The organism is Rhodococcus sp. IEGM 1408, from assembly GCF_033142235.1.
Taxonomy (GTDB): Bacteria; Actinomycetota; Actinomycetes; order Mycobacteriales; family Mycobacteriaceae; genus Dietzia.
Window position 1 is genome coordinate 159,422 of sequence record NZ_JAWLRW010000007.1, and the last position, 57,671, is coordinate 217,092.

Genomic DNA, 57,671 nt, shown 5'->3' on the forward strand with positions numbered 1-57,671 from the left:
GGACCTACCTCGTCTACGCCGGCCACGAGGTGGTGGGTTACCGGCTCGAGCTGGTGGCCCTGGGGCTGGCGCTGACGCTGAGCATGATCGCGGTCGCGTGCGCGATGCTCGGCACCCGCGTGATGTACCGCGGCACCCGGCACGCCCCGGCCGGCGGCCCCATGCTGCTGCTGCCGCTCGGCGTGGTGGTCTACATCATGCTGCCGCCGGCCCGGGACTTCGCCTCCTCCGGCCTCGAGACGGGGCTGGTGATCTGCTGGATCGGCCTCATGTGGCTGGGCCTGCAGCGCTGGGCGCGGGCCCCGCACCGCGAGTACCGCTTCGGTCTGCCGGCGGCGGGTACGGCCGCGCTCGCGTTCCTCGCCGGGCTGGGCCCCCTCGTGCGGCCGGAGATGGCGCTGGCGGCGGCGGTCTTTCTGGCGCTGATGGCGGCGGCGCGGCAGTCGTGGCGGCACCTGGGCTGGCTGGTGGTGCTGGCGGGCACGGTCCCGGTGGTCTACCAGCTCTGGCGGATGTCGTACTACGCACTGCCGTACCCGTTGACGGCCGTGGCCAAGGATGCGGGCGGCTCCAAGTGGGACAAGGGCGGAGAGTACCTGTGGGACCTCCTGGCGCCGTACGCGCTGCTGCTGCCGCTGGCGGCGGTCCTGATCGCCGGCCTGGTCTCGCTGTGGGCGGTGCGCCGCTCGGGTCCCGCCGCTGTGGGTGTACGTGCTGCGGGTGCGCGGGTCGAGGGCGCACGGGTGGAGTCGGACGACGACGAGGTGGGCGGCCTGCGCGGCCTGCGGAACCGGGTCCGCTCGACCCCGGTCGTCACCGTCGCGTTCCTCGCGGTCGCCGCGATCATGCTGGTCTACGTCACCCGCGTGGGCGGGGACTTCATGCACGGCCGCGTGCTGCTGCCGTCCCTGTTCCTGTTCCTCCTGCCGGTCTCGGTGGTGCCGCTACCGGTCGGTCCCGCCCGCGGGGAGGCCGGCGCCAGGGCGCGGCGCGTGGCTGTCCCGGTGGCCGCCGGTGCCTGGCTCGTCGTCGTCGGGTGGGCGGTGACCGTCCAGGTTGTCCAGGACCCGTTCCGCGACGAACCCGAGACCATCACGGCGGCGGGGATCGTCGACGAGCGGCAGTACTACATCCAGCGGACCGGCCACAAGCACCCGCTGCTCGCGGACGACTACCTCGACTTCCCGAGGATGCGGGCGCTGGTGCGCGAGGTCTCGAGCAACCGGACGGGAGCGGTCTTCCTCCCGGTGCCGGGTTTCCAGGACCGGTGGGACGTGGTGGCCTACGACCATCCGTTGCCGGGTCTGGCGCCGTTCGAGCTCCCCGACCGCCCCGACAAGACGATCGTGTTCCTCAACCTCGGCATGACCAGCATGAACCTTCCGCTCGACGTGGACGTCTACGACACCGTGGGGCTGGCCGCGCCGCTGGCCGCCCACACGGACCGCATGGAGGACGGGCGGATCGGTCACGACAAGTTCCTGCCGTACGACTGGGTTCTCGCACGCACGGGGGTGATCGAGGACCCGGTCAACTTCCCGCGCTGGATCGACGTCAACTGGGTGAACCAGGCGGAGGTGGCGCTGCAGTGCCCGGCGACCCAGGCGCTGGTCGAGTCGTATTCCGGCCCGTTGACGCTGGAAAGACGCTGGTCGAACATCATGAACGCATTCTCATTCGCCGAGTACAGAATCAACAGAATCCCTGCATACGAGGTGCAGAGGTGCGGTTTGCCCATGCCTGAGAAGGTGGAGAAGTACCAGGGCACTCGGTAGGGTGACCCCTACCGTTATCTCAAATCGGTAACAATAGGGGGCCGAGATGGCCCTCCACGTGTAACACCTGCCCCAATGTGGGCGACAGTTACGATGTCGCAGTTCCGGTCCTCCCCTGGTGGTGCCGGTCCGATGGACGTCACCGATGCCCCGGGTCCCCTGCGGGCACCAGGAACGAACAAAGGAACCAACGAATGTCCCAGACCACCCTCCGGCGCAAGTTCGCCGCCGGGCTCACCGCCCTGGCGACGGCTGCAAGCCTCGTCGTCGGCGCCCCGGCTCTCGTCGGCGCCCAGGCCACCGAGCAGGGCTCGTCGGCCAGTCTCGGTTCCGGCGGATCGGCCGGATCCGCCGGCGCGACGCCGCCCGCCCCCGCGTTCCGGCCTGCCGGCGGTGACGAGAACCCGGTCGGCTTCCGCAACCGGCTGCGCCCCGGGTGCGTCTGGGACCAGGTCGCCTCGTGGGTCCAGCTCTGCGAGGTCTGGTCACCGGCGATGAACCGCCACATCAAGGTCCAGATCCAGCCGGCCCGGTTCGGCGGCAACGCCGGGCTGTACCTGCTCGACGGACTGCGTGCGCGGGACGACTGGAACGCCTGGACCCACGACGCCCAGGCGCAGCGCATCTTCCTGCAGGACAACATCACGTTGGTCATGCCCGTCGGTGGCCAGGCGTCCTTCTACTCGGACTGGGACCGGCCCATCAACCTGGGCGGCAACATCCTCGAGTACAAGTACGAGACCTTCCTGACCAAGGAACTGCCCGGGTACCTGTGGCAGAACTTCGGGGTCGCCGGCAACAACAACGCCGTGGCCGGACTGTCCATGGGCGGCTCCGCAGCCGCCATGCTGGCCGCCAATCACAGCGACCAGTTCAAGCAGGCCTCGGTGTTCTCCGGCTACATGAACACCACCGCACCGGGCATGTACACCATGCTCCCGCTGGCGATGTTCGACCAGTGCAAGTGCGACCCGTTTGCCATGTGGGGCCTGCCGGGGTCGCCGCGCTGGGGCCAGAACGACCCGCTGCTCAACGCTGGCAAGCTGCGCAACGTGCCGATGTACATCACCGCCGGCTCGGCCATCCCGGGCAAGTACGACCAGCCCACCAGCCTGCAGGCCGTGTTCAACACGTTCAACGGCATCATCCTCGAGGGACTCTCCCGCGGATCGACCATCGCGTTCCAGAACACGATGAACGCCCAGCCGAACAAGGCCACGTTCGACTACCGCACCACCGGCGTCCACGGCTGGGGTTACTGGAACGACGACCTCGTCGCGGCCCGCTCGGCGCAGATCCTCGACGTGATGAACGCACACGCGTGGTGATCGACGCCAGCTAGCCGACGAATCGGACTCCTGTCAGCGAGTCCTCACCCGTCACACAGGGGCCCCGCGCGTAGATTCTCGTGCGGGGCCCCGGTTTTTTTGCGTGACCTCCGGGTTCGGCCGCGGGAGGGGAACCCGCGGACGCGCCACGGACCCGGGCCCCGGACACAGCTGACCGGGTCGCGCGCGCGGCCCGCCCCCCAGGCACTCGGCGACGACGCGGCAAGGAAGAGAACAACACCATGGCGACCCCCAGCGCACACGCGAGCCCCCGCAACCGGTGGGCGACCCTCCTCGCGGCCCCACTCGTGGTGGGGGTGGTGGGCTCCGGTCTCGCCGTCCCGCCCGTCGCCGGAGCCCAGCAGACGCCGGCCCAGCAGGCACCGGCACAGGAGACGCCGGCCCCGGTGAGCCCGGGACGCACCACCTCGGCGCCCGCGAGCCCGGCCTCGAGCCCCGCCGCCAGCCCGGCTCCGTCGACTCCCGAGAACCGGGTCGATGCCCCCTCGCTGCGCGTGCCGTCGGCGGTCCCGTCGGGTGTCCGGCTGGACAAGGTGGAGTGGAAGACGGCCAACCGCGTGGCGCTGTGGGTGCAGTCCCCGGCCATGGAGCAGGCCGTCCAGGTGCAGCTGATGCTCCCCGCCCGGTGGAACGCCGAGCCCGACCGCACCTACCCGTCGCTGCTCCTGCTCGACGGCCTGCGCGCCCGGAACGACGCGAGCGGGTGGACGCTCGAGACCAAGATCTCGCAGTTCGTCGACGCCAAGAACGCGATCGTCGTGTTGCCCGTCGGCGGCGAGTCGAGTTTCTACACGGACTGGGTCTCCGACGCCAAGGGCTCCGCCTACCAGTGGGAGACGTTCCTCATGGAGGAGCTCCCGCCGCTACTGGCGCGGGACTGGCGCGTGAACGACAAGCACGGTGTGGCGGGACTGTCGATGGGCGGCACGGCCGCCATGATGCTCGCCCAGCGGTACCCCGAACATTTCCAGTTCACCGGCAGCTTCTCGGGCTTCCTGGACACCACGAGTTTCGGCATGCCCGAAGCCATCAAGGTGGCCATGCAGGACGCCGGCGGTTACGCGGCGGAGGGCATGTGGGGGCCGCTCGGCTCGGACCGCTGGCAGGAGCAGGACCCCAAGCTCCACGTGGACAGGATGCGCGGCCAGAGCGTGTACGTCTCCGCCGGCAGCGGCAACACCGGACCCTGGGACCAGCCGTCCGGCCTGCCCGACATCCCCACCAACTTCCCGGGTTACGGCCTGGAGTTGCTGTCCCGGATGACCAGCCAGACCTTTGCCAACAAGGCACGGGGCGCCGGGGTCGAGGTCACGGCCAACTTCCGGCCGTCCGGTACCCACACGTGGCCGTACTGGCAGTTCGAGATGACGCAGGCGTGGCCCCAGTTCGCGCGCGCGGTCGGGATCGAGAACGTCGAGGCGCCGTGCGCGGCGGCGGGCGAGATCGCCCGGGTCGCCGGGCTCCAGCCCGGACTGGGTCCCTGCCTGACCGGCGAGTACGACGTCAAGGGTGGCAAGGCCACCGACTTCCGCTTCGGCCGCGTCTTCTGGTCGCAGCAGACCGGCGCGCACTCGGTGCTCGGTGCCATCGGCGCCGCGTACCAGGCCGAGGGTGGCCCCGACGGGCCGCTCGGGCTGCCGACCTCCGGCGAGACCGCCACCCCGGACGGCAAGGGGCGGTTCACCCAGTTCCAGAACGGCGTCATCTACTGGTCGCCGGCCACCGGGGCGCACTCGATCCGCGGCGCGGTCCGGGCGATGTGGCAGGACCGCGGCGCGGAGCGCGGCGACCTCGGCTACCCGACGACCGATGAGGTCACCAACCCCAACAAGCCCGGCGTGGTCCAGGGCTTCCAGGGTGGCACCGTCTACTGGTCGGAGGAGACGGGACCGAAGGTCGTGGAGGGCGCGATCCTGAAGGCCTACCGCGATGCCGGGGCCGAGAACTCGGCGCTGGGCTACCCGGCCACCGACGAGATCTCCCTGAGCACCCGGGGCGGCGCCTTTAACCGCTTCGAGGGCGGCTTCATCTACTGGTCACTGCCCACCGGCGCGCACGTCGTCCCCCGCGGCCCGGTGTTCGACGCCTGGGGCACGGTCGACTACGAGCGCGGCCGCCTCGGGTACCCGACCAGCGAACTACGCAACACCCAGGCTGGTCAGGTCATGGAGTTCGAGGGCGGGCGGATCACCGTGACCGGCGGCCGGGCGGAGATCTCGTGATCGGCCGGTCCACGGCGCTCGGCGCAGCGCTGGTCGTTGTCGGCGGGATGCTGACCGCCTGCGGCGGTGGTGATTCCACGGTGTCGGGCGTTCCCGACTCGGAGACGTTCGCCCCGCCGCCCGGTGGCGCCGCCTCGTCGTCGTCACGGGTCGCCGCGTCCGAGGACTCCGGGCGCTTCACCGAGGCGCCCGCGCCGGTCGACTCGGACACGCCGGGCTACACCTCCCCGGTCGTCGGCGCGCGCGAGCGCGGTTACCTCGCGGCGCTCGAGGGTCGCGACATCCAGACCGAGGAGCTGTCGGACTCGCTCGTGGCCGCCGGGAACACGATCTGTCGGATCAGGACCACCGGCGGGGCCGCGGGGGAGACCACCACCATCGCCGATGCCGTGGCCGGGCAGATCTCGGCCGGCGGCTACTCCGAGCGGGAGGTCGAGGAGATCTCCCGCATCGTCGTCGACGCCGCCGCCGGACAGCTCTGCCCCTGAGCAGCCGGCGGCGTGAGGCTCGACACGCCGAGTCGTCTGCGGAACCGGGACGTCTCCCGGGCCGTTGAACGTGTCATCGGCTGCCCGCGACTCTCCGTCGGGCACCCGGGAAGGAGTTTTCTAACGTGGCTCGTGGATCTCGTCGTGGAGGCGGTCGCCGTCTCGGGTGCGCGCTCGGAGCGCTCGTCGTGGTGGTCCTGCTGGTGCTGGGAATCGGCTGGTGGATCGGGAACCAGGGGTTGCCCCCGGGCCCCGGGGGCGGGCCGGACGACGGCCCGGACGTGCCCCAGCAGTCCCAGCCCGCGGACTGCCCGGATGTGCAGCTGATCGCGGTGCCGGGGACGTGGGAGAGCAGCCCCACCGATGACCCGTACGCGCCGGCCTTCCTGCCCAACGCCCTGCTCCGGTCGGTCACCGACCCGCTGAGCGAGCAGTATCCCGACGATCGGCTCGAGGTCTTCACGGTCCCGTACGTCGCGCAGTTCCGGAACCCGCAGCGACCGGCTGAGATCACCTACGACCAGAGCCGGGCCGAGGGGACGGAGCGCGCCCGCACCGAGCTCGCCGCCGTACACGCCCGCTGCCCGTTCACCTCCTACATCCTGCTGGGCTTCTCACAGGGCGCCGTGATCGCCGGCGACCTCACCAGCGAGATCGGCACCGGCAACGGCCCGGTACCGGCCGAGCTGGTGCGCGGATCGGTCCTCATCGCGGACGGACGCCGCGTGCCCGGTCAGGGCCAGTCGCCGGGGCTGTCCCCCGGGACCGGCCAGGGCATGGAGATCTCGCTGCAGCCCGTCACCGGATTCACCCAGCTCATCGCCGGGGCCACCATGACGGGACCGCGGCCGGGAGGCTTCGGCGCGCTCGCGGACCGGACCGCCCAGATCTGCGACTCCCGGGACCTGATCTGCAACGCGCCGCTCAACATGGTCGACGGTGCTGCCCGGTTCCAGGAGTTCGTGGCCAACAACGCGATCCACGCCATGTACGCCACCAACCCAGACGTGATCGTGGGGACGACGGTTCCGGAGTGGACCATCGGACACGTCCGCGGGCTCACCGACGCCGCGCCGGAGATCGCCCACGGCTGACGCGTCGGTGGCGCACGCGTGACTTGCCGCGACACGCCTGGCCGGATCGGGACTCAGGAGTTCGGAAGTGCCGTGGGGCACGCTGTAGGATCGACCAAGCTTGTCGTCCGGTTTGTCCGAGGTCGGCGACGTCGGCCATCCAGTCATCGGTTCGGAACGGAGCAACGTGGAGTTCGAGCAATACCACGACGCCAGCGGGGCGATCGTCATACCCGATCGCACCACCCTGGTCGACTTCGTCGAATCCAACGTCTCCGCCGCACGCCAGGATCCGGCGGCCGACGGGCTGATCTACCGCTACATCGACTACTCGGCGTCGCGGCAGGGCGAGGTCCACGAGCTCTCGTGGTCGGACTTCGGGACGCGCCTCTACGCGATCGCGGCGCGGCTGCAGCAGGTGGCCAAGCCGGGTGACCGCGTGGCGATCCTCGCGCCCCAGGGGCTCGACTACATCGTGTCGTTCTTCGCCGCCATCCACGCCGGGCTGATCGCCGTCCCGCTGTTCGACCCGGACGAGCCCGGTCACCACGACCGCCTCCACGCGGTCCTGGGCGACTGCACGCCGTCCGTCATCCTCACCTCCACGGAGTCCGCGGCAGGGGTGCGGACGCTGTTCCGTGAGCTACCCGCCCGTCAGCGGCCGCGCACCGTCGCCGTCGACGCCATCCCGGCTGAGCTGGGCTCGGGCTGGTCCCGGCCCGACCTCGGCGCGGACGACATCGCCTACCTGCAGTACACCTCCGGTTCGACCCGCGTCCCGGCGGGCGTGGAGATCACCCACCGCAACGTCGTCACCAACGTCATGCAACTCTTCGACGGGCTCGGCCTGACCCGCGCCTCGCGCGGGGTCACCTGGCTGCCGCTGTTCCACGACATGGGTCTGCTCACCGTGATCCTGCCCGCGATGGGCGGCGCCACCATCACCGTGATGAGCCCCCGCGCCTTCGTGCAGCGGCCCGGCCGGTGGGTCACCCAGCTCGGCGCCATGGCGGACGGCGACGGCGTCTTCGCCGCCGCCCCCAACTTCGCGTTCGAGCACGCGGCCCGCCGCGGCCTGCCCCGTGAGGGCGAGACCCTGGACCTGTCGGGCGTCACCAGCATCATCAACGGCTCCGAGCCGGTCACCCCGGCCTCGATGCGCGCGTTCAACGAGGCGTTCGCGCCGTACGGGCTCGCGCCGACCGTCATCAAGCCCTCCTACGGGATGGCGGAGGCGACGCTGTTCGTCTCCTCGCCGCGCAAGGACGACGAGGCGATCGTCATCCACGTGGACCGCGACGACCTCAACCGGGGCGTCATGACCGTTCTCGACCCCGCCGAGGTGGAGGGCAACGAGGAGGCCATCCCGCAGGTCGCGTGCGGCTTCGTCGCGCCCAGCCAGTGGGCGGTCATCGTCGAGGCGGGCATCGACGAGGCCACGGGAGAGCACGACGGCACCGGCCGCGAACTCCCCGAGGGCCGCGTCGGAGAGATCTGGCTGCACGGCACCAACATCGGCCGCGCCTACTGGGCCCGCCCCGAGGAAACCGAGGCGACGTTCGGCAACACACTCGCCGAGCGGCTACCGGAGAACTCCAAGACGATGCGGGAGTTCGGCACGGTCCCCCCCGGCGCGCGCTGGCTGCGGACGGGCGACTTCGGTGCCTATGTGGACGGCCAGCTCTACATCACCGGCCGGGTCAAGGACCTGGTGATCGTGGCCGGCCGCAATCACTACCCGCAGGATCTGGAGAACACCGCGCAGGACGCCTCCGCGGCGCTGCGCCCCGGATTCGTGGCCGCGTTCGCCGTGCCGGCCAACCAACTCCCGATCGACGCCCGTAACGGTGCGGAGATCGCCGCCGATGACTCCTCGGAGACGCTGGTCGTGGTGGGCGAACGCGCCCCCGGCGCAGGTAAGGCGGATCCCGGTCCCATCTCGGACGCCGTCCGCTCGGCCATCTCCGCCCGGCACGGCGTGACGGCGCAGGACGTGATCCTGGTCCCCGCGGGGTCCATCCCCCGGACCTCGAGCGGCAAGATCGCCCGCCGCGCGTGCAAGACCGCGTACGTCGACGGCACACTGCGGGGTGGCCACCAGCAGACGGCCTTCCCGGACGAGCCCGCGGAGTAGGTTCCGGGCCGGTTCACGGCGCGACGAGTGCTCCGCGGCGACGGGCGAGCACGACCGGACGATTCCCGATGGAAAGGCGAGCCCCACGATGGCACAGAGCGACATGACGGTAGTAGAGCTCCGCGATTGGTTGCGGGGCTGGGTCTGCCGGGCCACCGGGCTCGACATCTCCAAGGTGACGGACGACCGCTCCCTGGAGGAGTTCGGACTGTCCTCCCGTGACGCCGTGACCCTGTCGGCGGATCTGGAGGACCTGCTCGGCCGTCCGCTGGACGCCACGGTCGCCTACCAGCACCCCACCATCGCCTCGCTCGCCGAGTACGTGGTCAACGGGCCGGTCGATCTGGGCGAGCCCAGCGACCTGCACACCTTCCGCCACCGCGGCGCCGGCATGGAGTTCGACGTCGCCGTGATCGGGTTCGCCACCCGGTTCCCGGGCGGCGCGGACTCGCCCGAGGCCACGTGGGACCTGCTGGCCGAGGGCCGCGACGCCACCAGTCCGCGGCCGGCTAACCGCTGGTCCGAGTGGGCGGGGGACGCCTACGTCCAGCAGGTGCTCGCCGACGCACCGGACCGGGGCGGCTGGTTGGACGACTCCGAGGTGAGGGACTTCGACGCCGAGTTCTTTGGCATGAGTCCCCGCGAGGCCGAGATGGTCGACCCGCAGCAGCGGCTCGCCCTCGAGCTCACATGGGAGGCGCTGGAGCACGCGCACCTGCCCGCGAGCGACCTCAAGGGCCACGAGGTCGGCGTGTTCATCGGGTCGTCGTCCAGCGACTACCAGGTGTTCCTCACCTCCGACTCCGCCGCCGCCTCCCCCTACGCGGTCACGGGCGCCTCCAACTCGATCATCTCCAACCGCGTCTCGTACACGTTCGACTTCCGCGGCCCGTCGATGACGATGGACACCGCGTGCTCCACCTCGCTCGTCGCGATCCACGAGGCCGTCAACTCGCTGCGACTGCACGAGTCCGACCTCGTCGTGGCCGGGGGCGTCAACATGATGCTGGCACCCGCCGCCACCATGGGCTTCGCCAAGACCGGCGCCGCGCTCAGCCCGGACGGGCGAATCAAGGCCTTCTCGTCCGACGCCAACGGCATCTGCCGCGCGGAGGGCGGGGGACTGTTCATACTGAAGCGCCTGTCCGAGGCCGAACGGGACGGGAACCAGGTCCTCGCCGTCATCAAGGGGTCCGCCGTCAACTCCGACGGTCGCTCCAACGGCATGACCGCGCCCAACCCGGACGCCCAGGTCGCGGTCCTGCGTCAGGCCTACGCCGACGCCGGGGTCGACCCCAGGGACGTCGACTACATCGAGGCGCACGGCACCGGCACGATCCTCGGCGACCCCATCGAGGCCACCGCGCTGGGCCAGGTGCTCGGCCGCGGCCGGGACGCCGACCGCCCGACCCTGCTGGGGTCGGCCAAGACCAACTTCGGGCACATGGAGTCGGCAGCCGGTGCCGCGGGACTGGCCAAGGTGATCCTGGGAATGGGCAAGGACGCGCTCCCGCCCACGCTCAACTACGCCGGCCCCAATCCGTACATCGACTTCGACGCCGCCCGGCTGAGCGTCGTCACCGAGACCACGCCGTGGCCGCGCTACAGCGGTAGAGCGGTGGCGGGCGTCTCCGGCTTCGGCTTCGGCGGCACCAACGCCCACGTCGTGGTGGCGGAGTACCAGCCGGGCCCCGTCCGCGCCGCGGACGCGGATTCCGGTGCTGAGGCCGACGCGCCGCAGGCCGACGCTCCTCAGGACGAGGTGGCCCGCTGCGTCGCCGAGGCCGTCCAGCGCAACGCGGACGAGCTCGCCACCACCGGCACCTCCGCACCCGGCGCGGCCGCCACCGTGCTCGTGGTGTCCGGCTCGCTGCCCTCGCGCCGCAAGGCCACCGCCGGTCAGATCGCCGACTGGCTCGAGGCGCAGGACGACTCCGTGGACCTCGGGGCCGTCGCGCGCACCCTGGCCACCCGCAACCACGGCCGCTCCCGCGGCGCCGTCGTCGGCCACACCCGCGCCGAGCTCGTGGCCGGGCTGCGGGCGTTGGCCGCCGGCGACCCCGGACCCGGCGTGTTCAGCGCCGACGGCCCCGCCGGTACCGGCGACGTCTGGGTGTTCTCGGGCTTCGGCGCCCAACACCGCAAGATGGCCAAGGAGCTGTACCTGTCCAACCCGCTGTTCGCCTCGTGCCTGGACGCGGTGGACGAGCTCATCGACTTCGAGGCCGGCTACCGGATGGTCGAGATGTTCCTCGACGACTCGGTCACCTACGAGGTCGAGAACGCCCAGGTGGGCATCTTCGCCATCCAGGTCGCGTTGATCGACACGCTCCGGGAGCTGGGCGCCAAGCCGGAGGCCGTGATCGGCCACTCGATGGGCGAGGTCGCTGCCGCCTACGCCGCCGGCGGGCTGAGCCTGGAGGACGCGGTGCGCGTGATCTGCGTGCGCTCGCGGCTCATGGGCGACGCCGAGGGCCAGGTCTCCGACGCCGACGCCGGGGCCATGGCGCTCGTGGAGTACTCGGCCGACGAGGTCGCCCAGATCATCGCCGACAACCCGCAGTTCGCCTCGATCGAGCCCGCGGTCTACGCCGCGCCCACCCACACCACGGTCGGCGGCCGGGCCACGCCCGTCGCCGAGTTCGTGGCGTGGGTCGAGGCGCAGGGCAAGTTCGCCCGCCAGCTCCAGGTCCGCGGCGCCGGGCACACCTCCGACGTCGACATGCTGCTGGGCGAGCTCGCCGCCGAGATCGCCGGCCTCGAGCCGCGCGCCCTCACCTCCGGACTGTTCTCCTCGGTGGATCGCGAGACCTTCTACCGCGCCGGCCACGAGCCGGTCCACGCCGAGGAGTACTGGGTCAAGGGCATGCGGCACTCAGTGTGGTTCACCCACGCCGTGCGCAAGGCCGTCGACGCCGGGTACGTGACGTTCCTGGAGTTCGCGCCCAACCCGGTCGCGGCGATGTCCGTGGCGGCCACCTGCTTCGACGCCGGGCTCGCCGAGCCCAACCTGCTCTTCACGCTCAAGCGCAAGGAGTCCGAGGCCGACACCCTGCTCCACGCGATCGCCCAGCTGTACGTCCACGGCCACACCATCGACATGACGCAGGTCGTGGAGATGCTGCACGGCTACGTCACCGGCCCCGGGCGCTACGCCGCGGTCCCGGGCACGGCGTGGAAGCGCCGCACCCTGTGGCCCACGGTCACCGCCGGCGGCGGCGGGTCGGGCGAGGGACGCATGCCGGGCTCGCACGTCGCGCTGCCCGACGGTCGCCACGCCTGGCAGGTCCGCGCCGAGGCCGTGCCCAGCGTCGACGCGCTGATGACGGCCGCCGCCGCGTCCGTGGTCGAGGGCGCCGCCCTGACCGCCGTCAGTCGCCCCGGCGTCCTGCCGGTCGCGGGTGCGGTCACCACCACCATGACCCCGCACCCGGGTGGTGCCTCGCTGCAGGTCCACGCGCACACCGGGGACCCGGCTGACCCGTTCAAGCTGGTAGCCGAGTGCGCGGTGAGCGGTGGCACGCCGATCGAACCGGGCACCCAGCCCACGGCGCCCTACGAGTCGGCCGAGTCCGACGCCCCGGTGGTGGACCCCGATGACGACGACGAGACGGACACCCGCTGGAAGCCGGGCAGTGGCGAATCCATCGGCGACCGCCTGGCCCGGATCGTCGGCTCCTCGATGGGGTACAGCCCCGACGACCTGCCGCGGGAGCTCCCCCTGCTCGACCTCGGGCTGGATTCGCTCATGGCCGTCCGGATCAAGAACCGCGTCGAGCACGAGTTCTCCATCCCGCCGCTCGAACTGCAGGCCATGCGGGACGCGTCGATGAACGACGTCGCGGACATGGTGACCTACGCGGTCGAGAACCCCGACAAGGTCGGTGAACTGGCCGATCAGCAAGCCCGCGGCGAGGGCGCGGTCGACGTGACCGCCGTGCGCGGAGACGCGCCGGCCGGTGCCGACGAGTCGGCCGCGTCCGAGGTCGCCATCGCGCCCCGCGACGACACCGAGCGGATGGCGTTCGGCGCGTGGGCCGTGGTCACCGGTGCGGCCGCCCCCGGAGTGACCGGGCTGCTGCCCGCCGTCGACGACGCCACGCGCACCGCCCTCGCCGCCCGCCTGTCGGAGCGCTGCGGCGGCGAGATCACCGCCGAGCAGTTGGCCCGGGCGGCGACCGTCGCGGAGATCGCCGACCTCCTCCGCCCGTTCACCGAGGTCGCGGTGGAGGGCAACATCCGCGTCCTGCGCGAGGGTCGGGCGGACAACACCCCGTTGTTCCTGTTCCACGCCGCCGGTGGTTCGTCTTTCGTGTACGAGCCGCTGGTCGACAGGCTGGGCGGCGGCAACGCGGTCTACGGCGTCGAGCGCACCGAGGGGCCGCTGGAGGAGCGGGCCGCCGGTTACCTGGAGCGGATCCGGGAGATCGCCGCGGGGCGTCCCGTCGCGTTGGGCGGCTGGTCCTTCGGCGGGGCCCTGGCCGTCGAGGTCGCCCGCCAGCTACGGGCCGCTGACGACGTGGTCGCACTCGTGGTGCTGCTGGACACGGTGCAGCCGTCCGAGCCGATCCCGGACACGCTCGACGAGGCGGAGCAGCGCTGGAAGCGGTACACCGAGTTCGCCAAGCGGACCTACGGGTTGGACATGGAGGTCCCGCGGGAGTTCCTGGCCGAGCACGGTGAGGACGGCGTGCTGGGAATGCTCCTCGAGGCCTTGGGCGACGAGGCCAACGCCATGGGCGGCGGCGTGATCGAGCACCAGCGGGCGAGCTTCGTGGACAACCGCATCCTCCAGAGCGCCGACCTGTCCACCTGGTCCGGGGTGGGCGCCGAGGTGTCGTTCGTGCTCTACCGCGCGGAGCGGATGCACGACGGCGCGATCGAGCTCGAACCGCGCTACGCACACATCGATCCCGACGGTGGCTGGGCCCGGATCGTCAACGATCTCGAGGTGGTCCAGCTCAAGGGGGACCACCTCGCGATGGTCGACGAACCGGTGGTCGGTACGGTCGGTAGGCATCTGGCGCGTCGGCTCTCGGAGATCGACGCGGGAGTACTGAAGGGAACGGACGCGTGACGGCCAAGACCACGGCGGAGAAGATCGCAGAACTGCGCGTCAAGACCGAGCAGGCCCAGGACCCGGGCAGCGAGCGGGCCAAGGCCCGTCGTGACGCCGCGGGCCAGACGCCGCCGCGGGCGCGCATCGCGGAGTTGCTCGACGCGGGCACCTTCGTGGAGATGGGTCAGCTGGCCAAGGCCCCCGGCAGCCGGGACAACCCATTCGGCGACGGCGTCGTGACCGGCCGCGGCACCATCGACGGCCGCCCGGTGGTCGTGTACGCGCACGACAACACGGTGTTCGGCGGGTCCGTGGGCGAGGGCTTCGGCAAGAAGGTCTGCGCGATCATGGACTTCGCCATCAAGGTCGGGTGCCCGATCATCGGCATCAACGACTCCGGCGGCGCCCGTGTCCAGGACGCCGTCACGTCGCTGGCCTATTACTCCGAGATCTCCAAGCGCCAGTACCCGGCGTCGGGTTACATCCCGCAGATCTCGATCATGCTGGGCAAGTGCGCCGGCGGCGCCGTCTACGCCCCCGTGACCACCGATTTCGTGGTGGCGGTCAAGGATCAGGCGTACATGTTCGTCACCGGCCCGGACGTCATCAAGCAGGTCACGGGCGAAGAGATCTCCATGGAGGACCTCGGCTCCGCCCTCCAGCAGGCCAAGAACGGCAACGTCAACCACGTTGCCGTGAGCGAGCACGACGCCTTCATGTACGTCCGGAACCTGCTCAGCTACCTGCCCTCCTCGGCCGCCGAGAAGGCGCCGCGGATCAACCCCGGGCTCGAGCCGGCACCCACCGAGTCGGACCTGCAGCTCGACTCGATCATCCCGGACTCCGACAACTCGGCGTACGACATGCACGACGTGCTCATCCGGATGTTCGACGACGGCGAGTTCATCGAGACCTCGGGGCAGTTCGCCCCCAACATCATCACCGGGTTCGCCCGGGTCGACGGCGAGTCCGTGGGGGTGATCGCCAACCAGCCGCTACACCTGTCCGGCTCTCTGGACATCGACGCCTCGGAGAAGGCGACGCGGCACATGATGCTGTGCGACGCCTACTCGATCCCGCTGGTCTACGTCGTCGACACCCCCGGTTACCTGCCGGGCGTCCAGCAGGAGCGGCTCGGCATCATCCACCGCGGGGCCAAGATGGGCTATGCCGTGGCCGCCACCTCCGTGCCCAAGGTGACGTTTGTCGTCCGCAAGGCCTACGGCGGCGCCTACGCCGTGATGGGCTCCAAGAATCTCGGCGGCGACCTGAACTTCGCCTGGCCCACCGCGCGCATCGCGGTGATGGGTGCCGAGGGCGCGGTGGACCTGCTGCAGCGTCGGCAGATCGAGGAGGCGGGCCCCGAGGAGGGTCCCAAGCTCCGCAGGCAGCTCATCGACATGTACAACGAGTTCATCGCCACCCCGTACTCCGCCGCCGAGCGGGGCTACATCGACGCGGTGATCGAGCCGTCGCAGACCCGCCTGGTGCTGCGTGGGGCCCTGGCCCAGCTGCGCGACAAGATCCGCATCGAGTCCCCGCGCAAGCACCCGATCGCCCCGATGTGATCGGCGCGGGCGGACCGGCGACAACGCCCCGGCCCGCCCGCCGCTGAACCTGCCCGGCCTGCACGCCCGCCGGTGAACCCGCCGCCGCTCCGCCCGCCGCTGAACCCGCCGCCGCTCCGCCCGCCGCTGAACCTGCCGCGGCTGCTGCTCTGCACGACGGTCCGCCTGCCCGCCTCGCGAGCGGGCATTCGGCCATCGCACCCGGCCGCACCTGCGCTGCCCCTTTGACCTGCGCGGGTTCTATGGTCCCGTGCGGCAGCGCAACCCCTTGATGTCTGTGCAAAGGGGGTGCGTAGGACGAAGGGGCAGCGAATCCCTAGGGGTTTGTGATGCCTTTCTGCCCACTGAGCGGCCACCCGCCTCGCGAGCGGGCATTCGGCCATCGCATCCGGCGGCACCTGCGCTGCCGCTTCGGCTTGTGATGGCCGTATGTGCGCTGCTGGGGGGCTCACGCTGGGGGATCGGACCATTCCGCCAGCGCAGGGCGGAGAGGCAGCGTATCGCGAGGGGGTTGCGATGCTTCTCTGCCCGCTCCGGAGCCGGGCCGCCTACGAAAGAGGCCCGCCGGGGGCTTTCACCTCCGGCGGGCCTCTGCTCATGCACTAAGCCCGCACCGGCGGACCGGCCTACGCCTCCGGGTCGGTCACGAGGATCGGGCCCTCGGGCTGCCACCAGCCCCACCGGGTCTCGGTCCCGGTGGTCACCTCAGCCGGTGCCGGCGGGTCCTCCTGGTAGGTCCCGTGCGGGGTGTACGCCTCGATCGAGCCCCAGTCCCGGTTCCAGTCGTGACGCAGGTACGAGGGGATCGTGCGGGCGCGCTGGGCGACCTCGATCCAGCCGAGCGGCCCACCCGACTCGTACGACTGCCACGTGCTGGTGGCACTGACCGCCAGCGGGCGGTCCGGGAGGATGCGGAACTCCGGCATCTCGGCGACGCCCGCGAAGTGCGAGAACGGACGCTGGCACGGGAACTGCAGGCTCACAGCCCAGTCCAGCATGACGGGCGAATCCGACCCGACCAGCTCCTGAACCGTGACTAATTCGGGCGCGCGCGGCGGGGTGATGGCCGCCCACTGGTCGGGGGTCAGGTCGTTGTCGTCGACCCGGATGCGCATGACATCGGCGTCGGCGGGGACCTCCTTCATGTCGACGCGCAGGTTCCGCCAGGTGGGGGCGGGGCCGATGTCGAAGGGCACGACGGGCGCCCCCACGACGTCCGCGCCACCCTCGGACGAGCGACCGAACTCGACGGTGACCTCCTGCCCGTACTTGTACAGACCGTCGGCGTCGAACCGGCCGATCCGCCCGGCAGCCGAGATGACCAGCAGCGGATGCGCCTCGCGGTCCTCGGGAAGGCGGTACCAGCCGGTCTCCAGGTCCGCCTCCCGCTGCGGACCCACGAAGAACGAGCCGAGCACCGGGGTGGTGGCCGGGTCGAGCCCGAAGGGCAGGGCCACAGTCGACTCGTTGACGCCCTCGGCGCCCCGGCCGCCCGCGGTGCCGGCGCTCTCACCGGTGCTGACCGTGGGGCCGCCTCCGGGCTCCTGGGTGGTGTTGGCGGCGCCGGGGTCGGCGACCACCGCGTCCGCGGACAGGTCCGGTGCGACGCCGCCGGGCGAGAACCCGGAGTTCGTGCCCGCATCGAGGGCGGCCGCACGGTCGGCTGGGTCGATGGACCCGTCGGGCCGGGGGGTGGCCGCGAGCGGGGTGAGCATGCCGCCGTTCGCGTCCGGCTCCACCAGGACCCGGTCGGCGAGCATGCACGGGTTCCCGGCGAGCGCGGAGACGTTGCCGGCGGCCACGGTGTAGGCCGGGAACTGTTTGTGGACACCCTTGGCGAACGAGGCCAGGGAGAACACCACCAGCACGCCCGCCACCACCGCGATCGGCGCGGCCGCGATGGTCCGCCTCCGGCGACGGCCCGCGGAGGTCCTGGGCACCTGGACGCCCACGTAGTCCTGCCGCAGGTGCTGCCAGCCGGCGTAGGCGAAGGTGATCACGGCCAGGACCAGGAGCACCGTGGCGGCGTCGATGCCGCGGATGCTGGGGGCCTTGTCCCACCACGGGATGCCGTAGCTGGAGACGTACCACCAACCGTTGGGGCCGGCGAAGGCCAGGGCGAGCACCACCAGGATGACGCCGAGGAACACCGTCCGGTTGCGGGCGGTGCGGACCGCGGAGGCGGAGATCGCCAGCGCGCCGAGCGCCGCGATCGCGGCACCGATCCCCGCGTAGACGCCGAAGTGGTGGGTCCACTTGGTGGGGGAGAACATCATGAAGAACGCCGTGCCCACGACCACGCCGACCAGACGCCAGACCGGGCCGGAGGCCGCGCCCGGGACCTTGCCGCGGCGCAACAGGGTGCCGATCACCATGACCAGGCACAGCAGGACCAGCAGCACCGGGAGGCGGCGCGACAGCGAACCGTCGACCGTCGGGATCATCAGGTAGTAGTAGCGGACGAACTCCTCGAACCACTGCAGGCTCGGGCCGATCTCGCCCCGCACGCGGATCGCCTCGAGCACCGAGGCGAGGGTCTGGACGCCGAAGACGCAGATGAGCACCATGGTTCCGGAGGCCAGCACCGGGGCGACCAGCGCGAGGGGCGAGCCGATCTCGCGACCGCGCACCACGACGGTGCGCAGGACCGGGCGGAGCCCCATGACGAGCGCCGCCACGGCCATCAGGCCGGTGGGGCCGGTGGCCAGCGAGAACGAGGCCACGATCACCGCGATCGCGTACGGCAGCATCCGCCGGGTGGCGATGGCGCGTTCGACCGAGACCCACGTCAACAGCGCTCCCAGCGCGATGACCGGTTCGGGCCGCAGGCCGTTGTTGAACGCCATCCAGAAGGCCAGGAACACGGCGGCGGCGCTCCACACGGCCACCGGGGTGGTGCGCGCGGCGCGGCCGAGGCGCGGCAGGACCTCGCGGCTGATGACCAGCCAGCACAGGATCGCGGCGATCAGGGCGGGCAGTCGCATCCACGGGCTGGCGGTGGACACGTGGGCGAACATCGTGAGCAGGTCGTAGTAGGGGGAGCCGAACGGCGACTCGGGCACGCCGTACCAGCGGTAGTAGTTGGCCATGTAGCCGGCGGGGTCGGCGGCCCGGGCCATGGTGAGGATGTAACCGTCATCGGAGGTGTTGCCGCCGAGGAAGTGCCACAGGCCGAGCGTGCCGATCACGGCCACGTCCGGCAACCGGATCCTGAACCACCCGCTGGGCAGGAACCGGCGGGACCGACGGCCGTCGGTCTGGTCGAGCCCGTGCAGGGCCCACAGGGCCACGGCGGTGGCGATCAACCCGATCACGATGGCGGCCCACTTCAGGGCGGTGGGGTCGGTGGTGAAGCGGGAGTCGACCTCCACCACCACGTCGAGCCCCTCGGGGACGGCGGTGTCGGAGGGCAGGTCGGTGTAGACGCCCACGACCATCGGCCGCAGGTCGTCGGCGTCGACGCGGCGGGCCGCGGCGGGGTCGTCGATACCCTCGAACTCCGCCTCCACGTAGGTCGGGGCCGCCACCACGGTGAGCTGCGTGCACCCGCCTCCTGCGACCTGGTCGCGGGGGGCCGAGACGATCACCCGGTTACGGGACACTACGTCGACCGTGTCCGCCGAGGCCCGGACGAACAGCGCCCGGTCACCGGCCTCCTCGCCGCCCGCGGGTGCGGTGGACAGCAGGATCCCGCCGTCTGCGGGCAGGTCCGCGGCCAGGGTGCAGGGCACGGTCGCGGTGAACCGCTGCGGCGAGTGCGCCACCAGCGGTGCGGTCACCGAGTTCAGCGATCCGTTCTGCGGCCACTGCACGGTCGAGGTGGTCTGGGAGACCGGCAGGAACGGCAGGGAGAGGAAGCACAATGTGCCCAGGAGGCCGCTGACGATGGCGACGAGGCGGAGCCTCGCGACACGGCCGTCGGCGGCGACCGGGCGGGAGGCTGCGGTGGAGTCTGACACGACGCCCGATTCTAGGCGACGGCGATCAGTTGATGGGTCCCGGCGTGGTCCAGCCCCAACGGACGTTGCTGCTCCGCACGAGCTCCGCGGGTGTGGCCTCCGGGTCCAGGGGCTCGAAGCGCTGGAGCGAGCCCCAGTCCCGGGACCAGTCGTGATCGAGGTACGTGGGCACGGTCACGGCCTCCACGGTCTGGGTGGTCCAGAGCAGCGGGCCGCCGCCGCCCGCGCTCTGCCACCAGTTGGCGGCGGCCGAGGACTCGCGGTCGGCGAGGATCCGGTACCCCGGGATCTCGGCGACGCCACCGTTGTGCACGAACGGGCGTTGGCACGGGAAGGCCAGGGCCACCACCCAGTCGATGAGGACCGGGTCGGTGTGGCCGACCACCTGGTCGAGGGTGCGCAGTCGCGGGTTCCGCGGCGGGGTCACGGCGAGCCACCAGTCGGGGTCGAGGTTGCCGTCGGCCGCCACCACGCGCACGACCTCGGCGTCGGCGGGGATCGACTCGAGGGGGATCCTCAGGTTGCGCCAGGCGGGGGCCGGACCGATGTCGACGGGGGACATGGACCCCATCACCTCGAAGTCGGTGGGGCCGGACGCGCCGACCCGCCCGGGCCTGCCGTATTCGATCCTCAGATCGTTCGCGCCGATGCGGCCGGCGGCGGCCATGACCAGCAGCGGGCGGTTGGGGCTCCGCTGGGGCAGCTGGTACCAGGCGGAGGTGAGGTCGGCGGCGACCTGGGGTCCGCGACGGTAGGAACCCAGCACGGGCGTGGTGTCGGGGTCGAGCCCGAACGGCAGCGCCACGGTGGATCCGTTGACGGTGACCTCGCCCCGACCGCCGGTGGTGCCGGCGTCGACGCCGTCACCGGGTTCGCGTTCGCCGGAGTCGGACAGGGCGAGTGAACCGGAGGACTCGGTGCTGTCGACCGTGATGGAATCCGGCAGCCCGTTGGGGGCGAAGCCGTTGACCCCTCCGGCACCCAGGGAGATCTCGGGCCCGGCCCCGATGGCCCGGAGCAGCCCGTCGTTGGAGTCCTCCTCGACCAGGACGGAGTCGGCGAGCGAGCACGGTTCGCCGCTGAGGGCGCGCAGGTTGGCGCGTCCGACGGTGTAGGCGGGGGTCTGGACGAACACGGCGGTGACGGCGGAGAAGAGCTCGAAGATCACCACGGAGAACGCCACCACCGTCAGCGGGGCGCCGTCGATCCCGGGGCCCCGTCCGGACCCGACCCGGCGACGGTCGCGGGCCAGCGCGGCCGGGGTGTCGGGGGCGGAGCGGAGGAAGGGCAGGACGCGGGAGAGTCGCCGGGCGAATGCGCCGTCGGGCGAGTCGGGCAGGATCCCGGCGTGGATGAGCCCGGCGACAGCCAGGCACACGAACCCGCCGACGAACGCGACGTACTGGATCTGGATCCCCAGCACCTCGGGGAAGGTGTCGGAGAAGGGGATGCCGTAGTTGGAGACGTACCACCAGGTGTTGTCGGTGGCGGTGGACAGGCCGACGACGAGGCACAGCGCAGCCCCGACCAGCCAGCGACTGCGGCGCAGCGAGACGGAGGAGGAACGGAGGGCGATCACGGCCAGGACGGCCAGCGCCCCGGCCAGCCCGGCGAACACGCCGAAGTGGTGGGTCCACTTGGTCGGGGTGAACACCAGGAAGAGCAGGGAACCGGCGATCACGCCGATGAGTCGCCGGGCGGGGCCGGCGGCCGCCCCGGGGATCCGGCCGCGGCGCAGCATCACGGCCGTGACCAGCGCCAGGCACATCAGCATGAGCAGCACGGGGAAGCGCCGGGCGACGCCGCCGTCGGCGGACACCCCGAACAGCGCCTCCCAGCGGTCCTTCTCCCCGTACCAGGGCAGGCTGGGGCCGAGCTCGGTGCGGATCCGCGTGGCCTCGAGCACCGTGGCCAGGGTCTGGTCGGCGAACACCGTGTAGAGCAGGGCGAGCCCCACCGCGAGGACCGGGCCGATGATCGGCGCCCAACCGATGACCTGCGCGCGCTTGCGGAGCATGCCGATGAACTCCCTTGCGCCCGCGGCCAGCGCCGCCACGCACATGAGCCCGGTGGGCCCGGCGCCGAGGGAGAACGCGGCCACGCCGATCGCGGCGACGCCGGGGACGAGCCGGCGCGTGGCGATCGACCGCTCGACCAGCGACCACGTCAACAGCGCACCGAGGGCGATGATCGGCTCGGGCCGCAACCCGTTGTTGAACGCCATCCAGAAGGCCAGGAACATCGCGGCGCCCGTCCAGCGCGGGCGGTGCCAGGTCCGGGCGAGCCGGCCCAGCCGCGGGACCACCTCGCGGCTGATGATCAACCACGAGAGGACGCCGCACAGCAGGGTGGGCAGGCGCATCCACGGGCTGGCCGTGGACACCTCGGCGAACACCCGCAGGATCTCGTAGTACCAGCCCACCGGGGACTCGGGGGCGCCGAGCCAGCGGAAGTAGTTGGCCATGTACCCGCTGGGTCCGGCGGAGCGGGCCATGGTGAGCAGGTAACCGTCGTCGGAGGTGTTGGCGCCCACGAGGTGCCAGAACCCGAGGACCCCGATCACGACCCCGTCCACGGCCGACGGCCGCGTCCACGAGCGGGGCACGAACCGTCGGTCGGTCCGCCCGTCGATCCCGTCGAGCCGGTGCAGGAAGAACACCGAGGCGAGGGTGGCCAGGACCCCCAGCACCATCAGCACCAGCTTTACCGCGGTGGGGCTGGAGGAGTAGCGGGAGTCGACCGTGATCTCCACCGTCGACTCGCCGAGCCCGTCGGGCGCGGTGGCGGGGGTCAGGTCGGTGAACACGCCCGTGACCTGGGGCCGCATGGTGCCCGGGACGGCGGCGCGGGTCGGGTCGTCGGCGCTGTCGGGGTCCTCCGGCAGCCCGGTCAACTCGGCCACCAGGATCCCGGTCTCGGCGCGGATGTGCAGGGTCTCGCAGGCCGGGTCGCGCAGCACCGACAGCGGGACCGAGAGCAGGGTGAGGTTGCGGACCGCCACCTCGATCGTGGGCTCGGCGGCGGCGGAGGTCGAGCGCTGCACCACCAGGCCGTCGGAGATCCGGCCCGGCGCCCCGTCGGGGAGCGTGGAGAACACGATGGTGTTGTCGGGGACCCGGGCCAGCGGGGCGCAGGGCGCGGTGATGGTGAGGTCGAGCGGGCGGCCCGAGACCAGCGGGGCCGTGACGGAGGCGAAGTCCGGACCCGCGGTCCACTGCACCGCGGTGGTGTCCTGGTGGACGGGCAGGAAGCCGGCGAGGACCGCCAGGAACGCGCCGAGGAACCCGGTGATCACGGCCAGTCGGCGGTGCCGGTCCATGCCGGGGTACGGGTGCAGACCGAGGGGCTGCTCACGCTCCGGGCGCCGGCCCGCCTCGTCGTCGTGGTGCCTGTCGGAGCCCGTCGTCACGCCCGACACCTCACCGCACCACGATCACGGCGAACGGACCCACGTCGTGGACCTCGAAGTGGGGGCCGGTGACGGCCTCGGCGGGGATGGTGACGCCGAAGCGGCGCACGTTGGGGTCGTTGGGGTAGGTGTCCTCGGCCAGGCGCAGCGCGTACCCGGAGCCGGACGGCCGGGCGAGGATCGCATCCGGGCGCCGCCACGGGGTGTCGGTCATCAGGGCGTAGAGCTCGTCGCCGCTCGTGGCGTCCGCCCAGCCGGTCATCGCGGCGTTGCGGTCGGCGTACCGCCCCAGGGGGTTGGCGTAGTGGGAGGTCACGGCCTGGTAGGCCAGGTAGGGGTGGAATGCCAGGAAGGCGTCGGAGGTGCTGACGACGACGAGGTCGGTCGTCTCGCGGCCCGGGAACGACTCCTGGATGACCCTGTCGACCTCGGCGTAGTGGGACTCGGGCCCGGGCGGGTAGCGGTCGGCGCGCTCGCCGCGGCCGTCGGTGTCCGTGTAGGCCAGCCGGATCTCCTCGTGCAGGTGATCGGGGATGGACTGCGCGTGGGCCAGCCCGGCGATGGTGGCCAGGACCCCCACCACGGCGGTCGCCCGGCGGCGCTGGGTGCGGGCCTCGGCGGCGGGTCGGTCGGTGCCGCCCTGGCGCCCGGCGGCGCGGACGGCGAGCCCGGCCAGGTCGGCGAGCGCGAACACCCCCGCCACGGCGAGCAGCAGGATGAGCACGGGCTCGAGTCGGAAGCCCAGCATGGTGGTGCCGAGCACGGTGACTGCCATCGACGCCAGGCACCAGAGGTAGACGGCCACCACGCCCAGCCCGAGCGCCTGCGCGCGGGGCGAGGTCCACGCCCGCGCGACGATCCACACGAGGCCCGCCAGGCACACCCAGCCGGTGAGGCCGCCCGCCGTCATGGGCAGCGGCAGGCGCGCGCCGGATTCGGGCAGGTAGTGCAGGGCGGTCCCCGAGTCGGCGGGGGCGCCGCCGAGCGAGGCGAGCAGGTAGGGCGCCCAGACGACGAGGGCGATGAGGATCGACCCGATCCCGACAACCGCGAGCCGGGCAGCCGGCAGCCAGGGCGGGAAGGGTCCGGGACCTCCGGATGCGCTGCGGGGTTCGGCTGGGCTGCGGCGCCCTGCTGCGCTGCGGCGGCGGACCAGCGCGGCCGCCGTCGCGACCACCGCCATGAGGACCACCGTCCCCGCCGCCAGGCCGGTGTACAGCGTGTACGTACTGGCGGAGGCGCCCAGGAACAGCATCGTGGCCACGGTCGCGCCGCGGCCGCCGGCGCGGGTGGTCGGTGCCATCGCGTGCCAGGCCAGGATCAGGACCGGCGGGAGGAACAGCGCGACCACGGCGCCGTAGGGCTCGGGGCTGGCGTACATGAGCATGACGGCCGTCGAGACCACGCCCACCACGGCGCCGAGGTCGGTGCGCAGCAGCCGCGTCCACAGCACCGTGACGAGCGCCGCGGCCACGGCCAGCGACAGGATCGACCACGGCTTGTACGCGGCCCAGCCCTCGAGCCCGGCGAGGTTGGCGAACCGCCCGCCCAGCCAGAACCACCCTGACGGGTAGAACGACGGCAGGTCGGCGTAGGCCATGTCCGGCAGTCCGAGCGAGGTGGCCGAGCGACCGAGGAACTGGGTGCGGAACTCCTGGTCCACGCTCACCCCGTGCAGGTAGAGGCGCGAGGCGGCGAGCGGGATGCCCAGCGTCGAGGCCACCAGCAGGGCCGACCCGGTGGGGGCGGCGAGCTTGCCCGCCCGGACCAGTGCGGCGCGCCTGCGGGGGCGATCACCGGGGTGCGCGCCGTCCCGCCCGCCGTCCCACTCGCCGGGGTTTCCACCGGTGCGCTCGCCCGCCCGCGCGCAGAGGATCCCGGCCACGACCAGGGCGAAGGCCGCGGTCTGGCCCACCACGGTCAGCGCCCGCAGGACGTTGGAGTTGCCGTAGGCGGGGAAGGAGACGACGGCGAAGCCGGCCAGGACGACAGCGGTGACGGCCGCGGCCAGCAGCGCAGCCGCGCCCGCCAGGCCGAACCCACGGAGCGCCACCGGCATGCTCAGAAGGGGAGCTTGCGGAAGATCGGGCGCGGCACGTGGGTGAGCACGGCCATGACCCCACCGAACGCCGCCGGTGCGAAGACCGCGCCCTTGCCGGCGCCGGACTTCTTCACCGCGATCCGGGCCACCTCCTCCTTGTTGATGGTCAGCGGCGCCTCCTTGACGTGCGCCGACATGCGGGTGCGGACCTGCCCCGGGCGGATCACCAGGACGTCGACGCCGTGCTCGTCGAGCGCGTAGCCGAGACCGGTGTAGAAGGAGTCGAGCCCGGCCTTGGTGGAGCCGTAGACGAAGTTGGAGCGGCGGGCACGCAGGCCGGCGGCCGAGCTCATGGCGATGATCCGGCCGTAGCCCTGCGCCTTCATCCGCTCCGCGAGCAGGACGCCCACCGAGACGGCGCCGGTGTAGTTGATCTGCGCGATCTGGACGGCCTTGCGCTGGTCGGACCAGAGTTCCTCGTTTTCCCCGAGCAGACCGAAGGCGACGATCGCCACGTCCACGTCACCGCCGGAGAAGATCTGCTCGAATGCGGCCGGGTGGGAGTCGGTGGCGGCGGCGTCGAAGTCGACGATCTCGACGGCGGTCGCGCCCGCCGCCGTCATCTCGGCGCGCGCGTCCTCCCTCGCCGGGTCGCCGGGCAGGCAGGCCAGAATCACGCGCATCGGTCCCTGCTGGAGGAACTCCGCGCAGATGGCCAGACCGATCTCGGAGGTGCCTCCGAGCAGGAGGAGGGTCTGGGGGACGCCGACGGCATTGATCATGCGCAGGAGTCTACCGAGGCCCCGTGACACCGCCGCGGGCTCACGGGGGGAAGGCGCCGGGGCGGCGGTCGCGGCGGTGGCCCGGGGTTGCCCCGGGTACCGGGGTTAGGAGGGCGACCGGGAGGGCCCAGTCGGGTGGGGACCACGTGTGGGTCGGCGGCCCGCAGGTGGCGGCTGGGTCGGCGGTCGCGGTGCCCGACCCCTGCTCGGTGTGGGCGTGGACGCGGCCACGAGGACGAGTGCGGCGACGACGGTACGGACGATCATGGGGGAATCCTGTTCGATTCCGGACGACCCGCGTCGTCCGAGACCCCAGTCTGTGCCGGGACCACGGAGTTGTATAGCCCCCTCCGGACCCACCCGTCGGTGGCGGCCGCGGGGACGGCGGAGCGGGCGGTCCCGCCGCGCGCTGTCCGTCAGAGCAGCTCGAGGCGGCGCCCCATGTCGGAGACGAAGACCCCGTTGGGATCGATCCCGCGGCGGGTGGCGATCCACGAGTCGATCTCCGGGTACATCGCGTGGAAACGCTCGGCCGGGACCCGGGAGTCCTTGGCGGTGTAGAGCCGTCCGCCCATGGACATGACCTTGGCGTCGAGCTCGTTGACGAACGCGTTGAGGCGGCTGTTGATGGGGAAGTCCACGCACACGTTCCAGCCCTCCATGGGGAACGAGAGCGGGGCCTGGTTCCCGGGACCGAACAGTTTGAACACGTTGAGGAACGAGTAGTGCCCCGAGCGCTGGATATCGCCGATGATCTCCTTGAACCCGTCGACCGCGCCGGGCGGGACGATGAACTGGTACTGCAGGAAGCCCTTGGATCCGTACGCCCGATTCCACTCTCCAAAGAGATCGAGCATGTGATAGAAGGCCGGCAGCGTCTTGATCTGGTTCCGCGACGTGCCGCCCAGGCGGTAGTACACCTCGCCGATGGGGCCGAAGGTGTACTTGTTGGCGAGCCCGTTGGGGAAGACGTCCGGGAACGTGACCAGCGGCTTGGCGTTCATCGCCAGCGGATCCTTGGCCAGCTCGGGCGCGTGTTCCTCGAGCTGGGCGAGCGTCGCCAGGGACCCGCGGGAGACGGCGGCCCGGCCGAGCTTGGGCGGTGCGCTGATCGAGTCGAACCACGCGGAGGAGTAGGTGTACCTGGACTCGGACCCGTCGGTGTGCAGCGCGATCGTCTCGTCGAGAGAGGCGGTCTGGTCAGTGTCGGCGAGGAAGAACGCCGTCTCCGTGCGGGTCATGGCGATCCACGCCCGGAGCACCACGCCCGTCAGGCCGTTGCCGCCGACGGTGGCCCAGAAGAGGGTGCCGGCCGGGTCGTCGTTCGTCCCGCCCGGCTCCAGGGTGAGGACCCGGCCGTCCGCGACGAGCAGCTCCATCCGGGTCACGTGATTGCCGAACGACCCGGCCGAGTGGTGGTTCTTGCCGTGGATGTCATGTCCGATCGCGCCGCCGACGGTGACCTGGCGCGTACCCGGGAGCACCGGCACCCACAGTCCGAAGGGCAGGGCCGCCCGCATGAGCTGGTCGAGGCTCACGCCGGCGTCGACCACGGCCAGGGCCTTCTCCGCGCTCAGCTCGTGGATGCGGTTGAAGCGGCTCATGTCCAGCACCAGACCGCCGGAGTTCTGCGCGCTGTCGCCATACGACCGGCCCAGGCCCCGGGCCACCACTCCGCGTCGCAGGTGATCGGGGCTGGAGGCGTTGGCGTCGTTGACCGCCGCGATGGCAGCGGAGATCTCCTCCACCGACCGCGGGGTGAGCACGTGGCTCATCGCCGGGGAGGTGCGTCCCCAGCCGGTGAGGCGCCTGAGTTCGGTGTCCAGGGACGACGGGGCCGGGTTGCTGTTCTGCGCTGTGCTCACGGTGCCGAGGTTACCGCTCGGGGGCGGTGGGCCGTCGTCTCGGCGTGGCTGGTGAGGCCCGCTCGCCGGCCGACCAGGCCGCCGGGACTTCACGCTCAGCGGCAACCCGCGGTGAAGGGCACCCCGCGGGCGCGGGCGTCGACCCAGTCGAGGGCCGGTCCGACGGCCGTGTACGCAGCGGTGATGTGCTCGCCCGCCACCGGCGTGTACTCGACGTCGGCGCCCGCGGCGCACCACTCATCGGCCAGGCGGCGGGCTGTCCACTCCGGGACGAACGGGTCGCCCGGCCCCTGCTCCGACCCCGGGCCCGGGCCGATCGGGACCACCGCGTCGCCGTGCCACACCTGCACCGGACCGGTGGGCACCTCACGGGGATCGGCTCCGTTGGCGGGATCGGCGTAGCCCAGGCGGTTGCGGGCCAGCACCTTCTGGACGGTCGGGTCGGTGCGCGGGTCGACGTCGGTGAGGAGGGACAGCGGCGCGAGGAGCAGCCCGGAGGCGGTGTTGGCGGCGGCGCAGGAGTCGCGGAGGTGATAGGCCGCCAGGTCGCCGGCGTCGTTGAGCAGCGGGTAGAGCTCGGGGTACTCGCGGGCCAGGCCCAGGACGGCGGCCCGGTAGAGACCGGACGCCACGGTGCCGTCCATCGAGTCGAACAGGTCGCTGTAGTCCGCCGGCACGCCGCCCACCGACGAGCCGACCAGCACCCCGGTGAGCTCCGGCGCGTACACGGGCTGGAGCTGGGCAGCCCAACCCGTGGCGATCCCGCCGCCGGAATACCCCACCTGGACCACCCGGGAGTCGGCGAACAGTGGGCCCCCGTCGCCCGGCGGCACGAACCCGCGGGCGGCCCGGATCCCGTCCAGCACGGCGCGCCCGTTGGCCCGGCCCGCCCCGTACGCGGCCCTGGGGCCCTGGAAGTCGGTCACCACGAGTCCGTACCCGCGGTCCGCCAGGATCTGCAGGAAGGGCGGCAGCTCCAGATTGAACTTGTGGGGCAGCGTGTGCGACGGCATGCACGTCAACCCGAGCGAGTCGATCGTGGCGTTGAAGGACACCAGCGGTCGCGGGCCCGGACCCGGCCAGGGGGTGGCCGGTTCGATGATCGTGGAGACGATCTGCTCCGGGTTGTCGTGGGAGTCGCTGCTCTGGACCAGCACCTGCCACCCGCGACCGAAGTTTCGGACGTTGTGCGGCGGGATCGTGACCGGGCGCGTGGACAGGATGGTCCCGGGCGCCGTGGCGGGGTCGACGGCGGGCGGGGAGGAGTACCACGGGTCGGGCGAGGGGCTCGGGAGGTAGCGCTCGGGCGTGCGCGCCTCGGGCGGGGCCGGCTGGAACCCGGCCAGGCGGTCGGTCAGGGCAGCGAGTGGATCTGGCAGCGCGGCAGAGGAGTCGGCCGGCGATCCGGGATCGAGGGTCAGCGGAAGCGCAACGGCGGGGGAACCGCCGAGGGCGCACGTCAGGGCGAAGGCGAACGCGGCGACCGCGGCGCCGGGACGGGAGGGACGTCGCGACCACATGCGCGTACGGTATCGCGACCGGCGGGACGACGCGGATGTTCCCCGGCCCGTATTCCGGCTCTGCGCTGCGACGTATGGTTGCCCGCGTGGAATCGACGATGATCGAGATCGGGCCCGCGCTCGCCGTGGCCGTCGTCCTCTTCGTGGTGATCGGTTCGGTGGCCGCGTGGGCGGGTCGGACGGGCCTGGAGCGGGAGATCCCGTGGGCCTCGATCCGTGCCGCCCTGCAGCTCATCGTGCTCGCGCTCGTCATCGGCTACGTGGCCGACCGGCTGTGGCTGGTCGGGGTGTTCGTGGTGGTGATGACCACGACGGCGTCCTGGGCGGCGGCCAGGCGGCTGGCCCAGCGCAGCAACCCGCAGGCCGAGAAGACCCGGGCCACGGTGCGCGACGCACTGTGGTGCGCGGTCCCCGTCGCCCTACCGCCGGTGCTCCTGGTGGTCTGTCTACTGGCGGTGGGCGTGGTGCGGCCGAACGGGCTGTCGATCATCCCGGTGGTGGGGATCTTCCTGGGCAACGCCATGACGATCGTGGGACTGGCCGGTCGGCGCGCGCACGACGAGCTGGACGGCCGCCACGGCGAGGTGGAGGCGGCGTTGTCGTTGGGCTTCGCCGACTACCCCGCCCGGATGATGGTGTGCCGTCAGGCGGCGGCCACCGCCCTCAACCCGTCGCTGGACCAGACGCGGACCATCGGTCTGGTGACCATCCCCGGCGCGTTCGTCGGCATGGTCCTGGGCGGCGCGGAGCCCTGGGAGGCCGGGGTCATGCAGGTGTTCGTCTCCACCGGGATCCTGGCCTGCGGGGCGATCGCGCTGATCGTGACCACCGCGCTCGTCGCTGCCGACCGCCTCTGAGCAGGGCCCGCGGCTCGTCTCCGCGGAACCCGTACCGCGCGCCCTACGCGGAGCCGCGCGTGGTCGGTGTCGAGAGGATCACCCGCCCGGTCGGGGTACAGGACGGCGCGGCCGGGCGACGGTTGGGCGTGCGCAGCGGCGAGGACGGCGGGATGGCCCGACCGGTCGGCGTGTACGAGAACACCGTGGGTGCGTTGTTCAGAGCGGAGTTGCGGTACTGGGACATGAGAATCCTCCTGGTCAAAGAGAGAGGAATCGTCGACGGGCCACCGGAAGGGTGGGACGACGGGTTCGACTCTGCTGCGTTGGTGGAGGCGATGGCGGGTCACCCGGGACCGGCGCGCGAACCTTGTGGTGTGGGCGCCGTGTGGATTGGGGTGGCCGGAACTGATCGCTCCTGCGGAATCGAACGCACTCGGCGGATGTGCCGCCCGACTGTTCGACCAGAAGCGCGCTGGTGTGCGCGCGATGGGAGAAGGATGCCACGGGCCCCGACCGAGCACAAGTGCACATGGCGGTGACCGCCCGGCGCGCCGCCGGACCTACCCTGTCCTGGTGAGCTCATCCACCAGCGACGCGGACCTGCCCGACGATTCCGTCCTCGATTCCCTGCGCGGGGCCGTCGACCCCCTCGAGCCCCGACACGAATCCGACCCGTCGCAGCCGACGGACCTCAAGACGCAGGTCATCCGGTTCTTCCTCACCGGCGTCCTGTCGGCGGTCGTCGACTACGGGCTGCTGCAGCTGATGATGGCGTTCGGGGTGGACTACGGTCTGGCCAAGGCGCTGTCCTTCGTGGCCGGCACGCTCACCGCGTACTCGCTCAACCGCCGGTGGACGTTCCAGGCGGAGCCCTCGCGCGCCCGCTTCCTGGTCACCATGGCCTTGTACGCGGTGATGTTCGGCGTGCAGTGGGGGCTGTTCATGTTGCTGACGCCGTGGTTCCTCGGCATGGACTGGAGCCCGTTCTGGGCCACCACCGCGGCCTACGTCGTGGCGCAGGGCGTGGCCACCGTCACGAACTTCGTCGTCCAGCGGACCGTGATCTTCCGGGTGCGCTGACAACGGTGACCGCCCTGCTGCTCCTCGCGGCCGCGACGGCGCTGCTCGTGCTGCCGGGGGCGGGCATCTGCCTGGCGGCGGGCACGCGGTGGCGGGACGCGGTCGCGGCCGGGCCGGCCCTGACGCTCGCCGTGGTGGCGGTGGGAAGTGCGGTCACCGCGGCCGCGGACCTCCGCTGGGGTCTGGTCTCGGCCGGCGTGACGGCGCTCGCCGCGCTCGCTTGTGCGGCCACCGTCGGTATCGCGGGCCGTGTGCGCGCCCGGTCGGCCGACCGGGTGGGCGGCCGGGTGACGCGTCGGCTGCCCGGGGAGGGCGACGACGACGAGGTGAGCCGTCGCGGGCCGGGCCCGGGAGTGGCCGACCTCGTCGTCGTCCTCCTGGCCGCCATCCCGGCTGTCCAGGTGCTCGTGGCCACGCGCGGCCTCACCGCGATCCCGCAGGGCTGGGACGCCATCTTCCACGGCGGCGCGACGCGGTTCATCGCCGAGACCGGGCGTGCCGGGGTCACCGATCTCGGCCCGGTGAGCCAGCCCGCCAACCCGCACTTCTTCTACCCCGACACCTATCACGCGCTCGCCGCGCTCCTGCTGGCCCTGCCGGGCGAGCTGATGCCGGGCGTGCTCGACGCGCTCTCGGCGGTCACCGGCGTGGCATTTGTCCTGGGCGCCGCGGTGTTCGCGGGCCGCGTGTGCGGCGGGTCCCGGCTGGCGGCGGTGGGCGCGGCGATGGTGGCGGCGTCGGCGTGGACGTTCCCCTACCTGGCGCTGGGCCGGGGCCCGGTGCTGCCGTTCGCGCTCGGCGTGGCGGTGATCCCCGGGGTGGTCCTGCTGGGCGAGCAGCTCGCGGCGCGGCGGCCCGGGATGGTGGCGCACGCGCTGCTGCTGGGGGCGGGGATGGTGGGCGCGTGGTCGGTGCATCCGTCGGTGGCGCTGGCGGCGGCGATCCCGCTGGCGGCGCAGGCGCTCGCCGGAGTGGTGGCGGCGCCCGGGCTGCGGCCCCGCCTGGCGGTGGCCGGCGGTTTCATTCTGGCGGCGGTGCCGGCGGGCCTCTACGCGGGTTGGTCGATCTCCATGACCTCAGCGGGGACCGCGGAATCGCTCGCAGGATTCTCGTGGCCGCGCGAGGTCAGCGTGCCGCGCGCGGTGGCAGCGGTGTTCGATCTCGGGCCGACGCCGGTGGCCTCGGTGGGGATCACGGTGGCGGTGCTGCTGGGGCTCGTCGCGGCGGTGGTGAACCCCGCGCGTCGGCGCGCGCTGGCCGCGCCCGTCGCGGCGCTGGTGGTCTACGGGGCGCTGTACGTGCTGGCCGCGGCGGTGGAGGGCGACTGGGTGCGCACGTTCACCGGTTTCTGGTGGGACGACTTCTACCGGTTCTCCTCGTTGTTGGTGCTGCCCGCGGCGGTGCTCGCCGGCGCGGGGGTCAGGGCGCTGATCCCGCGCGGGTCGGCTCGCCGCCCCGAGGCGAGGACCGGGGTCGCGGTGGCGGCCCTCCTGGGTGTGCTCGCCGCGTCCGGGCACGCGGTGCTGGCCCGGGACCTGCGGGTGTGGGGCTACGACGACGGGCCGGCGGTGAATGCACAGGAGCGGATCGTCCTGGACGCGCTGGCCGAGCGGCATGACGGCGGCGTGGTCCTCAACGACCCGTTCGACGGCACCGCGTGGGCGTACGCGCTGCACGGGGTGCCGGTCGTGTTCGGCGCGCCGCTGGCCGACGACCCGCTGGCGCAGGTCGGCGGGGACCGGATGGTCCTCTACACCTCGGCCAACCGCTACGGCTTCGACCCGGTGGTGACCCGCATCGTCCGCGACCTCGACGTGCGCTGGGTGGTCGTCGGGACGGGGGCGGTGGGCGGTCCGGGCCGGCCGGGCGGCTTCATCGGGCTGCGGTTCAACCCCCACCTGCGCCTGGTGGAGGAGACCTCCGGAGCCCGCCTCTACGAGGTGCTGCCGGTGCCCGCGGATCATCCGCCGCTGCTCCCGCCGCCCGGCATCCCCGCGGTGACACCGGGAGAGCAGCCGGCGAACACCGACACGCCGCTGGTCGACCTGCCGCTGGTGGACGCGCCGCTCGACGACTTGCCGGTTGACGACTCGGCCACCGCGGGACCGACGGCTAGCCTGGACGGCGCGATCGGGTCCTGACCGGCCCGGCTCTTCGAGACACCCTCCAGCGCCCGTGACCCCACGCATCGAATCCCATGCACCGACACCCATGCACCGTCACCCATGCACCGACACCCCAGGAGCACCCGCCACATGGACGCCACCACCGTGACAGCCGCCGGCGCCGACTCAGGTGCCGACCTCGGCGCCGCCCAGCCCGAGCGTGACCTCCTGCTCCAGCGCACCCTGTTCTCGGGCCCGCACAGGTGGGTCAACGACGACCTGTACTCCCGGATCCTGCGGGGCGTGGTCCGCCGCACGCGGTCCGAGCTGCACCTGGACGCCGGGGCCGCCGCGGACACCAACACCTACTTCGGACGCTTCGAGGCCTCGTACTGGCAGCGCTGGACCTCCGTCACCGAGCTGACGGTGCGCGTGGCGGTGGAGTCAGAGGGGCAGGTCGACGTGCTGGTCCGCGCCTCCGACATCGGCTCCCACGTGCGCACCGTCGACGTGGTCCACCACCACGGCGACGGGATGGCCGTGCTCGACGTCCCCGTCGACACCTTCACCGACGGCGGCGCGATCTGGCTGGAATTCCACGCGGTCGACGCCGCGGCGACGGTGTCGGACGTGACGTGGGGTACCACGACGACGAGGCCGGCCCGCCGCGCGGCGGTGGCCATCTGCACGTTCAACAGGGCTGACGACTGTGCGGCCACGGTGGACTCGCTGGCCACGGATCCCCTCGTCGCGGACCTGATCGACGACCTCTACGTCACGGACCAGGGCACCGACCTGGTGGAGACCCGCGAGGCGTACCAGCACGCGGCCGGCGAGTTCGGCGACCGCCTGCACTACCTGCGCCAGCCCAACCTCGGCGGCGCCGGCGGTTTCAGCCGCGGGATGTACGAGGCCACCGCGCCCGGTGCGCCCGGACCGGTGGACGTGCTGCTCATGGACGACGACGTCCGGGTCGAGCCCGAGACCGTGCTCCGCATGTTCGCCTTCGCCGCCGTGACGCGCGAACCGATGCTCGTGGGCGCCCAGATGCTCTACCTGTTCAATCCGGACTACCTGTTGGTCTCCGCCGAGCGCACGCAGCTCGACCAGCTCAAGGGTGGGCTCGACGCCGACGAGTGGGCGCTGCGCGACGAGTCGGTGGTGGAGAACCAGCAGGAGCGGCGGATCGACGCCGAGTACAACGCGTGGTGGTCCTGCCTGGTGCCGGGCGAGGCCGTGGCGGAGGTCGGGCTGCCGATGCCGTACTTCTTCCAGTGGGACGACATCGAGTACGGGCTGCGGTGCCGCCAGGCCGGGATCCCCACCTGCACCCTGCAGGGCGCGGCCGTGTGGCACGCCGACTTCTACTGGAAGGACGGCGACGACTTCGGCCAGTTCTTCTCCCAGCGCAACTCCCTGGTCACCGCCTCGATCCGGCAGGGGATCGACCCGAAGGACATGGCGAAGAACCTGGGCCGAAGCGTCCTGCGCGCCCTGGTGGGCATGCAGTACGGTCTCGCCGCCACCCGGATGCGGGGGATCGAGGCCTTCCTCGACGGGCCGGACGGGTCCCACGGTGTGGACGACGGCGGTCAGCAGGCGCTCACCGCGATCCGCGCGGAACGAGCGGACTACCCCGAGACGGCCAAGCTCGCCGTCGACGTCCTCCCCGCCGGCATCGGGGTGGAGCGCAAGGTCGGCATCCCCCGCGAGGACCGCGAGGATCAGGTGCTGGCCAAGCGGCTGCTGCTGCAGAAGCTCGGCCGGCAGCGCCGCGACGTGGTGGCGATCCCGTACGAGGACGCCGCCTGGTGGCACGTCTCGCGCTTTGACGAGGTGTACGTGACCGACGCCTCCCAGAACGGGGTGCACCACCGCAAGGTGGACCCGCAGCGGGCCACGGAACTGCAGAAGCGGCTGGGGTCACTGCTCGCGCGGTTCCTCCGCGAGGCCCCGGCCGCGCAGGCGCGCTGGCGCTCCGCGCAGGCCCGGCTCACGACGCGGGAGAACTGGGCGCGGCTGTACGGGGTCTGACCGTGTGCCGGACTCGGCGGAAGGTCTAGTGTTCGTCGACGTGAGTACACGCAGTGGAGCGTGGTCTGGGCCGCTCCGACAGGCCGGAGCGCGGGTGACGCGCAGCCCCGCCCGGGTGGTGGCACTGGGTTTCGCCACAGCCGTCGTGGTCGGCACCCTGCTGCTGTCGGCACCGGCCGCGACACAGTCCGGTGTCGGTGCCGGGGTGATGTCGGCGCTGTTCACCGCCACCTCCGCCGTGTGTCTGACCGGGCTGATCGTCGTCGACACCCCCACGTACTGGTCCGGGTACGGGCAGGGGCTGATCCTCGCGCTGATCCAGCTCGGCGGGCTGGGCATCATGACCATGGCCTCGTTGGTCGGCCTGTTGTTGGCCAACCGCATCGGCCTGCGGGCTCGGCTCAACGCCGCCGCAGAGGCTCGCACCTCCGGACTCGGCGACGTGCGCACGGTCATCGTCGGAGTGGTGCGGACCAGCCTCCTCATCGAAGCCGTGGTGGCGGCGTGTCTGGCGGCCCGCTTCGCGATCGGCTACGACGAACCGCCGGTCCGGGCTCTGTGGCTGGGGGTCTTTCATGCGATCTCGGCGTTCAACAACGCCGGGTTCGCGCTCTTCAGCGACAACATCATCAGTTTTGCCCGGGATCCCTGGATCTGCGTGCCGTTGATGGCGGCGGTGATCCTCGGCGGCATCGGATTCCCGGTGTTGTTCGAGGTCGGCCGTCACCTGCGGGGCCGGCGCCGCCGCTGGTCCCTGCACACCCGGCTCACCGTCGCGGTGACCGCGGTCTTGCTGCTGATCGGTCCGCTGCTGGTGTTGCTCCTCGAGTGGCAGCACACGCTGCGCGGACTCGGGCTGGGCGGAAAGCTGCTGGTGGCGGCATTTCAGGGGATCATGCCGCGCACCGCCGGGTTCAACAGTGTCGACTACGCCCAGATGGACGATGCGACGTTGTTGGTGACCGATGTACTGATGTTCATCGGTGGCGGCAGTGGCGGGACAGCGGGCGGTATCAAGGTCACCACCTTCGCGGTCCTGCTGTTCGTCATCGCCGCCGAGGTGCGCGGGGACAAGTCGGTGACGGCGTTCGACCGTCGCATCGAACCCCGCCTGCAACGCCAGGCCCTGTCGGTGGCGTTGATCGCGGTGGCGCTGGTGATGGCGTCGACCCTCGCCTTGCTCGCCGGCACCGCCTTCGATCTGAACGTGTTGCTGTTCGAGGTGACCTCCGCGTTTGCGACCGTGGGTCTCTCTACCGGCATCACCGCTCAACTGCCGGCATGGGGGCAGCTGCTCCTGGTTGTCCTGATGTACCTCGGAAGGATCGGGCCGATCACCCTGGTCAGCGCTCTGGCGGCCCGCGACCGCGGCCGCCGCTTCGAACTCCCCGTAGAGAGGCCGTTCATTGGCTAAGAAAGCCGCCGTCGACGTCGTGGTCGTGCTTGGTCTGGGCCGGTTCGGCAAATCTCTGGCCCTCGAGCTGATGGCCCAGGGCAGCGAGGTACTCGGGGTCGATGCGAGCGAGGCGGTGATCGAGAGGGTGTCGGGCCGGCTCACCCATGCCGCCGTCGCCGACACCACCGATGAGGTATCGCTGCGGCAGCTGTCGGTGCACCAGTACGACCGGGCGGTCGTGGGCATCGGCTCCGACCTCGAGGCGAGCCTGCTCACCGCCTCGGCGCTGATCAACATGAAGGTGCCGAACGTGTGGGCCAAGGCCATCAGCAACGCGCACGCGAGGATTCTCACCCAGATCGGGGTGCACCACGTGGTGCGGCCCGAGCACGACATGGGCAAACGCGTCGCGCACCTGGTGCGCGGGGCGATGATGGACTACATCGAGTTCGACGACGGCTTCGCCATGGTCAAGACCGCCGCGCCGGCGTTCAGCGTGGGCGCAGCGCTGGGGGAGACCGCCATCCGCAGCAAGTACGGGGTCACGGTGGTGGCCATCAAACGCCCCGGGGAGGGGTTCACCTACGCCACCGCCGACACGGTCGTCGCTCCCGGTGACACCATCATCGTCTCCGGGCAGATCCGCGATACCGAACGCTTTGCCGAACTGACCTAGAGCGCCAGCCCGCGGAGACGAGAGCGCGGGGACGCGGGGGTCCGCGTCCCCGCGCTCCGTCCGGGGCGTGATGCCCCGGCTGGGGCAGCGGGCGATCACGGCACCAGGGCCACCGCCTTCAGCTCGACGAACTGGCCGGGGAACGTCAGCTCGCTGACGCCGATCGCACTCCACGCCGTGGGGACGTCCGTCCGGGGGATGTACCGGCTGCGGACCTCGAGGAACAGGGGCAGGTGGTCCTGGAGACCGACGTGGTAGGTGGTCATCTCCACGATGTGCTCGAAGTCCGACCCGCCGGCCCGGAGTACCTTGCCGAGGTTCTCCCACGCGGCCACGAAGTGGTCTTCGAGACTGCTGTCGATGACGTTCATCTCCGAGTCCCGCCCCACCTGGCCCGAGCAGTAGATCAGGTCGCCGACCTTCACCGCTGGCGAGTAGTTGAACCGCTCCACCAGGTGGGCCATGTCCTCGGGGACGACGATTTCCTTCTGCATGTTTCCTCCGTGTGTGAGTCGGTGTGACGGGTTCATCGTCTGGGGACGATGAGTCGGGTTGGTTAGTTGCGTGTAACAGCCAGGGGTCGTGGCCATCCACAGGGGTGGCGTTGTTCACAGGAGGGTCCGATCGGCGCTCACGGGGCCCGGGAACGGTGGCTCCGTGGGCCACAGTGGCGGGTATGGGCACCGCAGATTCGTCCCGCGCCAGAGTGATCGACACGGAGGCACCAGGCCCGCATTCGGCGCCCGGTGATCTGCCGCCGGGCCCGCTGACGACCGCCGAGCTGGCGGCGGCCGTGCCCGATCCGCGCGAGCGCGCCCGCTACCAGCGGATCTGGTTCGGGTTCTACCGCCGGGCGGACCAGGCCGACGACCTCCGACTGCGCAGCGTCGCACTGGCCCGCACCTGGCCGGAGGGGGTCCTCCGCGGTCGCAGCGCCTCCCTGTTGTGGGGCGACGACTCCGTCCCGGCCGACGCGCTACCGGAGATCTGGCTGCCGTCCACCCGTCGATCCTGCGAGGGGCGGGTATATCGCTACGGCGCCATGCCGCCGGCCGCCGTCACCCGGATCGACGGGCTCCGGGTCACCACCCCGTTGCGGACCTGCCGGGACCTCGCCCTCGATCTGGGCTTCGAGGACGCCGTGGTGGCTGTGGAGCGTCTGTGCGCGGCGGTCCCGGGGCTGGCGGGCCAGCTCACGGGGGCGGCCGCGCACCCGTCCGGCCGGGGCGCGTGGCGGTTCGCGGCGGTGGCGCGTGGGGTCGATCCGAGTTGCGGCTCGGTGCTGTTGTCCCGGGCGCGGCTCGCACTCTGCGCGGCGGGCTTCGGCGGCTTCGGCGGCGGTCACGAGGTCAGGTTCGGTCGACGCACGGTGGCACTGCCGCTCGCCGACCCGGTCGCCCGGTACGCCGTCGTCCCGTCCCCAGGGCCGTCCCGGGGCGAGGAACGAGCCCGACTCGAGGGGGACCGGATGTTGCTGCGCCGGTCGGGGTGGACCGTTTTCCTTGTGAGGGGGGAGGTGAAGAGCGAGGTGAGGGGGGAGGTGACGGGGCCGGCCACGTCGCCGCAGAACGCGATCGCCCACAACGCCACCGCCCACAACGCCACCGCCCACACCGGTGGACACGGTGTGGGCGGTGGGAAGGAGGTGCTCGAGGTGCTCAGGTCACGCTGGCCGCGAACCGAGATGCTCTCCCCGCTCCCGGGGAATCCCGCCGCCGACCCGCACGGGATCTGGGCGGGGCGGCGGGCCTAGCCGGGCAGCACACCCGGCGGGGGTCAGCGGGTGTAATCGGTGGCGCGTTCGTATCCCGCCTGCTCGTCCCAGACCCTGCCCAGCAGTTGCTCGAGCTCCCAGACCTCGCCCTCGGTGCCGAAGTACTTGCGGTCGAGGGTCTTGAGCTTGTCCTCGTCCTCGATGATCTTGGCCCACAGCTTGGCGCGCTCGACCGGGTCGTCGACGAAGTCCTTGTTGAGGTACTCGTGCGAGTGCCTCTTGAGGTTGCCGAGCACGGTGAGCGCCTTGCCCGCCGGGCTCACGAGAGAGGCCACGACGGTCACCACGAGGACACCGATGATGATGCCGAGCGAGAGGAAGGTGGGGATCTCCACCACGTTGACGTGCTCGCCGCTGTTGATGAACGGCAGGTTGTTCTCGTGCAGGGCGTGGAGGATCAGCTTGACGCCGATGAACCCGAGGATCGCGGCCAGGCCGTACTTGAGGTAGACGAGGCGATCCAGCAACCCGTCCAGCAGGAAGTAGAGCTGACGCAGGCCCAGCAGCGAGAAGGTGGTGGCGGTGAAGACGATGAAGACGTTCTGGGTGAGACCGAAGATCGCGGGGATCGAATCGAGCGCGAACATGATGTCCGTGCCGCCGATCGCCACCATGACGATCATCATCGGCGTCATGACCTTCTTGCCGTTCTCGACCGTGAACAGCTTGTCGTGGTCGTAGTGGTCGGTGGCCGGGATGAACTTCTTGGCCAGGCGGACCACCACGTTGTCCGCGTCGTCGTCCTCGTCGTCCTCCGCCAGGAGGCGACCAGCGGTGACGATGAGGAAGAGCCCGAAGACATAGAACAGGGCGGCGAACTGGTTGAGCAGCGCGGCGCCGACGAAGATGAACGCGGTCCGGGCGATGATCGAGAAGATGATGCCGAACAGGAGTGCCTTCTGCTGGCCGGCCCGGGGGACCTTGAAGCTGGTCAGGAGCAGCAGGAACACGAACAGGTTGTCCACCGAGAGCGCCTTCTCGGTGATGTAACCGGCAAAGTACTCGATGCCCATGTCGGTGCCGCCGAAGATCCACACCACGAAGCCGAAGACGATGGCGATACCCACGTAGAGGGCGGACCAGGTCGCTGACTCCTTGAGAGTCGGGATGTGTTCTTTACGCACATGAAAGAAGTAGTCGAACAAGAGAAGTGCGACGATGAGGCCGACTGATAACGACCAGGCGAGCGGGGTGGCTCCCAACGGGGGTTCCTTTCCTGGGGCGGCCGGGGGATCGGGTCATTCTACGCGCGCGGGCGGGGGGCGGACACGCCCGACTCAGTCCCGGCGGCGGACCGACATCGTGTGCCGGGCCTCGGCGACCGTCTTGCCCCGTGCGTCGATAACCCGGGCGGTGTGCAGCACGCTGGTGGCGGTCCGCTCGGCGAGGGTGGCCCGGAGGGCGTCGGCCTCGGTGTGCGGCACCTCGACCGTGCAGTGCATCCGGCCCCGGCCTGGGGTGTGGAAGTCGATCGTCGCGCTCTTGGTCCAGACCTGGTAGCGGCCACCCAGCTGACCGGCCAGCAGTGCGCCGTACAGCACGTCGGTGGCGGCGAACAGGGCGCCACCGAAAGCGGTGCCGTTGGTGTTGGCGGTCCACGGCGCCACGTGCACGCTCAGTTCGCCGCTGGTCCAGTCCGGGGCGACCCGGCGGATACGGATGCCCGAGCCCAGGAGGGGCGGGTAGAGGGACGCGAGCACAGGGAAGGCCTGGGGGCTCGCGGTGTAGCGGTGGAGCAGAGTCTTGGGCACCCGCCGAGCGTAACTTACCGGCGAGTCAGTTAAGGCGATGGACAAATCGCCGCTGTTTGTCTAGACGCGGGGCCGCGTCCCGCCTAACGTGGGCACCGGGGAGGCGCACCCCACCCAGCGCACATCACCCAGCGCGCCTCACCCATCCGTCAGAGCGACCACCCAGGAGGACTGTCATGAAGATCATCGTGGATCCGGACCGCTGCGAGGGGCAGGCGGTGTGCGTCGGCCTCGCCCCCGCGGTGTTCGAGCTGGGGGACGACGACGAGGTGGTGCGGGTGCTCGTCGAGGAGGTCCCCGCCGAGCACGAGAAGCGCGCTCGCAAAGCGGTGCAGAAGTGTCCGATGGCGGCGCTCAGAGAGGCCTGACGGGCCACGCTCCCGGCTCGCGTCCGGTCAGCGCCAGCGCCGTGTCGCGGGCGGGGACGTCCGGGTCGTCGTAGCCGGGCACCGGCGGGTCGAACAGCTCCGGAGCGGGGTTGTCGGCGAGGTCCGTCCGGACGAAATCCAGCACGGCCCGGTCGAGCTCGTCGCCCCACCGCAGGTCGATCCGCTGGGAGACGGCCAGGTCCCAGGCGTGGACGGCCAGGTCGAAGGTCTGCTGGGCCAGATAGTGCCACGCGGGCGCCAGCCCGTAGGACAGCTGCACCTCGTCGTCGCCGGGGGTTCCCCGCCAGGCCGCGGCCACCGCCGGACGGATCGTGTCCCAAGCGGCCACGAGGTCGGGGCCGGAGGCATCGTGCATTCGGCGGAGGCGGTCGGACAGGTCGTCGGCGACCTCGTCGACCGTGCCCCCGGCCAGCAGTCCCGGCACCCACAGTTGCTCGTCCACCACGTGGGCCAGCACCTCGCGCGCGGTCCAGTCGCTGCACGGGGTGGCGGCGTCCCAGTCGGTGACGTGGGGCAGGACCTCGTCATAGAGGTCGGCGGCGAGGGATTGCAGGGCGTTCCAATCGGTCATGAGCCCATCATGCGCCTCCGCCCCGGATCCGGGTCCTCTACCCCGGATCGGGTTTCCGGGCGGGGTGACGGCTCAGGGCTTGTCGAAGTGCTCCCGGGCGCCGAGGCGCTGGAGTCGCATCCACTCGCGGAAGCCGGCCGGGTCGCGGCGCGAGATGAGGAAGTACCAGCCAAAGCGGACGATCTCCTGCGGGATGAGGCGCCGCAGGCCGGGTTGGGAGAGCACGTAGCCGCGGTTGCGGTAGGTGAAGTGCCGCTTGACCGGGTCGTCGGGGAACTGGGTGTGCATGCGCCCGCCGAGGATCGGCTTGAACTCGTCCGAGCCCTGCGGGTGCAGGTACGCGGTGGTCAGGCAGGTGCCGAAGCGCAGCCCGGAGCGGACCAGCCGGCGGTGCACCTCGACCTCGTCGCCGCGGATGAACAGCCGCAGGTCCGGCACCCCCACGCGGTCCAGGCAGTCGGCGGTGAACAGCGCGCCGTTGAACAGCGAGGCGATGCCGGGCAGGAGGTCGGTGCCCGCCGCGCCGGAAGGGGAGTCCGCGCCGTCGGCCAAGAGCTCCGACCGCCGCCGTCGCCACACCACGCCGCGCCGCAACGGGAAGGCCAGGCGATCAGGATCGGCCAGGTCGCACACCACCGGCGAGACCTCGGACAGGTCGTGGCGGTCCATGCAGCCCATCAGGGTGACCAGCACCTCGGGGCCCTCGGGTCGGCCGTCGTCGTCGGCGCACCAGACCAGATCCGCGCCGGTGGCCAGGGCGTGCAGCATCCCGAGGGCGAACCCGCCGGCACCGCCGAGGTTGTGCTTGGACCCGATGTAGGTCGACTGCACCGGCTGCGACTCGACCAGTTCGCGCACGGCCTGCTCGTCGGCGTTGTCCACCACCACCACGTGGTCGACGGGACGGGTCTGCCCGCACACGACCTCCAGGGACGCGCGCAGCTGTTCCAGCCGGCGGTGGGTGACCACCACGGCCACGACCCGCCGCGTGTCCGCGCCTGAACCGGCCGCGCCTGAGCCGGCCCCGCCGGGTGCGCCGGTCGGGTCGCCCGCGCCGGTGCCCTCAGCCCTCACGTTTCATCCTCTCGATGTACTGCGCGATCGACCGCCCGGCCTCGGGGCCCTCGTACGCGGTGACGATCTCCTCGATGCTGCCGCGCTGCCGGATCCGCCCGTGGTCGATCCACATCGCCGAGTCGCACAGTTGCGCCAGGAACTCGTTGGAGTGGGAGGCGAACACCAGCATCCCGGAGCGGGAGACCAGGTCGGCGAGCTTGATCCGCGCCTTCTTCATGAACTCCGCGTCCACGGCGCCGATGCCCTCGTCGAGCAGCAGGATCTCCGGGTCGATCGAGGTCACCACGCCCATCGCCAGCCGCACGCGCATGCCGGTGGAGTACGTGCGCAGCGGCATGTCCAGGTAGTCGCCGAGCTCGGTGAAGTCGGCGATCTCCTCGATCTTGGCCTTCATCTGCTTGCGGGTCTGCCCCAGGAACAGGCCGCGGATGATGATGTTCTCGTAGCCGGAGATCTCCGGGTCCATGCCCACGCCGAGGTCGAAGACCGGCGCCACGCGGCCCCGGATGCGGGCGGCACCGCGGGTGGGCTCGTAGATGCCGGACAGCAAACGGAGCAGCGTGGACTTGCCGGCGCCGTTGTGCCCGACGAGGCCGATGCGGTCCCCCTCGCGGAGGGAGAGGGTGATGTCTTTCAGGGCCTCGACGACGACGACGTTGGACGAGTTCCGACCGATGGCGCCACCCGCCGAGCCGAGAACGGCCTTCTTGAGGGACCGCGATTTGGCGTCGAAGATCGGGAAATCAACGCACGCGTCCACGCAGTCGATGGACACGCCGCCGGGGGTGGGTGCTGCGGGGCTCATGGGGATGACTCTCCTATACCCAGTACGGGACTCGGGAGCGGAACTTGCGCAGCGCGGCAAAGGCCAGGATCAGGCCGGCCGCCGTGCAGGCCAGGACGATCCACCAGTGGTAGGCGTCGACCGGCTCGCCGATCATGGGCGCGCGGACGATCTCGAGGTAGTGGTACAGCGGGTTGAGCTCGGCGATGCGCGCCCGGTCCGCGATGTCCCCGCCCTGCTCGTAGAGCGTCTGCGTGGTCCACACGATGGGGGTCATGTAGAAGAGCAGCTGGACCATCGAGTCCAGCAGCGGGGCGATGTCGCGGAAGCGGGTGGCGAGGATGCCGAACAGCATGGCCACCCACACGCCGTTGACCATGAGCACGGCCAGCCCCAGCACGGAGAGCAGCAGCTCCCAGCCCAGCGGCCTGGGGAAGACCAGCATGAGCACCACCCAGATCACCAGGTTGTGGCACAGGAACAGGAACTGGCGCCACACCAGCCGGTACACGTGCACGCTCAGCGCGCTGGGCAGCTGCTTGATCAGGCCCTCATTGGAGATGAAGACCTCCGAGCCCTCCTTGATGCAGCCCGAGATGAAGCCCCACATGATCAGACCGACGGTCACGTGGGGGAGGAACTCGGCCAGCGGGATCTGGAAGAGGATCGAGTACAGCAACCCCAGGGCCGTGGCCATGACGCCGGTGGCGATGGTGATCCACAGCGGGCCCAGCGTGGAGCGGCGGTAACGCTGCTTGATGTCCTGCCAGCCCAGCGAGAGCCACAGTTCGCGCTGGCTCAGGCCCTGCCGCAGGTCGGCCACAGCCCGACGGAAGGTGTGGGAGTCGTTGACGATCTCACCGCGGACGCGCTCGTCGAAGAGCGTCGCCGAGGCGGGGTCGGGAGTGGGCTGGTCCTGCACGAGGGCTCAGCGTACTAGAGGTGTGACCGGTGGCCGCCCCGCCGCGGGGGCGCGTACACAGGAGGGATGACGACAAGCACACAGATCCAACTCGCCGCCCGCCCCACGGGCTGGCCCACGCACGAGAACTTCCGTACCCGGCAGGTAGAGCTCGGGGACCTGGCCGAGGGCGAGGTCCGGGTGGCCAACGAGTTCGTCTCGGTGGACCCCTACATGCGCGGCCGGATGAACGAGGGCCGCTCCTACATCCCGGCGTTCGAACTGGACGAGACCATGACGGGCGCCGCCGTCGGGCGGGTCGTGGAGTCGAGGTCCGACGCGCATCCGGTCGGCGCGGTGGTCATGCACGACCTGGGGTGGCGCGACATCGCGCAGGGCGACGGCCGCGGGTTCCGGGTGGTGGAGGAGATCGACGGCGTGCCGATCTCGGCCTACCTCGGCGTCCTCGGGACCACCGGCCTCACCGCGTACGTCGGGCTCATGCACATCGGGCGTTTCCAGAAGGGCGACGCCGTGTTCGTCTCCGGCGCCGCCGGTTCGGTCGGGTCCGCCGTGGGCCAGATCGCCAGGCTCGAGGGTGCATCCAAGGTCATCGGGTCGGCCGGTAGCGCGGAGAAGATCCAGACCGTGACCAGCCGGTACGGCTTCGACGCCGCGATCAACTACAAAGATGGCCCCGTGCGGAAGCTCCTGCGCGAGCACTTCGGCACCGAGAACGGCCAGGGCATCGACGTGTACTTCGACAACGTCGGCGGCGACCACCTCGAGGCCGCGCTCGACCTGATGAACGACGGCGGGCGGCTGGCCCTCTGCGGCGCGATCAGCTCGTACAACTCCACCGAGCGCTCACCCGGCCCGGACAACCTCTGGCACGCCATCACCCGCGGGCTCACGCTCCAGGGCTTCACCATCAACAACTACATGGGCTACTTCAAGGAGTTCGCGGCCAAGGTCGGTCCCTGGGTGGCCTCCGGCGAGCTGGTCTTCGACGAGACCGTGGTCGAGGGCATCGACAACTCCGTAGACGCGTTCCTCGACCTGATGAAGGGCGCCAACGTGGGCAAGATGCTCGTCAAGATCTGACCGGCGGTTCGGAGGTCCGGCCTGCCCGGGGCCATCTCGGGGCCTGCCCGGGGCCTGCCCGGGGCCTGCCCGGGGCCTGCCCGGGGCCGGGCGGGGGCCTGTTCGGGGGTGCGGCAGGATGGGGCCATGCCGTCGTCCCCCCAGCACGCCGCGTCCGACGAGCCGTCCGGCACCAGCCCCACGGGCCGTTCGCCCTGGCGCGTCGAGCTACGTCTCAGGGCGCGGCGGCGACTCGACCGGCGGCGGGCCGTAGGTGATGCCCGCTGGGGCCGGCCACGCACCGACCACCGGCCCGTCTACCTGATCGCGCCGGCCGGGCACCCCAACCACGGGGACGAGCAACTCCTTGCCGGGTGGCTGCGGCACCTGCGGCATCGGCTGCCCGGCACCCCGGTCGTGGTGGACTGCCACACCCCGGGACAGGCCGCGGTGCTGCACCACTCGGAACACCCGGACGTGCTGTTCACGGACACCCTGTGGCGACTCGCCGCCGAGTGCCCGGACGCCGACGCCGCGGTCGAGTTCGGCCGCCGCGCGGTAGCGGACCCCGGGGTGCGCCCGGCGGTGGCGTCGGGAATCGAGCTGGCGCTGAGCGCCTCGGTCGTGCACCTGATCGGCGGCGGGTACGTCAACGACCAGTGGCCGCACCACCTGGGCGTGGCGGCCGCGGCCGGGGAGGTCGGCCGCCGGTCCGGCGCCCGGGTGGTCGCCACCGGTCAGGGCCTGGTGCCGTGCGGCGATGTCGCCCGCCTCGCCGACGCGCTGCGCGACTACGACCTGGTGGCCGTCCGGGACACCGCCTCGCTCGATCTGCTCACCGGCACCGGCACCGGCCACGACGTCCCTGTCCGGCTCGTCGGCGACGACGGCTGGCTGGCGCTGTCCACCGCGGGCGGCCTCGAATCGGTGGCCGACGGTCACGGACTGATCGACCACCCCGCCTACTCCTCTGATCCGGACACGTGCCGCGACCTGGTCCTGTGCGCCCAGTCGGACTTGGCCGACCCCCATGCTGTCGCCGAGACCGTCGCCCGGGTTCTGGCGGACTGGGCGGTGCCGGGGGAGCGGATGTCGGTGGTGGAGGCGATCCCCGGCGGGGACCGCGTGGTGTGGGACCTGGTGTGCGCGCGGGAGACCGCCGCCAGCCATGACGTTGCAGGCGGAGGCAACGGTGACGACGACGACGAGGTCGGCCGCGCGCTCGCCGCCCTGCAGTTGCACCGCGCCCGGTTCGTGCCGTTCCAGGAGGTGTGGGCTGAGGGTCTGCCCGCGCGGCCGGGCCAGACCTGGTTGACCACCCGGTTCCACCCGCATCTGTTCGCGGCCGCTCGCGGTGCCTCGGGAGTGGCCCTGCGGACCGGGTCCGGGTACTACGACGTCAAGCACGGCTCGCTCGTCTCCGCCGGGTCGCCGTGGCCGGCCATCGGGCTCGCCGACGAGGCCGCCCCGGACGTTCCGGACACCGGAGGGTTCGACCCGGAGACCGTCACGGCTCGGGTCCGCGCCGCCGAGTCGCTGGCGGAGGAGATCTACCCGCTGCGCTGAGGGTCGGCCGGGGGTCGGGGGTCAGCACACAAGGATTGTGCAACTTGTTGCACAACCGTGGCGTCGGACGTACGGTCGGGACATGCGCGACGGCTGTCGCGCCAGGCCCGAAAGGAATGCCGATGACCCTTCCCCCCGTTCTCGCCGGCCCACTGACCGTCCCGCTGGTCGCCTCGCCGATGTTCATCTACTCCGGTCCCGAGCTCGTGGCCGCGCAGTGCCAGGCGGGGGTGATCGGGTCGTTCCCCGCGCTCAACGCCCGGCCCCAGTCGATGCTCGGCGACTGGATCGACCAGGTCACCGAGAGCAACGCGGCCTACGCGGCGGCGAACCCCGGGGCGTACGTGGCGCCGTTCGCCGTCAACCAGATCGTGCACCGGTCCAACGACCGGCTCGAGCTGGACCTCGCGACCGTCGTCGAGCACCAGGTGCCGATCGTCATCACCTCCCTGGGCGCCCGCACCGAGGTCAACGAGGCCGTCCACTCGTACGGCGGCATCGTGTTGCACGACGTGATCAACAACAAGTTCGCCCGCAAGGCGATCGAGAAGGGGGCCGACGGACTGGTGGCCGTGGCGGCCGGAGCCGGCGGCCACGCGGGTACGCAGTCGCCGTTCGCGCTGCTCCAGGAGATCCGCGAGTGGTTCCACGGCCCGCTCCTGCTGTCCGGGGCCATCGCGCACGGCCGATCGATCCTCGCCGCGCAGGCGGCGGGGGCGGACCTGGCGTACGTGGGATCGGCGTTCCTGGCCACCGAGGAATCCCGCGCGGCCGAGGAGTACAAGCAGATGATCGTCTCGAGTACCGCCGAGGACATCGTCTACAGCAACCTCTTCACCGGAATCCACGGCAACTACCTGCGGGGCAGCATCGAGGCGGCGGGCCTCAACCCGGACGATCTGCCCGTCTCGGACCCGACGGCGATGGACTTCGGCACCGGGGGGGCCACCGATTCCAAGGCCTGGCGCGACATCTGGGGAGCGGGACAGGGGGTCGGCGCGGTCACCTCGGGCGGCACCGTCCGCGACCTCGTCGACCGCCTGCGCGCGGAGTACGACCAGGCCGCAGCCGCGCTGGCCGGTACCGCCCTGGCCGGTACCGCGCTGGCCGGCCGCTGAGCCGGTGTCGTTGAAATTCGCGATCCTCACCTCGCTCACCGAGCGTGCGGGCAGCGGGATCGAGCTCGCGCGACGGTTCGACAAGTCGATCGGGTACTTCTGGCCGGCAACGCACCAGCAGATCTACCGGGAACTCGACCGCCTGACGACCGCGGGCCTCATCCGCGAACTCCCCTCGGAGGGCGGCCCCGCGCGGGGCAACCCCCGACGGTTCGCCGTCACCGCCGAGGGGAGCAGATCGCTCGGGGAATGGATCCGGGAGGTGGACGAGCCCGACCCGATGCGCTCCACCATGGCGGTGCGGGTGCGGGCCGCCGCCGCCACGGGAGCGGTCCACGAGGTCCGCGAGGCGCTGCGACACCACCGCGACCAGCGGGCCGCGAACCTGGAGCGCTACCGGATGATCGAGGACCACGACTTCGCGCCCTCCGACGACACCGGCACCGCTCGCGACGTCCTCCAACACCGGGTGCTCACGCTGGGCATCCAGGTGGAGCAGGCGTGGGTCAGCTGGTGCGAGGAGACGCTCGAGGCGCTGGATCGCCTACCGGGGACCTGACAGCAGCGCCGCCGCTCCCCCCGTCAGCTCACCACCGCCGACTCGAGCGAGGCCAGGGACGCGTCGAGGAAGTCGGGGCCGAACGGCGGCATCCCGCCGATCTGCTCGGCCACCACGGCGGGGGTGGCCGACCAGTCATAGCGAAGTGTCACGTCAGTGGACTCCCCGGCAGGGGAGAGGTCGTAGCGCCAGCGCCAGCCACCCGAGGAGATCACACCGGCGTCGTCCAGCTGACCCGGTTCCCACTCGATCGTGCGGTCCGGGGCGAATCGGGTGACGGTGTTGTGCATGACGTAGTGGCCGCCCCGGGCGTCGATATACATGTTCATCACAAAGACGTCCCCGACTCCCGAGAGGGTGTCGGTGGTGACCGCGTCCCGCACCCAGTCACCGGGTTCTGTGTCCTTGTGGCGGGTCGGGTCCGCGAGTAGCGAGAAGATCTCCGAGGGTGGGGCGGGGATCCGGCGGCTCGCCGTCATGTGGGTGGCGGGCGGGGCGCCTGGATCGTCCGAGTCGGCGGTAGTGGACATGTGCGACCTCCATGGGACGGGCGGCGAGCGGCTCCAACTCCTACCCGCCCCATTCGACCACCGATCCGGCCCTGTGGGTAGGCCTGCGCCCAGCCCAGCCCAGCCCAGCCCAGCCCAGCCCAGCCCAGCCCAGCCCGGATCGGGCCGGAATCGGCCCGGTCCGAACCCGGTCAGTCGACCGTCAGCAGGATCTTGCCGTGACTCGTCCCGGACTCGAGGAGCGCGAGCGCCTCCGCGGCCTGTTCCAGCGGGATCTCGCGCGACACCCGGGTGGTCACGTCGCCGGCGGCGACCAGCGGCCAGACGTTCTCGACGACCTCGCGGCAGATGCCGGTCTTGCCGCCGGGACCGTCGACCGGCCGGGCGCGCAGATTGGTGGCGATCACCCCGGCACGGCGGGGGAGAAGAGCCCCGAGGTTCAGCTCACCCTTCATCCCGCCCTGCATGCCGATCACGATCAGGCGGCCGTCCGGCGCGAGAGAGGCGATGTTCGGCTCGAGGTACTTCGCGCCCATCACGTCCAGGATCAGGTCGACGCCGCGGCCCCTCTCGTCGTCGTCGGTCCAGTCCTTGACCCGGTCGACAAAGTCCTCGTCGCGGTAGTCGATCACCAGGTCGGCGCCCAGATCACGGCACTTCTGGACCTTCTCCGGCCCGCCGGCCGTGGTGGCCACGCGGGCGCCGAGCGCGCGGCAGACCTGGATGGCGTGGGAGCCGATGCCGCCCGCCCCGCCGTGGATCAGCACGCGCGGCGCGCCCAGCTCGAGGTCGCCCCAGCGCGCGCCGGCGGCCAGGACGCCGCGACCGAGCCCGCCCGTCATGACGAGGTTGGACCACACCGTGGCGGCCACCTCGGGGAGCGTCGCGGCCTCGTGGAGCGACACGCCGTCCGGCACCGGCATCACCTGCCCCGCCGGGACCGCGACCTTCTCGGCGTAGCCGCCGCCGGCGAGGAGAGCGCACACCTCGTCGCCCGAGGCCAGGTCCTCTACGCCCTCGCCCACGGCCGAGATCCGACCGGAGCACTCGAGGCCGAGGATCTCCGAGGCTCCGGGCGGCGGCGGGTAGTGGCCCTTGGACTGGAGGAGGTCTGCCCGGTTGACGGCCGTGGCCGCCACCTCGATGAGGACCTCCCCGGGGGCGGCGACCGGGTCGTCGGCCTCGATCAGGCGTAGGGAGTCCGGACCGTTGTCATATGCGATGGCCTTCATGGTCCCGACGGTAGCCGCGTTCGCGTGGGCGGGCAGCCGGGCTGGGTGCGATCGAGTCGGGTCCACTACGATGAGCGGCGTCGTCAACGCGGGTTTCACGTGGAACCCCGCAGCCGCGCGTGTCGCGGGTGACGACGAGGAAGTGTGGCAGAGCGGCCGAATGCACTCGCCTTGAAAGCGAGCGTGCCTCAACAGCACCGGGGGTTCAAATCCCTCCACTTCCGCCAGCTGTGGGCCTGTCAGCGGATGACGCGCACACGCCCGAGGTCCGGCGCGCGGAGCGGCCCCTCCTCGGAGACGTACCGGATGAGTGCGTCGATGTCCGTGAGTCCGGCTTCGCGGCGTTCCCCGCGTTCGGCCAACGGCGACCCGTCGAACTCCGGGGACGAGAGGAACTCGTTGACCACGACGGTGTATCGGCGGCCGGGATCGACGGGCTCGCCGTCGACCAGTATCTCCGTGACCCGCGAGCCCTCCGGTCGGCGTGCGTCGACGGTGTAGCGCACGTTGGAGGATACGGCCGGGCCGTTCTCGCCGATGTCGTCGGCGAAGTGGTCGAATGCGCCTCGCAGCTCCTCGCCCGTGACGGTGACCAGGTAGAGCCGGTCGCCGTAGGGCTGGACCGTGTGCAGGGTCGCGTAGTCCAGGGGGCCCCGCGGGAGGTCCGTGCGGAGCGAGTCCGGGTTGGATATCGCGAGCTGCGCGCCCCTGCCCCGGGCGGCGTGGAGCTGGCCGTCGGCGATGACGTCCGCCAGCGGTGACTCGCCGTTGGAGTCCATGTCCCGGGTAATCGTCTCGGTGGCGGAGCCGAGGGACTTGCGCGCCTCCGGCGCCGCCGCTGCGCCGGCCCGGCGGACGAGCTCCTCGGTGTCGGCGTCGGGCGCGATGTCGAGGTTGACGGTCTGGTTGAACGCCGAGGTGCGGGGGCGGACCACGTCACCGGTGGAGGGGTCGACGGCGAGGTCGACGACCGCGATCGAGCGGCCGTGCGAGGCCGGCGCCACCACCACCCGCTCGTTGTTCTCGGAGTCCAGGACGCGGCAGGTGGCCGGTCCGCCGGAGGCGCCCACGATGAGGGCGTCCACTGCGGGGTTCAGGCGCTTGACCAGGTCCAGCTGGGTGAGCTCGTCGGGACAGTCGCCGGGGTCGAGGTTGCCGTGCACGGTGTTGGACTGCACCATCCCGACGATCGCCTCCACGCCCAGGAACTGCAGCGTCTCGACCGTCGCGTCGACCGCCCTGAGCGGATCCGACAGACGCGTGGTGGTCTCGGGAGCGCTGGTCGAGGGAAGGGTGACCGCCACGACCCCCACGCGGATGTCCCCGGCCCGATGGATGGCGAACGGGAACGTGGGCGCGCTCTCGTAGGAGGGGATGACGTTGGAGGCCAGGAACGGGAACGCGGCGCCGCGGAACGGCGGCAGCGGCGGATCGACCCGGCAGTCCTTCTCGGTGGTGCAGCTCGGCTTGACCAGGGCGCGGACGTGCTCGGCGCCCTTCTGCAGCTCCCGCCGCCCCACGCCGGCGCCGTCCACGCCGATCCGGTTGAAGAACTCGACGGTCGGGCGGTCGCCCAGCAGCGCCGCCTCCGGGGCGGTCCCACCGATCGAGTCGCCGGTGGCCAGCAGCAGGGCGTCGTCGGACTGGGCGCGCAGCTTGCTCACCGTCGCCGCCAGATGGGCCCCGCCACCCGCCGGCCGGACGTTGCCCGAACCGTCCCGGAGCGCGCCCTGGAACCCCACCGGTCGCGAGAGCGCCCCGGAGAACTCGCCGATGCCGAGGATGCGGACGGACTGCGTCTCGACGGCGGGGTCCCACGGCCAGCTCGGTTCGCCGGAGCGGGCGCTGGCGAGAGGGGTGACGAGGGAGAAGATCAGCGCGGCGACCGCCGCGATCACGAGTGACGGACGCCATATGGACGTATGGGAAGCTGCGGAGTTCACCTCGCGACCTGAACCCTTGTGCGTCATCCGGCTCCTTTAGTGCCCGTTGGCTACGGACGTGGCGTCATCGGGCGCGGGATATCGGCTGCGCCTCCCCAGACCCGGTCCACTGTGCCGGTATCAGGTCACGGGACCCCGCCGGAAGGGTCACGTTCGGGTCACGAATCCGCGGGCGGCGTTCAGGAAGCGATCGTTCTCGTCGGGATCGCCGATCGTCACGCGCACGCCGTCGCCGGCAAAGCACCGGACCACCACGAGGTTCTCGCGGCAGTGTGCGTCGAAGGCGGAGGCGGCGTCCCCGAGCGGTAGCCAGACGAAGTTGGCCTGGCTGTCCGGTACCGCGTGTCCCAGCTCGATCAACGCGTCCCGCACCCTGGTGCGTTCGGCCACCACCGCGTCCGTGCGCGCGCGCAGCTCGTCGCCGGCGTCGAGGCAGGCGATCCCGGCGGCCTGGGCCAGCGAGCCCACGGAGAAGGGGACGAGCATCTTGGCCACCGGCACCACGAGCTCGACGGGCCCGACCAGGTAGCCCACGCGCAGGCCGGCCAGGCCGTACGCCTTGGAGAACGTGCGCAACGCCACCACGTTGGACCGGGCCATCGCCTCGGCCACACCGTCGACGGGGTCCACGGATCGCACGTACTCGTAGTAGGCCTCGTCCAGCGCGACGGTGACGCGCTCGGGGATCCGGTCGAGGAACGCCGACATCTCGGTTCGCGAGATCGCCGGACCGGTGGGGTTGTTGGGGGTGCACACGAAGATCAGCCGGGTGCGGTCGGTGACGGCGTCGGCGATCGCGTCCAGGTCCAGTGCGCCGTCGGCCCGGTTGGGGACGGGCACCGGAACGGCGTGGGCGATGCGGGCGATGATCGGATAGGCCTCGAAGGAACGCCAGCCGTAGAGGACCTCGTCGCCCGGCGCGCACACCGCCTGGACCAGTTGCTGGCACAGCGCCACCGAGCCGCACCCCGCGGTGACGTTCGCCGGCGGCACGTCCAGGAACCCGGCCAGCCGATCGACGAGCGCGCCCGCGGTGATGTCCGGGTAGCGGTTGGCGCCGGCCGCCGCCTCGACGATGGCGGCCGCGACGCTCGGGAGCGGTCCCGCAGTGGTCTCGTTGGAGGCGAGCTTGACCGCGCCCGGGACGCTGGCGCCGGGGACGTAGGAGGGGATGGCGTCGAGGTCGCTGCGCACGTCGGGGGACATGCGTACAGACTAGGACCAGCGGATGAAGGCCCGGTGTCCGGGCGTTTTGCGAACCGCGGAGACCGTTGTGTACTGTTATCCCTCGTTGGCTCAGCAGAGCCTCCAGGAGGCGTGCCAGAGCGGCCGAATGGGACTCACTGCTAATGAGTTGTCCCCCTTAAAGGGGACCGGAGGTTCAAATCCTCTCGCCTCCGCCATGCTGGATCACCGGGAGACCGATGAGCTGGCACGACAGAAGAATGCACTACAGATGAATATGCGCCCGTAGCTCAATGGATAGAGCACCTGACTACGGATCAGGAGGTTAGGGGTTCGAGTCCCTTCGGGCGCACAGTGGAGAGCACCCCGGTTCGGCAGAGATGCCGAGCCGGGGTGCTCTCGTTTCATACGTTTCATGCGCGACAAGCAGCCAAACTCAACGCGCTCCTGGCCGAGGTGGAGTCGACCGGCTCGCCCGTGACCATCACCAGCCACGGTCGGCCCGTGGCGATCCTGACTCCCGCCACACCGCCCCGCCGGATCACGGGACCTCGCATTCTGGTTCGGGCACACATGACCCGCCAGGTGCTCCTCGACACCAACGCGCTTCCGGGCGCCTGCCGGGAGGCGAGGCGCTGGTCACCTCGTGGACCGAGACCCTCGCCGGTCTGCGAGCCGAGCAGATGGCGATCGAACCCGAGGACGCGTTGCTCGCCGGCAGCCTGGACTGGCCACACCGGGATCCGTTCGACCGGATGATCGTCACGCAGGCTCGTCGTCGTCACATGGTGGTGGCGACCAGCGACGATGCGATCCTCGGCGCGGCGCTCGTGTCCGTCCTGGACATCCGACGCGTCGACCGGAGGTGAGCTCGGTCGGTGGGCGTGGAAACCTGGCGGGACCCCGGCGCATCGGGTGACCGGGAGGTGGGGGTGACGGGGCGCGGGACGACGACGACGAGGCCAGCCGCTTCGTAGGCTGTGCCGATGCCCCAGCCGGCCCGAGAGGCGATCCGCCGCAACGCCGGCCATCTGGCGTCGGTGGCCCTGGTGATCATGTGGAGCTCGGGCTACGTCGGCGCGGAGCTCGGGATCCGGGCCGGCGGCACCCCGTTGCAGCTGCTCGGGTGGCGTTTCTCGATCCTCGGCGTACTGCTGGTGACCGTCTGCCTGGTGCTGGGGGTGCGGCTGAATGATCGTCAGGCGTGGGCGCGGCAGGCGGTGCTGGGCCTGTTCAGCCAGGCCGTATTCCTCTTCCTGATCTTCGAGGGGGTCGCCAACGGCGTCGACGGCGGGACCGCGGCGCTCATCGCCGCGCTCCAGCCGCTGCTCGTGGCCACCGTGGCGGGCAAGATCTTCGGCGAGCGCACGACGGCCGGCATGTGGGTCGGCATGGCCCTGGGGATGGCCGGCGTCGTGGTGGTGGTCTCCGGGGGACTCGAGGCCGGGGTCGCGCCGTGGTGGGCGTATCTGTTCCCGGCGGCGGGCATGCTCAGCCTCACCACGGGCACGGTCCTCACCCAGCGCCTGCGGCCCACCGAGACGCTGTTGCAGTCCATCACCATGCAGGCCGTCGTCGCGGGGGTGGTCTTGATGTCGGCTGCGCTGCTGTCCGGCCAGGCTGCGGCTCCCGCCGATCCGGACTTCTGGGCTGCGGTCGCCTGGCTGGTATTCCTGTCCACGCTGTGCGGTTACGTCCTCTTCGTCTTTGTCACCCGCACCCGCGGCGCCACGGTCGCCAGCGTGCTGCTGTATCTGACCCCGCCCACCACCATGGTCTGGGTGTGGCTGATGTTCGACGTCCCGATCACCCTCCTCGCGGTGGTGGGGATGGCCATCAGCGCGGTCGGCGTGATCCTGGTGCTGCGGTCCCGGCCGGCCGCGGCGGGTCAGCGCGCGCGGCGGTAGAGCGCAGCCGGGCGACCGCGTAGCGCGGTGGCGAGGGCGGGCTCGCCGTCGTCGTCCATCACTGCTTCCAGCCGGGGTTTCATCCGCCGCGCGAAGTTGTCCTTGTGCAGCTCCTCGCCGATCACGGCCTCGTGGACGCGCCGGAGCTGGTGCAGGGTGAACGGCTCGGTCAGAAAGCCGTCGGGGTCGGGGCAGACGTCCACGTAACGCAGCCGGATCTCGTACCGCTCGCGCACGTCCCGGATCGCCGCGTCGACGATCGCGTCGTGGTCGAACAGCATCGGGCCCACCCCGTCGAGCCGGCCGTCGGTGGTGACCCGGGTGAGCTCGCCGTCGGCCCCGCGTAGTGCGGACTCGGGCAGGGGGAGCGCGTGAGCGACGGAGACGGCCCATGTCCGCTCGTCCCGCTCCGGGTCGTCGAAGAGCCGCAGCAGGCGCGGGCGGATGGTCTCGTGCGGCGTGATCTTCACCTTCTCGCGGAGTACATGATCGGCGGTCTCGGCGACGGTCGTCCGTTCACGGAGGAAGGCGCCGGGGAGCGCGCGACCGTCCGGATCGATGCGCGGTTGCGTGAAGACCCGCAGCTCGGGGTCGGCGCCGCCGGCGTCGGTGACGGTGAGGATCGCCAGGTCCACGGCCACCGCCGGCCGGGGGAACTGCTCGAGATCGGACACGACCCCACATTAGCGCGACGAGCGTGTTAATGTTTAGCGCGTTGAGGGTGCTAAAGATTTCGAGACGGGGAGAGACGGTTATGACGACCGATGAGTCGAACAGGGCGCAGGATCTGCTGCCGGACCCCGATTGCTGGAAGCGGTTCGGGATGGAGCTCGAGGGCGTGCTCGGGAGCATGGCAGCCACGGGGGACCGGCTGACCCTGGATCTGCCCGGCGTCGGGGACGCGAGCGGGGCGGCGCCGCGGGCAAGATTCGCTGTGCAGTCCACACGGGGTGGGCCGTACCTGCGAGCGGAGATCCGCGGTGATGCCCAGCTGGCGCCCCGCTTCGCGCTGGGCGTGGCGGGCGAGCGCGAGTTGCGTGGGAACGGCTGGCGCGCGGTACGAGAGCTGGACGGCCGGGCGAGCCTCTGGACCCGCCGGCTGCGGTGCGGCGCCGAGGCCCGGGCGCTCGGGCCCCAGCTGGTCTCGGTACTGCGCGACCACAGTGCGGTGATCCGACCAGAGTTCCTCTCCGTGACCGTCGACGGACCGGCCGCTGCCCAGGCGCTCGGACTGTCCCTGGTGGTCGGCGGCGCGGAGGTCCTGCAGGAACTCCCGACCGCAGCGGGCGCGCTGCTCCTGGACGCCTCCGCCCCGGTCTCCCCGGAGAACCGCGGGCAGATGGTGGCCCTCGTGCGCGAGGCGGTCACCGGCTGGCTCGGTGAGGAGACGAAAGTGGACGACGACGGCGACGTCCTGGTCATGCGGGACGAGAGCTGGATGTGGGTGCACGCCATGCCGGAGCAGCCAGGAGTGGAATTGAGTTCGTGCGTGGTCTCGGGAGTCGCGGACCGCCGCGCCGCTGCCGTTGAACTGGCTCTGCTCAATCGCGGTTCGCGCTGGCTCAACTGGATCCTGCGGGACGATGACATCTGGCAGATCGCCCACATTCCCGGGGCTCCGTTCGTGCCCTCCCACCTGACCAAGATGATGGACGTGTTCATGGACGCACTCGGTGCCGTCACGCCTGACCTGATCCTGCGCACCCAGGGGTCGGACCAGTGAGCACGCAGGAGGGCGCGGGCCTGCGCGACCGCGTGGCGGGCGTCATGCTCGGCGCCGCCGTGGGCGATGCGCTCGGTGCCGGCTACGAGTTCGAGTCGGCGCCCCTCGGGCCCGACGGGCCGCAGATGATCGGCGGCGGGCTGGGCGGCTTCGCCCCCGGTGAATGGACCGACGACACCTCGATGGCGTGGTGTGTCCTGGAAGTGGCCGCCCGGGGAGGAGGGC

At 71.4% G+C, this 57,671-nt stretch carries 44 protein-coding genes and 3 tRNA genes (2 of these 47 running past the window's edge); 28 read left to right on the top strand and 19 right to left on the bottom strand.

The genetic code is table 11. The features are described from left to right. The 8 genes from zomB to R4P08_RS12695 form a co-directional block, all read left to right on the top strand. Positions 1-1,775, top strand: partial view of a flagellar motor control protein ZomB gene (gene zomB, locus R4P08_RS12660; RefSeq protein WP_317814249.1) — the 3' portion only. Its footprint begins 229 nt before the window's first position; only the last 1,775 of its 2,004 coding nucleotides appear in the window; the start codon falls outside the window, past its left edge; the stop codon is at positions 1,773-1,775. A gap of 194 nt (positions 1,776-1,969) precedes the next feature. Then, positions 1,970-3,103, top strand: a complete 1,134-nt coding sequence (locus tag R4P08_RS12665; protein ID WP_317814250.1) for an alpha/beta hydrolase family protein — start codon at positions 1,970-1,972, stop codon at positions 3,101-3,103. A 242-nt stretch (positions 3,104-3,345) separates the two neighbouring features. Continuing rightward, the gene (locus R4P08_RS12670; protein WP_317814251.1) at positions 3,346-5,346 is read left to right on the top strand and encodes an alpha/beta hydrolase-fold protein; all 2,001 of its coding nucleotides are present in this window, start codon (positions 3,346-3,348) and stop codon (positions 5,344-5,346) included. After that, a complete protein-coding gene (locus R4P08_RS12675) occupies positions 5,343-5,834 on the top strand; it encodes a hypothetical protein (RefSeq protein WP_317814252.1) in 492 nt (163 codons plus the stop codon). The genes R4P08_RS12670 and R4P08_RS12675 overlap by 4 nt, the downstream gene beginning before the upstream one ends. Positions 5,835-5,959: 125 nt before the next feature. Next, positions 5,960-6,928, top strand: a complete 969-nt coding sequence (locus R4P08_RS12680; RefSeq protein WP_317814253.1) for a cutinase family protein — start codon at positions 5,960-5,962, stop codon at positions 6,926-6,928. A gap of 166 nt (positions 6,929-7,094) precedes the next feature. Continuing rightward, complete coding sequence (gene fadD32 / locus R4P08_RS12685; protein ID WP_317814254.1) at positions 7,095-9,041, top strand: long-chain-fatty-acid--AMP ligase FadD32; 1,947 nt, start codon at positions 7,095-7,097, stop codon at positions 9,039-9,041. Between the two features lie 88 nt (positions 9,042-9,129). Next, positions 9,130-14,118, top strand: coding sequence for a polyketide synthase Pks13 (gene pks13 / locus R4P08_RS12690; RefSeq protein WP_317814255.1), 4,989 nt, complete (start codon positions 9,130-9,132; stop codon positions 14,116-14,118). Beyond that, positions 14,115-15,668, top strand: a complete 1,554-nt coding sequence (locus R4P08_RS12695; RefSeq protein WP_317814256.1) for an acyl-CoA carboxylase subunit beta — start codon at positions 14,115-14,117, stop codon at positions 15,666-15,668. Before pks13 ends, R4P08_RS12695 begins: the two co-directional genes overlap by 4 nt. A 626-nt stretch (positions 15,669-16,294) precedes the next feature. Here the strand turns inward: R4P08_RS12695 and R4P08_RS12700 are convergent. From R4P08_RS12700 to R4P08_RS12725, 6 genes are all read right to left on the bottom strand, one after another. Further along, positions 16,295-19,627 carry an arabinosyltransferase domain-containing protein gene (locus R4P08_RS12700; RefSeq protein WP_317814257.1) on the bottom strand — a complete coding sequence of 1,111 codons (3,333 nt, stop codon included), beginning with the start codon at positions 19,625-19,627 and terminating at the stop codon, positions 16,295-16,297. 25 nt (positions 19,628-19,652) lie between these two features. Continuing rightward, complete coding sequence (locus R4P08_RS12705; RefSeq protein WP_411741204.1) at positions 19,653-22,946, bottom strand: arabinosyltransferase domain-containing protein; 3,294 nt, start codon at positions 22,944-22,946, stop codon at positions 19,653-19,655. 100 nt (positions 22,947-23,046) lie between these two features. Then, entirely contained in the window at positions 23,047-25,095 is a 2,049-nt protein-coding gene (locus tag R4P08_RS12710) for an arabinofuranosyltransferase (protein ID WP_317814259.1), read from the bottom strand. A 2-nt stretch (positions 25,096-25,097) separates the two neighbouring features. Next, complete coding sequence (locus R4P08_RS12715) at positions 25,098-25,859, bottom strand: decaprenylphospho-beta-D-erythro-pentofuranosid-2-ulose 2-reductase (protein ID WP_317814260.1); 762 nt, start codon at positions 25,857-25,859, stop codon at positions 25,098-25,100. Between the two features lie 416 nt (positions 25,860-26,275). Next, positions 26,276-27,724, bottom strand: coding sequence for an FAD-binding oxidoreductase (locus tag R4P08_RS12720; protein ID WP_317814261.1), 1,449 nt, complete (start codon positions 27,722-27,724; stop codon positions 26,276-26,278). A gap of 95 nt (positions 27,725-27,819) precedes the next feature. Further along, complete coding sequence (locus tag R4P08_RS12725; protein WP_317814262.1) at positions 27,820-29,244, bottom strand: lipase family protein; 1,425 nt, start codon at positions 29,242-29,244, stop codon at positions 27,820-27,822. A gap of 86 nt (positions 29,245-29,330) precedes the next feature. Between R4P08_RS12725 and R4P08_RS12730 the strand changes: the two genes are divergently transcribed. After that, positions 29,331-30,101 carry an ABC transporter permease gene (locus tag R4P08_RS12730; protein WP_317814263.1) on the top strand — a complete coding sequence of 257 codons (771 nt, stop codon included), beginning with the start codon at positions 29,331-29,333 and terminating at the stop codon, positions 30,099-30,101. A 43-nt stretch (positions 30,102-30,144) separates the two neighbouring features. On the opposite strand, the gene R4P08_RS12735 is transcribed toward R4P08_RS12730, so the two are convergent. Beyond that, positions 30,145-30,327, bottom strand: a complete 183-nt coding sequence (locus R4P08_RS12735; RefSeq protein WP_317814264.1) for a hypothetical protein — start codon at positions 30,325-30,327, stop codon at positions 30,145-30,147. A 329-nt stretch (positions 30,328-30,656) separates the two neighbouring features. Here R4P08_RS12735 and R4P08_RS12740 point away from each other — a divergent pair, with 329 nt between their 5' ends. The 5 genes from R4P08_RS12740 (at position 30,657) to R4P08_RS12760 (ending at position 37,374) form a co-directional block, all read left to right on the top strand. Next, complete coding sequence (locus R4P08_RS12740; protein ID WP_317814265.1) at positions 30,657-31,163, top strand: GtrA family protein; 507 nt, start codon at positions 30,657-30,659, stop codon at positions 31,161-31,163. A 5-nt stretch (positions 31,164-31,168) separates the two neighbouring features. Further along, complete coding sequence (locus tag R4P08_RS12745) at positions 31,169-33,304, top strand: DUF6541 family protein (RefSeq protein ID WP_317814266.1); 2,136 nt, start codon at positions 31,169-31,171, stop codon at positions 33,302-33,304. A 114-nt stretch (positions 33,305-33,418) separates the two neighbouring features. After that, on the top strand, positions 33,419-35,302 hold the full coding sequence (locus R4P08_RS12750) for a glycosyltransferase (RefSeq protein WP_317814267.1): 1,884 nt from the start codon (positions 33,419-33,421) through the stop codon (positions 35,300-35,302). Between the two features lie 94 nt (positions 35,303-35,396). Beyond that, positions 35,397-36,716 carry a TrkH family potassium uptake protein gene (locus tag R4P08_RS12755; RefSeq protein ID WP_317814268.1) on the top strand — a complete coding sequence of 440 codons (1,320 nt, stop codon included), beginning with the start codon at positions 35,397-35,399 and terminating at the stop codon, positions 36,714-36,716. Between the two features lie 19 nt (positions 36,717-36,735). Continuing rightward, the gene (locus R4P08_RS12760) at positions 36,736-37,374 is read left to right on the top strand and encodes a potassium channel family protein (RefSeq protein ID WP_411741205.1); all 639 of its coding nucleotides are present in this window, start codon (positions 36,736-36,738) and stop codon (positions 37,372-37,374) included. 95 nt (positions 37,375-37,469) lie between these two features. Here the strand turns inward: R4P08_RS12760 and R4P08_RS12765 are convergent, their stop codons facing one another. Further along, positions 37,470-37,868: a RidA family protein gene (locus R4P08_RS12765; RefSeq protein WP_317814270.1), complete on the bottom strand. Its 399-nt coding sequence runs from the start codon at positions 37,866-37,868 to the stop codon at positions 37,470-37,472. A gap of 182 nt (positions 37,869-38,050) precedes the next feature. Here R4P08_RS12765 and R4P08_RS12770 point away from each other — a divergent pair, with 182 nt between their 5' ends. After that, positions 38,051-39,127, top strand: coding sequence for a hypothetical protein (locus R4P08_RS12770; protein ID WP_317814271.1), 1,077 nt, complete (start codon positions 38,051-38,053; stop codon positions 39,125-39,127). A 23-nt stretch (positions 39,128-39,150) separates the two neighbouring features. Here the strand turns inward: R4P08_RS12770 and R4P08_RS12775 are convergent, their stop codons facing one another. After that, positions 39,151-40,350: a TerC family protein gene (locus R4P08_RS12775; RefSeq protein ID WP_317814272.1), complete on the bottom strand. Its 1,200-nt coding sequence runs from the start codon at positions 40,348-40,350 to the stop codon at positions 39,151-39,153. Positions 40,351-40,425: 75 nt separating this feature from the next. Beyond that, positions 40,426-40,899: a PaaI family thioesterase gene (locus R4P08_RS12780; RefSeq protein ID WP_317814273.1), complete on the bottom strand. Its 474-nt coding sequence runs from the start codon at positions 40,897-40,899 to the stop codon at positions 40,426-40,428. Between the two features lie 176 nt (positions 40,900-41,075). On the opposite strand from R4P08_RS12780, the gene R4P08_RS12785 reads away from it, so the two are divergent. Continuing rightward, the gene (locus R4P08_RS12785; protein WP_317814274.1) at positions 41,076-41,267 is read left to right on the top strand and encodes a ferredoxin; all 192 of its coding nucleotides are present in this window, start codon (positions 41,076-41,078) and stop codon (positions 41,265-41,267) included. On the opposite strand, the gene R4P08_RS12790 is transcribed toward R4P08_RS12785, so the two are convergent. The 4 genes from R4P08_RS12790 to R4P08_RS12805 form a co-directional block, all read right to left on the bottom strand. Beyond that, a complete protein-coding gene (locus R4P08_RS12790; RefSeq protein WP_317814275.1) occupies positions 41,254-41,859 on the bottom strand; it encodes a maleylpyruvate isomerase family mycothiol-dependent enzyme in 606 nt (201 codons plus the stop codon). The genes R4P08_RS12785 and R4P08_RS12790 overlap by 14 nt on opposite strands. A 72-nt stretch (positions 41,860-41,931) precedes the next feature. Then, positions 41,932-42,837: a glycosyltransferase family 2 protein gene (locus tag R4P08_RS12795; protein ID WP_317814340.1), complete on the bottom strand. Its 906-nt coding sequence runs from the start codon at positions 42,835-42,837 to the stop codon at positions 41,932-41,934. An 85-nt stretch (positions 42,838-42,922) separates the two neighbouring features. Next, the gene (locus tag R4P08_RS12800; protein WP_317814276.1) at positions 42,923-43,741 is read right to left on the bottom strand and encodes an ABC transporter ATP-binding protein; all 819 of its coding nucleotides are present in this window, start codon (positions 43,739-43,741) and stop codon (positions 42,923-42,925) included. Between the two features lie 13 nt (positions 43,742-43,754). Then, positions 43,755-44,642 (bottom strand): ABC transporter permease, encoded by an 888-nt coding sequence (locus tag R4P08_RS12805; RefSeq protein WP_317814277.1) that lies wholly within the window; start codon positions 44,640-44,642, stop codon positions 43,755-43,757. 66 nt (positions 44,643-44,708) lie between these two features. On the opposite strand from R4P08_RS12805, the gene R4P08_RS12810 reads away from it, so the two are divergent. From R4P08_RS12810 to R4P08_RS12825, 4 genes are all read left to right on the top strand, one after another. After that, a complete protein-coding gene (locus tag R4P08_RS12810; RefSeq protein WP_317814278.1) occupies positions 44,709-45,725 on the top strand; it encodes an NADP-dependent oxidoreductase in 1,017 nt (338 codons plus the stop codon). 126 nt (positions 45,726-45,851) lie between these two features. After that, positions 45,852-47,270 carry a polysaccharide pyruvyl transferase family protein gene (locus tag R4P08_RS12815; protein WP_317814279.1) on the top strand — a complete coding sequence of 473 codons (1,419 nt, stop codon included), beginning with the start codon at positions 45,852-45,854 and terminating at the stop codon, positions 47,268-47,270. Between the two features lie 122 nt (positions 47,271-47,392). Continuing rightward, complete coding sequence (locus R4P08_RS12820) at positions 47,393-48,388, top strand: nitronate monooxygenase family protein (RefSeq protein WP_317814280.1); 996 nt, start codon at positions 47,393-47,395, stop codon at positions 48,386-48,388. A 4-nt stretch (positions 48,389-48,392) separates the two neighbouring features. Then, on the top strand, positions 48,393-48,947 hold the full coding sequence (locus R4P08_RS12825) for a PadR family transcriptional regulator (protein ID WP_317814281.1): 555 nt from the start codon (positions 48,393-48,395) through the stop codon (positions 48,945-48,947). A gap of 23 nt (positions 48,948-48,970) precedes the next feature. Here R4P08_RS12825 and R4P08_RS12830 read toward each other — a convergent pair whose 3' ends face one another. Together R4P08_RS12830 and R4P08_RS12835 are read right to left on the bottom strand one after the other, a co-directional pair. Further along, a complete protein-coding gene (locus R4P08_RS12830; RefSeq protein ID WP_411741200.1) occupies positions 48,971-49,477 on the bottom strand; it encodes an SRPBCC family protein in 507 nt (168 codons plus the stop codon). Positions 49,478-49,647: 170 nt separating this feature from the next. Continuing rightward, the gene (locus tag R4P08_RS12835; RefSeq protein WP_317814282.1) at positions 49,648-50,688 is read right to left on the bottom strand and encodes an NAD(P)H-quinone oxidoreductase; all 1,041 of its coding nucleotides are present in this window, start codon (positions 50,686-50,688) and stop codon (positions 49,648-49,650) included. 138 nt (positions 50,689-50,826) lie between these two features. Here R4P08_RS12835 and R4P08_RS12840 point away from each other — a divergent pair. After that, positions 50,827-50,915 (top strand) — tRNA-Ser (locus R4P08_RS12840). Between the two features lie 12 nt (positions 50,916-50,927). Here the strand turns inward: R4P08_RS12840 and R4P08_RS12845 are convergent. Together R4P08_RS12845 and R4P08_RS12850 are read right to left on the bottom strand one after the other, a co-directional pair. Further along, on the bottom strand, positions 50,928-52,658 hold the full coding sequence (locus R4P08_RS12845) for a bifunctional metallophosphatase/5'-nucleotidase (RefSeq protein ID WP_317814283.1): 1,731 nt from the start codon (positions 52,656-52,658) through the stop codon (positions 50,928-50,930). A gap of 120 nt (positions 52,659-52,778) precedes the next feature. After that, entirely contained in the window at positions 52,779-53,837 is a 1,059-nt protein-coding gene (locus R4P08_RS12850; protein WP_317814284.1) for a pyridoxal phosphate-dependent aminotransferase, read from the bottom strand. Between the two features lie 105 nt (positions 53,838-53,942). Here R4P08_RS12850 and R4P08_RS12855 point away from each other — a divergent pair. The 5 genes from R4P08_RS12855 (at position 53,943) to R4P08_RS12870 (ending at position 55,723) form a co-directional block, all read left to right on the top strand. Continuing rightward, positions 53,943-54,034 (top strand) — tRNA-Ser (locus R4P08_RS12855). 61 nt (positions 54,035-54,095) lie between these two features. Next, positions 54,096-54,168 (top strand) — tRNA-Arg (locus R4P08_RS12860). A gap of 41 nt (positions 54,169-54,209) precedes the next feature. After that, positions 54,210-54,575, top strand: a complete 366-nt coding sequence (locus tag R4P08_RS18555; protein WP_411741201.1) for a type II toxin-antitoxin system Phd/YefM family antitoxin — start codon at positions 54,210-54,212, stop codon at positions 54,573-54,575. Continuing rightward, entirely contained in the window at positions 54,500-54,685 is a 186-nt protein-coding gene (locus tag R4P08_RS12865) for a hypothetical protein (RefSeq protein WP_317814285.1), read from the top strand. The genes R4P08_RS18555 and R4P08_RS12865 overlap by 76 nt, the downstream gene beginning before the upstream one ends. A 117-nt stretch (positions 54,686-54,802) precedes the next feature. After that, on the top strand, positions 54,803-55,723 hold the full coding sequence (locus R4P08_RS12870) for a DMT family transporter (RefSeq protein WP_317814286.1): 921 nt from the start codon (positions 54,803-54,805) through the stop codon (positions 55,721-55,723). Here R4P08_RS12870 and R4P08_RS12875 read toward each other — a convergent pair. Continuing rightward, positions 55,705-56,397, bottom strand: a complete 693-nt coding sequence (locus R4P08_RS12875) for an NrtR DNA-binding winged helix domain-containing protein (protein ID WP_317814287.1) — start codon at positions 56,395-56,397, stop codon at positions 55,705-55,707. The genes R4P08_RS12870 and R4P08_RS12875 overlap by 19 nt on opposite strands. A gap of 80 nt (positions 56,398-56,477) precedes the next feature. On the opposite strand from R4P08_RS12875, the gene R4P08_RS12880 reads away from it, so the two are divergent. Together R4P08_RS12880 and R4P08_RS12885 are read left to right on the top strand one after the other, a co-directional pair. Next, positions 56,478-57,446 (top strand): T3SS (YopN, CesT) and YbjN peptide-binding chaperone 1, encoded by a 969-nt coding sequence (locus tag R4P08_RS12880; protein ID WP_317814288.1) that lies wholly within the window; start codon positions 56,478-56,480, stop codon positions 57,444-57,446. Further along, positions 57,443-57,671: the start of an ADP-ribosylglycohydrolase family protein gene (locus R4P08_RS12885; RefSeq protein ID WP_317814289.1), read on the top strand. Its footprint extends 767 nt past the window's final position; 229 of the gene's 996 nt are visible here — the first part of the coding sequence; its start codon is at positions 57,443-57,445; its stop codon lies off the right edge, out of view. The genes R4P08_RS12880 and R4P08_RS12885 overlap by 4 nt, the downstream gene beginning before the upstream one ends.

Bases quoted from the DNA above. Each gene is read 5' to 3' on its own strand.
- R4P08_RS12665 (WP_317814250.1), top strand. From the start codon at position 1,970: ATGTCCCAGACCACCCTCCGGCGCAAGTTCGCCGCCGGGCTCACCGCC.
- R4P08_RS12670 (WP_317814251.1), top strand. From the start codon at position 3,346: ATGGCGACCCCCAGCGCACACGCGAGCCCCCGCAACCGGTGGGCGACC.
- pks13 (WP_317814255.1), top strand. From the start codon at position 9,130: ATGGCACAGAGCGACATGACGGTAGTAGAGCTCCGCGATTGGTTGCGG.
- R4P08_RS12705 (WP_411741204.1), bottom strand. From the start codon at position 22,946: ATGGACCGGCACCGCCGACTGGCCGTGATCACCGGGTTCCTCGGCGCG.
- R4P08_RS12710 (WP_317814259.1), bottom strand. From the start codon at position 25,095: ATGCCGGTGGCGCTCCGTGGGTTCGGCCTGGCGGGCGCGGCTGCGCTG.
- R4P08_RS12715 (WP_317814260.1), bottom strand. From the start codon at position 25,859: ATGATCAATGCCGTCGGCGTCCCCCAGACCCTCCTCCTGCTCGGAGGC.
- R4P08_RS12725 (WP_317814262.1), bottom strand. From the start codon at position 29,244: ATGTGGTCGCGACGTCCCTCCCGTCCCGGCGCCGCGGTCGCCGCGTTC.
- R4P08_RS12735 (WP_317814264.1), bottom strand. From the start codon at position 30,327: ATGTCCCAGTACCGCAACTCCGCTCTGAACAACGCACCCACGGTGTTC.
- R4P08_RS12750 (WP_317814267.1), top strand. From the start codon at position 33,419: ATGGACGCCACCACCGTGACAGCCGCCGGCGCCGACTCAGGTGCCGAC.
- R4P08_RS12765 (WP_317814270.1), bottom strand. From the start codon at position 37,868: ATGCAGAAGGAAATCGTCGTCCCCGAGGACATGGCCCACCTGGTGGAG.
- R4P08_RS12770 (WP_317814271.1), top strand. From the start codon at position 38,051: ATGGGCACCGCAGATTCGTCCCGCGCCAGAGTGATCGACACGGAGGCA.
- R4P08_RS12785 (WP_317814274.1), top strand. From the start codon at position 41,076: ATGAAGATCATCGTGGATCCGGACCGCTGCGAGGGGCAGGCGGTGTGC.
- R4P08_RS12790 (WP_317814275.1), bottom strand. From the start codon at position 41,859: ATGACCGATTGGAACGCCCTGCAATCCCTCGCCGCCGACCTCTATGAC.
- R4P08_RS12800 (WP_317814276.1), bottom strand. From the start codon at position 43,741: ATGAGCCCCGCAGCACCCACCCCCGGCGGCGTGTCCATCGACTGCGTG.
- R4P08_RS12810 (WP_317814278.1), top strand. From the start codon at position 44,709: ATGACGACAAGCACACAGATCCAACTCGCCGCCCGCCCCACGGGCTGG.
- R4P08_RS12815 (WP_317814279.1), top strand. From the start codon at position 45,852: ATGCCGTCGTCCCCCCAGCACGCCGCGTCCGACGAGCCGTCCGGCACC.
- R4P08_RS12820 (WP_317814280.1), top strand. From the start codon at position 47,393: ATGACCCTTCCCCCCGTTCTCGCCGGCCCACTGACCGTCCCGCTGGTC.
- R4P08_RS12830 (WP_411741200.1), bottom strand. From the start codon at position 49,477: ATGTCCACTACCGCCGACTCGGACGATCCAGGCGCCCCGCCCGCCACC.
- R4P08_RS12835 (WP_317814282.1), bottom strand. From the start codon at position 50,688: ATGAAGGCCATCGCATATGACAACGGTCCGGACTCCCTACGCCTGATC.
- R4P08_RS12845 (WP_317814283.1), bottom strand. From the start codon at position 52,658: ATGACGCACAAGGGTTCAGGTCGCGAGGTGAACTCCGCAGCTTCCCAT.
- R4P08_RS12850 (WP_317814284.1), bottom strand. From the start codon at position 53,837: ATGTCCCCCGACGTGCGCAGCGACCTCGACGCCATCCCCTCCTACGTC.
- R4P08_RS12865 (WP_317814285.1), top strand. From the start codon at position 54,500: ATGGCGATCGAACCCGAGGACGCGTTGCTCGCCGGCAGCCTGGACTGG.
- R4P08_RS12870 (WP_317814286.1), top strand. From the start codon at position 54,803: ATGCCCCAGCCGGCCCGAGAGGCGATCCGCCGCAACGCCGGCCATCTG.
- R4P08_RS12880 (WP_317814288.1), top strand. From the start codon at position 56,478: ATGACGACCGATGAGTCGAACAGGGCGCAGGATCTGCTGCCGGACCCC.